The organism is Alcaligenes pakistanensis, from assembly GCF_014652815.1.
GTDB classification, from domain to species: domain Bacteria; phylum Pseudomonadota; class Gammaproteobacteria; order Burkholderiales; family Burkholderiaceae_B; genus Alcaligenes; species Alcaligenes pakistanensis.
Map to the genome: position 1 here is coordinate 60,170 of NZ_BMZN01000005.1, position 56,820 is coordinate 116,989.

At 54.0% G+C, this 56,820-nt stretch carries 56 protein-coding genes and 1 pseudogene (1 of these 57 running past the window's edge); 39 read left to right on the forward strand and 18 right to left on the reverse strand.

The window, feature by feature from the left end; translation table 11 throughout:
- Positions 1–228 precede the first annotated feature (228 nt).
- From IE156_RS15690 to IE156_RS15710, 5 genes are all read left to right on the forward strand, one after another.
- On the forward strand, positions 229–582 hold the full coding sequence (locus IE156_RS15690) for a winged helix-turn-helix domain-containing protein (protein WP_189393592.1): 354 nt from the start codon (positions 229–231) through the stop codon (positions 580–582).
- 270 nt (positions 583–852) lie between these two features.
- Positions 853–1,641, forward strand: a complete 789-nt coding sequence (locus tag IE156_RS15695) for a PhzF family phenazine biosynthesis protein (protein ID WP_189393593.1) — start codon at positions 853–855, stop codon at positions 1,639–1,641.
- A 320-nt stretch (positions 1,642–1,961) separates the two neighbouring features.
- Positions 1,962–2,828, forward strand: coding sequence for a hypothetical protein (locus tag IE156_RS15700; protein WP_229841417.1), 867 nt, complete (start codon positions 1,962–1,964; stop codon positions 2,826–2,828).
- 280 nt (positions 2,829–3,108) lie between these two features.
- Positions 3,109–3,861: a DUF4880 domain-containing protein gene (locus tag IE156_RS15705; protein WP_189393595.1), complete on the forward strand. Its 753-nt coding sequence runs from the start codon at positions 3,109–3,111 to the stop codon at positions 3,859–3,861.
- 178 nt (positions 3,862–4,039) lie between these two features.
- Complete coding sequence (locus tag IE156_RS15710; protein ID WP_229841420.1) at positions 4,040–4,537, forward strand: hypothetical protein; 498 nt, start codon at positions 4,040–4,042, stop codon at positions 4,535–4,537.
- A gap of 70 nt (positions 4,538–4,607) precedes the next feature.
- Here IE156_RS15710 and IE156_RS15715 read toward each other — a convergent pair whose 3' ends face one another.
- The 4 genes from IE156_RS15715 to IE156_RS15730 all read right to left on the reverse strand — a co-directional run bounded on the left by IE156_RS15715 (position 4,608) and on the right by IE156_RS15730 (position 7,481).
- Positions 4,608–5,000, reverse strand: coding sequence for a DUF6180 family protein (locus tag IE156_RS15715; protein ID WP_189393596.1), 393 nt, complete (start codon positions 4,998–5,000; stop codon positions 4,608–4,610).
- Positions 5,001–5,117: 117 nt separating this feature from the next.
- Positions 5,118–5,381 carry a hypothetical protein gene (locus tag IE156_RS15720; RefSeq protein ID WP_229841421.1) on the reverse strand — a complete coding sequence of 88 codons (264 nt, stop codon included), beginning with the start codon at positions 5,379–5,381 and terminating at the stop codon, positions 5,118–5,120.
- Between the two features lie 109 nt (positions 5,382–5,490).
- Positions 5,491–6,864 (reverse strand): tRNA uridine-5-carboxymethylaminomethyl(34) synthesis GTPase MnmE, encoded by a 1,374-nt coding sequence (gene mnmE / locus IE156_RS15725; protein ID WP_189393597.1) that lies wholly within the window; start codon positions 6,862–6,864, stop codon positions 5,491–5,493.
- A 65-nt stretch (positions 6,865–6,929) separates the two neighbouring features.
- Positions 6,930–7,481, reverse strand: coding sequence for a helix-turn-helix domain-containing protein (locus IE156_RS15730; protein ID WP_189393598.1), 552 nt, complete (start codon positions 7,479–7,481; stop codon positions 6,930–6,932).
- Positions 7,482–7,641: 160 nt separating this feature from the next.
- Between IE156_RS15730 and argE the strand changes: the two genes are divergently transcribed.
- The 15 genes from argE (at position 7,642) to IE156_RS15805 (ending at position 22,270) form a co-directional block, all read left to right on the forward strand.
- Entirely contained in the window at positions 7,642–8,838 is a 1,197-nt protein-coding gene (argE, locus tag IE156_RS15735) for an acetylornithine deacetylase (RefSeq protein WP_189393599.1), read from the forward strand.
- 30 nt (positions 8,839–8,868) lie between these two features.
- Positions 8,869–9,843 (forward strand): threonine ammonia-lyase, encoded by a 975-nt coding sequence (locus IE156_RS15740; RefSeq protein WP_189393600.1) that lies wholly within the window; start codon positions 8,869–8,871, stop codon positions 9,841–9,843.
- Positions 9,844–9,845: 2 nt separating this feature from the next.
- Positions 9,846–10,850 (forward strand): ornithine cyclodeaminase family protein, encoded by a 1,005-nt coding sequence (locus IE156_RS15745; RefSeq protein ID WP_189393601.1) that lies wholly within the window; start codon positions 9,846–9,848, stop codon positions 10,848–10,850.
- Positions 10,851–10,880: 30 nt separating this feature from the next.
- Entirely contained in the window at positions 10,881–11,852 is a 972-nt protein-coding gene (locus tag IE156_RS15750) for a Bug family tripartite tricarboxylate transporter substrate binding protein (RefSeq protein ID WP_189393602.1), read from the forward strand.
- 476 nt (positions 11,853–12,328) lie between these two features.
- Complete coding sequence (locus tag IE156_RS15755; RefSeq protein WP_229841422.1) at positions 12,329–13,459, forward strand: ABC transporter substrate-binding protein; 1,131 nt, start codon at positions 12,329–12,331, stop codon at positions 13,457–13,459.
- A gap of 44 nt (positions 13,460–13,503) precedes the next feature.
- Positions 13,504–14,379: a branched-chain amino acid ABC transporter permease gene (locus IE156_RS15760; RefSeq protein WP_189393603.1), complete on the forward strand. Its 876-nt coding sequence runs from the start codon at positions 13,504–13,506 to the stop codon at positions 14,377–14,379.
- Positions 14,380–15,339 carry a branched-chain amino acid ABC transporter permease gene (locus IE156_RS15765; RefSeq protein ID WP_189393604.1) on the forward strand — a complete coding sequence of 320 codons (960 nt, stop codon included), beginning with the start codon at positions 14,380–14,382 and terminating at the stop codon, positions 15,337–15,339.
- Positions 15,332–16,090: an ABC transporter ATP-binding protein gene (locus tag IE156_RS15770; RefSeq protein ID WP_189393605.1), complete on the forward strand. Its 759-nt coding sequence runs from the start codon at positions 15,332–15,334 to the stop codon at positions 16,088–16,090. The genes IE156_RS15765 and IE156_RS15770 overlap by 8 nt, the downstream gene beginning before the upstream one ends.
- Positions 16,087–16,815, forward strand: a complete 729-nt coding sequence (locus IE156_RS15775; protein ID WP_189393606.1) for an ABC transporter ATP-binding protein — start codon at positions 16,087–16,089, stop codon at positions 16,813–16,815. The genes IE156_RS15770 and IE156_RS15775 overlap by 4 nt, the downstream gene beginning before the upstream one ends.
- Before the next feature lie 2 nt (positions 16,816–16,817).
- A complete protein-coding gene (locus IE156_RS15780; protein ID WP_189393607.1) occupies positions 16,818–17,651 on the forward strand; it encodes an alpha/beta fold hydrolase in 834 nt (277 codons plus the stop codon).
- Positions 17,652–17,670: 19 nt separating this feature from the next.
- Complete coding sequence (locus tag IE156_RS15785; protein ID WP_189393608.1) at positions 17,671–18,711, forward strand: 2,5-dihydroxypyridine 5,6-dioxygenase NicX family protein; 1,041 nt, start codon at positions 17,671–17,673, stop codon at positions 18,709–18,711.
- Entirely contained in the window at positions 18,708–19,325 is a 618-nt protein-coding gene (locus IE156_RS15790; protein ID WP_189393609.1) for an isochorismatase family protein, read from the forward strand. The genes IE156_RS15785 and IE156_RS15790 overlap by 4 nt, the downstream gene beginning before the upstream one ends.
- Positions 19,326–19,418: 93 nt before the next feature.
- A complete protein-coding gene (locus IE156_RS15795; protein ID WP_189393610.1) occupies positions 19,419–20,627 on the forward strand; it encodes an FAD-dependent monooxygenase in 1,209 nt (402 codons plus the stop codon).
- Positions 20,628–20,650: 23 nt separating this feature from the next.
- The gene (locus tag IE156_RS15800; protein WP_189393611.1) at positions 20,651–21,526 is read left to right on the forward strand and encodes an oxygenase MpaB family protein; all 876 of its coding nucleotides are present in this window, start codon (positions 20,651–20,653) and stop codon (positions 21,524–21,526) included.
- Between the two features lie 36 nt (positions 21,527–21,562).
- Complete coding sequence (locus IE156_RS15805) at positions 21,563–22,270, forward strand: TetR/AcrR family transcriptional regulator (protein ID WP_189393612.1); 708 nt, start codon at positions 21,563–21,565, stop codon at positions 22,268–22,270.
- Positions 22,271–22,411: 141 nt separating this feature from the next.
- On the opposite strand, the gene IE156_RS15810 is transcribed toward IE156_RS15805, so the two are convergent.
- Positions 22,412–22,963, reverse strand: a complete 552-nt coding sequence (locus IE156_RS15810) for a TetR/AcrR family transcriptional regulator (RefSeq protein ID WP_189393613.1) — start codon at positions 22,961–22,963, stop codon at positions 22,412–22,414.
- 112 nt (positions 22,964–23,075) lie between these two features.
- Here IE156_RS15810 and IE156_RS15815 point away from each other — a divergent pair, with 112 nt between their 5' ends.
- On the forward strand, positions 23,076–23,588 hold the full coding sequence (locus IE156_RS15815) for an HPP family protein (RefSeq protein ID WP_189393614.1): 513 nt from the start codon (positions 23,076–23,078) through the stop codon (positions 23,586–23,588).
- A gap of 117 nt (positions 23,589–23,705) precedes the next feature.
- Here the strand turns inward: IE156_RS15815 and IE156_RS15820 are convergent, their stop codons facing one another.
- The 9 genes from IE156_RS15820 to rpmH form a co-directional block, all read right to left on the reverse strand.
- Positions 23,706–24,095 carry a VOC family protein gene (locus IE156_RS15820; protein WP_189393615.1) on the reverse strand — a complete coding sequence of 130 codons (390 nt, stop codon included), beginning with the start codon at positions 24,093–24,095 and terminating at the stop codon, positions 23,706–23,708.
- 104 nt (positions 24,096–24,199) lie between these two features.
- Positions 24,200–25,642 (reverse strand): catalase, encoded by a 1,443-nt coding sequence (locus tag IE156_RS15825; RefSeq protein ID WP_189393616.1) that lies wholly within the window; start codon positions 25,640–25,642, stop codon positions 24,200–24,202.
- 310 nt (positions 25,643–25,952) lie between these two features.
- Positions 25,953–26,834: an SMP-30/gluconolactonase/LRE family protein gene (locus IE156_RS15830; protein WP_189393617.1), complete on the reverse strand. Its 882-nt coding sequence runs from the start codon at positions 26,832–26,834 to the stop codon at positions 25,953–25,955.
- Positions 26,824–27,708, reverse strand: coding sequence for an SDR family NAD(P)-dependent oxidoreductase (locus tag IE156_RS15835; RefSeq protein WP_189393618.1), 885 nt, complete (start codon positions 27,706–27,708; stop codon positions 26,824–26,826). The genes IE156_RS15830 and IE156_RS15835 overlap by 11 nt, the downstream gene beginning before the upstream one ends.
- An 84-nt stretch (positions 27,709–27,792) precedes the next feature.
- Positions 27,793–28,716, reverse strand: a complete 924-nt coding sequence (locus tag IE156_RS15840; protein WP_189393619.1) for a LysR family transcriptional regulator — start codon at positions 28,714–28,716, stop codon at positions 27,793–27,795.
- Positions 28,717–28,844: 128 nt separating this feature from the next.
- Positions 28,845–30,509 (reverse strand): membrane protein insertase YidC, encoded by a 1,665-nt coding sequence (yidC, locus tag IE156_RS15845; protein ID WP_189393620.1) that lies wholly within the window; start codon positions 30,507–30,509, stop codon positions 28,845–28,847.
- A 107-nt stretch (positions 30,510–30,616) separates the two neighbouring features.
- Positions 30,617–30,859 carry a membrane protein insertion efficiency factor YidD gene (gene yidD, locus IE156_RS15850; protein ID WP_035269485.1) on the reverse strand — a complete coding sequence of 81 codons (243 nt, stop codon included), beginning with the start codon at positions 30,857–30,859 and terminating at the stop codon, positions 30,617–30,619.
- A complete protein-coding gene (locus IE156_RS15855) occupies positions 30,856–31,221 on the reverse strand; it encodes a ribonuclease P protein component (protein WP_373296547.1) in 366 nt (121 codons plus the stop codon). Before IE156_RS15855 ends, yidD begins: the two co-directional genes overlap by 4 nt.
- Before the next feature lie 65 nt (positions 31,222–31,286).
- Entirely contained in the window at positions 31,287–31,421 is a 135-nt protein-coding gene (gene rpmH / locus IE156_RS15860; protein ID WP_003800771.1) for a 50S ribosomal protein L34, read from the reverse strand.
- Positions 31,422–31,645: 224 nt separating this feature from the next.
- Between rpmH and dnaA the strand changes: the two genes are divergently transcribed.
- The 13 genes and pseudogenes from dnaA (at position 31,646) to IE156_RS15920 (ending at position 48,175) form a co-directional block, all read left to right on the forward strand.
- Positions 31,646–33,043 carry a chromosomal replication initiator protein DnaA gene (gene dnaA / locus IE156_RS15865; RefSeq protein WP_189393621.1) on the forward strand — a complete coding sequence of 466 codons (1,398 nt, stop codon included), beginning with the start codon at positions 31,646–31,648 and terminating at the stop codon, positions 33,041–33,043.
- Between the two features lie 2 nt (positions 33,044–33,045).
- Positions 33,046–34,155: a DNA polymerase III subunit beta gene (gene dnaN / locus IE156_RS15870; protein ID WP_189393622.1), complete on the forward strand. Its 1,110-nt coding sequence runs from the start codon at positions 33,046–33,048 to the stop codon at positions 34,153–34,155.
- 76 nt (positions 34,156–34,231) lie between these two features.
- On the forward strand, positions 34,232–36,688 hold the full coding sequence (gyrB, locus tag IE156_RS15875; RefSeq protein ID WP_189393623.1) for a DNA topoisomerase (ATP-hydrolyzing) subunit B: 2,457 nt from the start codon (positions 34,232–34,234) through the stop codon (positions 36,686–36,688).
- Positions 36,689–36,907: 219 nt separating this feature from the next.
- Positions 36,908–37,987 carry an ABC-three component system protein gene (locus IE156_RS15880; RefSeq protein ID WP_189393624.1) on the forward strand — a complete coding sequence of 360 codons (1,080 nt, stop codon included), beginning with the start codon at positions 36,908–36,910 and terminating at the stop codon, positions 37,985–37,987.
- Positions 37,984–38,460 (forward strand): ABC-three component system middle component 2, encoded by a 477-nt coding sequence (locus IE156_RS15885; RefSeq protein ID WP_189393878.1) that lies wholly within the window; start codon positions 37,984–37,986, stop codon positions 38,458–38,460. Before IE156_RS15880 ends, IE156_RS15885 begins: the two co-directional genes overlap by 4 nt.
- 4 nt (positions 38,461–38,464) lie before the next feature.
- Positions 38,465–40,306, forward strand: a complete 1,842-nt coding sequence (locus tag IE156_RS15890) for a coiled-coil domain-containing protein (RefSeq protein WP_189393625.1) — start codon at positions 38,465–38,467, stop codon at positions 40,304–40,306.
- A 592-nt stretch (positions 40,307–40,898) separates the two neighbouring features.
- The gene (locus IE156_RS15895; protein ID WP_189393626.1) at positions 40,899–41,747 is read left to right on the forward strand and encodes a hypothetical protein; all 849 of its coding nucleotides are present in this window, start codon (positions 40,899–40,901) and stop codon (positions 41,745–41,747) included.
- Entirely contained in the window at positions 41,732–43,762 is a 2,031-nt protein-coding gene (locus IE156_RS15900) for a TnsB C-terminal domain-containing protein (protein WP_189393627.1), read from the forward strand. Before IE156_RS15895 ends, IE156_RS15900 begins: the two co-directional genes overlap by 16 nt.
- On the forward strand, positions 43,759–44,766 hold the full coding sequence (locus IE156_RS15905) for a TniB family NTP-binding protein (protein WP_189393628.1): 1,008 nt from the start codon (positions 43,759–43,761) through the stop codon (positions 44,764–44,766). Before IE156_RS15900 ends, IE156_RS15905 begins: the two co-directional genes overlap by 4 nt.
- Positions 44,766–45,119 (forward strand): annotated as a pseudogene (locus IE156_RS18615) (TniQ family protein); the annotation flags it as partial. The gene IE156_RS15905 and the pseudogene IE156_RS18615, both read left to right, overlap by 1 nt.
- 90 nt (positions 45,120–45,209) lie before the next feature.
- Positions 45,210–46,628: a hypothetical protein gene (locus IE156_RS15910; RefSeq protein WP_229841423.1), complete on the forward strand. Its 1,419-nt coding sequence runs from the start codon at positions 45,210–45,212 to the stop codon at positions 46,626–46,628.
- A 46-nt stretch (positions 46,629–46,674) separates the two neighbouring features.
- A complete protein-coding gene (locus IE156_RS15915) occupies positions 46,675–46,932 on the forward strand; it encodes an AbrB/MazE/SpoVT family DNA-binding domain-containing protein (RefSeq protein WP_189393630.1) in 258 nt (85 codons plus the stop codon).
- 499 nt (positions 46,933–47,431) lie between these two features.
- A complete protein-coding gene (locus IE156_RS15920) occupies positions 47,432–48,175 on the forward strand; it encodes an SDR family NAD(P)-dependent oxidoreductase (protein WP_189393631.1) in 744 nt (247 codons plus the stop codon).
- On the opposite strand, the gene IE156_RS15925 is transcribed toward IE156_RS15920, so the two are convergent.
- A complete protein-coding gene (locus IE156_RS15925; RefSeq protein ID WP_189393632.1) occupies positions 48,168–48,635 on the reverse strand; it encodes a GNAT family N-acetyltransferase in 468 nt (155 codons plus the stop codon). The genes IE156_RS15920 and IE156_RS15925 overlap by 8 nt on opposite strands.
- A 470-nt stretch (positions 48,636–49,105) precedes the next feature.
- Between IE156_RS15925 and IE156_RS15930 the strand changes: the two genes are divergently transcribed.
- From IE156_RS15930 to IE156_RS15945, 4 genes are read left to right on the forward strand one after another with little or no spacing between them, the layout of a single operon-like run.
- Positions 49,106–49,588 (forward strand): TRAP transporter small permease, encoded by a 483-nt coding sequence (locus tag IE156_RS15930; RefSeq protein ID WP_189393633.1) that lies wholly within the window; start codon positions 49,106–49,108, stop codon positions 49,586–49,588.
- On the forward strand, positions 49,588–50,877 hold the full coding sequence (locus tag IE156_RS15935; protein ID WP_189393634.1) for a TRAP transporter large permease: 1,290 nt from the start codon (positions 49,588–49,590) through the stop codon (positions 50,875–50,877). Before IE156_RS15930 ends, IE156_RS15935 begins: the two co-directional genes overlap by 1 nt.
- Positions 50,878–50,917: 40 nt before the next feature.
- Positions 50,918–51,952 (forward strand): TRAP transporter substrate-binding protein, encoded by a 1,035-nt coding sequence (locus IE156_RS15940; protein WP_189393635.1) that lies wholly within the window; start codon positions 50,918–50,920, stop codon positions 51,950–51,952.
- Positions 51,953–51,959: 7 nt separating this feature from the next.
- Positions 51,960–52,790 carry an alpha/beta hydrolase gene (locus IE156_RS15945; protein ID WP_189393636.1) on the forward strand — a complete coding sequence of 277 codons (831 nt, stop codon included), beginning with the start codon at positions 51,960–51,962 and terminating at the stop codon, positions 52,788–52,790.
- A 246-nt stretch (positions 52,791–53,036) separates the two neighbouring features.
- Here IE156_RS15945 and IE156_RS15950 read toward each other — a convergent pair whose 3' ends face one another.
- Entirely contained in the window at positions 53,037–54,005 is a 969-nt protein-coding gene (locus tag IE156_RS15950; protein WP_189393637.1) for a Bug family tripartite tricarboxylate transporter substrate binding protein, read from the reverse strand.
- A gap of 42 nt (positions 54,006–54,047) precedes the next feature.
- The gene (locus IE156_RS15955) at positions 54,048–55,634 is read right to left on the reverse strand and encodes an AMP-binding protein (protein WP_189393638.1); all 1,587 of its coding nucleotides are present in this window, start codon (positions 55,632–55,634) and stop codon (positions 54,048–54,050) included.
- A gap of 175 nt (positions 55,635–55,809) precedes the next feature.
- On the opposite strand from IE156_RS15955, the gene IE156_RS15960 reads away from it, so the two are divergent.
- The gene (locus IE156_RS15960) at positions 55,810–56,463 is read left to right on the forward strand and encodes a helix-turn-helix transcriptional regulator (RefSeq protein ID WP_189393639.1); all 654 of its coding nucleotides are present in this window, start codon (positions 55,810–55,812) and stop codon (positions 56,461–56,463) included.
- 335 nt (positions 56,464–56,798) lie between these two features.
- Here the strand turns inward: IE156_RS15960 and IE156_RS15965 are convergent, their stop codons facing one another.
- Positions 56,799–56,820, reverse strand: the final stretch of a protein-coding gene (locus tag IE156_RS15965) for a porin (RefSeq protein WP_189393640.1). The gene runs 1,163 nt beyond the window's last position; the window shows 22 of its 1,185 coding nt (coding positions 1,164–1,185); its start codon lies off the right edge, out of view; it ends in the stop codon at positions 56,799–56,801.

Here is a 56,820-nt window from a genome sequence, read left to right on the forward strand (position 1 = left end):
TCCAAGAAATTCGCCCGACTCAAGACCCTTTCCGACTAGGAATGAAGACTGTGTCTTAAGCGTTTAATTTTATGTGCATGATAAGCACAAAAACTCATTCCAATCACTCGGGCCATAAAGCAGTGTTGTTTTTTGCTTTGCCTGAACGGAATAAAAACAATAATAACCAGAACTTATTTCTAGAAAAGACGCTGTTGTAGCGGCTCTTAAAGGAATAAAGATTTTGTTATGAAAACTGCCACCAGACCTGCTGATATTTATATGCGTTTTTTGCAGCTCGCCGATACGCTGCATACCCTGCCTTGCTTGCCGTGCCTGGACCCTCTTGAAGAGCGTATCTTGGTGTTGGTGGCCAAGGCGTCTAAAGACTGTTTGCGTTTGTCGGTACGCGATGTCATGGCCGTAGAACGGCTAGGATCGCCCGCGACCATTCACACCCGGCTTAAATCTATGCGCGAAAAGGGCTGGATTGTCTTGAGCGACACAGAAGACACCCGTCGCAAACAGGTTGATCTCAGTCAGGCCGCCCTGCTGCATTTTGATCGTCTTTCGGCCTGTCTTTTAGAAGCGGCTAATGTGTGATTGCCCTCAGGGCCGAGGGTGCATGGTGAGCATTTTCTGAGCCGTAAAAAATAAGCCTCGTCTTTCGGATTAATAAGCTGAGCATGCTTAGGCCAGCTGCTGGATCAGAAAAAGCGATAAGCCAAAACATGGCCAGCGTCGGGCGCTTAAAAAAGAGTGAGAGGATCGAGGGCATTAAAAGAGTGCCTAAATTACAGCGGTTTATCTGCCTTCAATGAGTCTATTTTTCTATACTGAGGACTCATGTTCAATCCCTTGCCTGGAGGCAGAATGCGATTACCTATTTATCAGGTTGATGCCTTTACCGATACCTTGTTTGCAGGTAATCCTGCCGCTGTGGTGTTGCTGTCCGTGTTTCCTGACGATGCCCTGCTGCAGTCCATTGCACAGGAAAACAATCTGGCTGAAACGGCTTTCCTGGTCCCTCACGGCGAGGATTTTCGCCTGCGCTGGTTTACGCCCACAGTAGAAGTGCCCTTGTGCGGTCATGCGACTTTAGCCAGTGCGGCAGTGGTGCTTCAGCATCTACGTCCGCAGGACAGCCAGGTTGTGTTTCATACCTTAAGTGGCGCCTTGACGGTGCGACGTGATGGGCTGGGCTATGTGATGGATTTCCCTGCTCGTCCTGTCACGCGTGTGGAGGATAGCCCACTGCTGGAACAAGCCTTGGGAAGCAAGATTACGCAATTGTGGCGTAATGATTTCACCCATTTGGTTGTTTTCGAGTCCGAAGAACAGGTGCGTCAGCTACAGGTTGATTTCGCCGCTATGCTGGCCAGTGGTTGCGACGGGTGTATTGTTACCGCGCGGGGTACGGGACAATTTGATATCGTCAGCCGTTTTTTTGCGCCCGGACACGGTATTGAAGAAGATCCGGTGACGGGTTCGGCCCACTGTGCTTTGCTGCCTTACTGGGCACCTATTCTGGGCAAGAATCATTTGTTGGCCTATCAGGCTTCCGCCCGTGGTGGTGTGCTTGATTGCACCTTAAGTGGCGAGCGAGTCTTCTTGAAAGGCCAGGCCGTCATGTATTTGGAAGGCCATATCACGGTAGCCTAAGAGCACTGGGTATGTTGTGGGCAGGTGTAGCTAGTTGCTGCGCCTGTCTGGTCTCTGGACATTCCTTTGCCGTCCCTTTGTAACAGTGTTTCAATCAACAAGATGAGCCCTGTTTTCTTCCGGCTTTTTTGTCGTGACTTTTAAATGATTTTCAGGCTCTTATGATCCCTGTCGCCCCGTTTTCTTTGATTTTCTTATTGCTTATTACGCTGGGGCCGCTTGCGCTGATTATCTTGCTGGTCTGGGTGGTTTTGCTTTTTGTACAGCCTCGACGCCGTACAAACTTTAAGAAAAATCCTTGGCCGCGAATACTGTGTTTAGTGCCTTTGCTGCTTTTGGCGGTTTACTACAGCATTTTTCAATGGGACGCCTATCAGTACGGCAAAAGCCGGCAGGAAGAACTAGCTAGTCGTCAGCATATTTTAAAAGAGCCAGGCCGTTTTGCCGGAGTCGAAATGCCGGTGGGTACCGAATTGGAATTGAAAGTTTGGGGTGATCCGGATAGCGTATCTTGGGCCCGTTTTCCGCAGGCTGTAATGGTGGGCGATGCCCCCGTGATGTCCTTCCAGCGCCCTCGCCCGGATCTGGCTGATTCCAATTGGCAGCTACAGCTGGCCGCGGATACAGAATTAGAAGGTTGGCAATGTGATGGCCGTCAAACACTTGAAATGCAACAGGATTTCTCGGTAGAGAGTGGTTTTACGTTTGTTAGCTGCTTTTTGGCCAAGGGCAATCAAATTTCTGCCTGGAGTCCGTATGCAGCAGCTTCCAATAGGAGTGCAGCCAAGGATTTTGTGCTGGATTTGCCTGCTGGTACCTTGATTCAAGCTCGGCCTGAGGGCACGCTCTATACCAATGGAGAGCGTGATCAGGATCGCTGGATAGTTCGTATAGAAGCCGATGGTTTGCAGGTTCGTGCCTGGGGCTTACCGTTGGAGCGTGCTTATTTCTCAGTCGATAAAAATAAAGAACTGCTTTATTTGTCGAGGGCCCAGTTAGCCCAGGAAATCCAATTAGGTGGTTTCAACTATTTGGTAGGGACAGAACTGTCCACACCCAATTATCGTCTTTTCCCGCAGTGGCCTTTGTTATTGAGAATGCAATTACCGGCGGGCGAGAATCAGGATCAAGTGACAGCACGCTTCCATGATCTGCTAAACGGTCAGGTTTTGGACGCTTTTCACTAGTTAACGGCCTGCTCCTGGCTTTTTTTACCTGTAATCTGCAATTTTTTTGTGGTGAGTGTAATTAAATAAGGCGAATTTGTTTTGATTGGCTCAATTTGAGTTAATGTAAGCATTTGAAGCGATTGTATAAAATAAAAACGCATCGTTTTCAAAAGCAGACAGCTAGAGAGTGCTTGCTACTGATTTTGTTTTCTAAGGTTTTGGCATCGGGCGGAAGGGGCTCTCCGTCGTACTGAAACCGTCCTATTGCTGGCTTAACTGAACAAGGTTAGATGCCGCTATGACTACCTATCAAGGGGAGCTGCCGGAACATACGCAGGCTCATGCGCAGGCCGCATATTGGTTTACTCGCTTGAACTCCGGCGAGGCCACGGCCGCCGAATTGCGGGAGTTCGAGGATTGGCGTCGTGACAATCCTGAGAATGAACGTTCATATCGATACATTTGTTATTTTTGTGACGCTAGCCTGGATGCTCCCGAGCATGAAATACGCCGTTTATTGGCCGACTCGGATGAAAAAACCGTTTTACTGAAGCCTTATCACCGTGGCTTGCTGGCTGGTTTGCTGGTACTTGCTCTTGGTCTTACTGTATTTTTCTCTTGGCCTGAACGGGTACTGCGACAAGATCACCTGGTCTCTGGCACACAGATGCTGGAGCAACGCTTCCCGGATGGCTCTGTACTGCAGTTAAGCCCTGACTCGGAAATTGACGTGCGTGAATACGATGACAGATTGAATGTGCAGTTGTTACGTGGCCAGGTGTTGTTGCTCTTGTCTGACCCAACCCAGAAGAACGTAACGGTTTTCACCAGCTTTGCTCAGGCACGCAGTAATAAAGGGCAGTTCACCGCTTTTCTGGACAGCAACCAAATGAAGTTTGTCGTGGATACCGGCTCCGTTGAAGTATCCAGCGGTACTTGGTGGCGCAGGCAGACTCGAGTATTGATCCCAGGTCAGCATATTGATGTGGATCGATGGTCTGGAATGAAACGGGTCCAACCCGCCCCCGTTTCTCCTAATGAGGCCGACTGACAGTCGGCCTCTTACATTTTGGGCGCTTAGAACGTCCAGTTCAGGAACAATCTACCGTTTATCTCGGCGTGGCTATCGCCTAGTAAACGAAATCCCATTCTTATTAATTCAAGGTGGTAAAGACCTGCCTGGTTTCAGCCGTAACCACGGTGGGATGACTTGTTCAAGAGGGAAAATTATGACCATAGAGATCAATGGGCAGGGTTTAGTTCATAGTCAAAACTTGCCCATAGCCGAGCCTTTACACGCTGCCATCACTCCCCCTGTGTTGCCTGAGCAGGAAGCGGGGGGCAACATAGACTCATCAGGGCGCATCAAGGTGAGCTTGTCGGCTCTAGGAAAAGAGTTGTCATTGACTAGTCAGCAGGCTAGTAAAAATGAGCGTGATAAGGACATTGATGACAGCTCCTTGCCTGATGGCATTAAAGACATACTTAAGCGCATCCGCGACCTGAAAGAGCAGATTCAGCAGAAATTGATGGAGCTGCAGCGAGTACAGGCCAGTGATAAGGGCAGTGAAGCCGAAAAAGCGCAGGAACTGGAGCGTGTTCAAAGCGAGCTGACCAGCCTGAACGGCGCCCTGTCCAGCGCGTATGCCATGCTGAACAAGATCATGGACGACATCGAACTGGATGGTGATGCCCGTATGGATGTCGCGAATTTGTTGATGAAGTAAAAGCTGTTCGGCTGGTTTGGTGTGTTGGGGCGCAGAGGGTTTATTCCGGCGTTATACGCCTGGTTAAGCCTTAGGGCTGAGTAGTCACCGTTAAGGCCTGGGTAATCTTGTGGTTGAGCTGGTGGAGCGACATCAGATCCGCGCTGACTTGTGCTTTGCTGAGGATGATGTAGGCCGTCGAGGGGTTCAGGCCAATGCAATACACCACCAGCGAGCCGCCCCCAAGGGGTGCTGCGCCCATATATACCGCTAATTGATTGTTGCTGGCGTCAGTCTCATTACGTTGCTGATACCCCTCCCCGGCGGCCGTTTGCTTGACCGTATCCAGGCACTGGGACACGTTTAAACGGGAGATGGAACGCTGCTCGGCTTCCAACTCAATCGGCCCTAGATCCTGGGCCTTTACTGCCCAGGCCGGGTGGATCAAGCTGGCCATCAAAACCCACTTGCTTAGTGTGCGCATGACGCCCTCCCGCAGGAGACGATGGAAAGCTCAGCATAGTCCTGATCCCGGAAGCCGGGCTTTGATAGGACTTAATTCAGGGCTAAGTTTCGGGTTTTTACTGAGGTGGGGGCGATGTCACTGGCAGCAGTCATCTGATTGAATAATTTTTGAACCTGATTGCTTTGAGCTCGGAAGCTTTCCAGTTTGCTTAAGCAATTTCTTTTCTTCGGTTTTAACGCGGCGCTCCAGCTTTTGGATATCTTCCTCAGCGGGAAGTTGTTCGGGCTGGATACCGCGTTGACCGACCATATCGCGTACGCTGCGGTTATTCTGCTCGTGTTCGCGGGGGATTGGGGTTTCGGCATGCAATTGCTCCTGCATGACGTTGTGGTTGGTCATTTCGGTAGCAAGATTCTATAGCCCGATCAATAACGATTTTGACGTTCTCTCAGCGAACGTATCCCAAGGCCAAGCGGCAAGGCGCTGAGGGGCGCCTCGGTGTTCTGTATCACTTCCCAATACAAAAACTGGAAAAGATCTCTCCCAGCAAATCATCGCTGCTGAATTCGCCGGTAATCGAGCATAAATCCAGATGAGCCAGGCGTAGCTCTTCTGCAAACAGATCCAGCACCTGATCGCTGTGTGTGGCGTGCTCTGCGGCCATACCCAGGTGATACTCCGCCCTTTCCAAAGCCCGCAGATGACGTTCTCGCGCCAGCCAGGGGGATTCACTGCCGGGGTTCCAGCCCGCGATATCCAGCAAAGTACGGCGCAGCGTATCCAGCCCTATGTCTTTACGAGCAGAAATGGGTAGTACGGTTGCCCCACTTTCCTGTGCGGGCAACGCAGCCTGTTGCTCAGGTGCTAGCAAGTCTATCTTGTTATAGACACGTAGAACGGGCACATGTGATGGCAGGCGGCTGGTAATGGCGCTGTCCAACTCGTCTTGCGGGTTGCGGGCATCCAGCAGGTGCACGATCACGTTGGCTTTGGCAATTTCGTCCCAGGTGCGGGCGATGCCAATACGCTCGACTGTGTCTTCTGTGTCTCGCAAACCCGCTGTGTCCACGATATGTAGCGGGATGCCGTCGATATGGATCAGTTGCATGACGCGGTCGCGGGTGGTGCCTGCGATGTCAGTCACGATAGCTACGTCTTCACCGGCCAACGCGTTGAGTAGGCTGGATTTGCCCACGTTGGGTTGGCCTGCCAGGACGACGTGCAGGCCTTCGCGCAAGATTGCCCCTTGGCGCGAGTGTTGCAGGATTCGTTCCAACTCGTCCTGTATGCCTTGCAGCGTCGCCGCAGCTTGGTATTTTTCCAGGAAGTCGATTTCTTCTTCGGGAAAGTCCAGAGTGGCTTCTACCAGCATGCGCAGGTGGATGATGCGGTCGGCCAAGGCGTTGACGTTGTTGGAGAACACACCGGACAGGGAGGCGACGGCGCTGCGGGCGGCGGCCTCCGATGAGGCGTCGATCAGGTCAGCCACGGCTTCGGCCTGAGCCAAGTCCAGTCTGTCGTTCAGAAAGGCACGCTGGGTGAATTCACCCGGTTCGGCCAGGCGCAGGCCCAGGTCTTTACCGGCTTCCAGACAACGGTCTAGCAAGCGTCGCAGAACGGCCGGACCGCCGTGGCCTTGTAGCTCCAGCACGTCTTCGCCGGTATAGGAATGTGGGCCTTTGAAGAATAAAGCGATGCCCTCGTCAATAGCCTCGCCGTGTTTATCTTTAAAGGGCAGAAAGTGGGCGTGGCGCGCTTGCAGCGTGCGGCCAAACAGGATTTGGATCAGTGTGGCAAGCTCCGTGCCGGACACACGGATGACACCAATGCCACCCCGGCCGGGGGCGGTGGCAATTGCCACGATAGGGGAAGAATTGGACATGGGCAGATCAATCAAAAAGGCGAAACAGAACCGTATTGTAATGGAGCCAACGGGCTGGTTTGGGCCTAGTGATTGTTCACGCAAACCACCAGAATCTCGACACTTTCTCCGTGCTCGCACAGGTACAGGTGGCCCAGATTGCTTTTGAAGTAGATGCTGTCGCGCGCTTGCAGGACATGGCGACGGCCGTCCTGGAACTGCATGGTCAGCTGACCTTCGATCACAAAAATAAACTCTTCGCCTTCATGCTGGCTGAAGTCTGTGGCGTCACGGGGTTCGCCCGACAGGACGCGGCCGTGCATGGGCGTCATTTTTTTGTTGATCCATTCCGAGGCCAGCATGCCGTATTCGTAGCGATGTGCATGGTACGTCACGGTGCGCGAAGCCCGGCCAACCAGAATATCCATGCCGGACTCGTTCTGATCACGGGGAGCCTTGAACAGATCAGATAAATCCATCTTCAGGGCACGGCTGACGGCCAGGAATTTCTCGTAGCTCAGGCCAATCAGGCCGCGTTCGGCCTTGGACAGGGTGGACAAAGATACATTGGATAAGCGTGCCAACATCAACAAGGTTAAGCCCTGTCGTTTGCGTTCATCACGTATGCGCGCCCCCATAGCTGTTTTGCTAATTAAGTTGGGGGCGGTGTTGGCTAAGTCTTTTGTCATAACCTAAAGAAGTAAGAAACCGTTTTCTTATAAATATTATTAATTTTCTTATAAGAAAATTCCGTCCTATTGTATAGAACTACACGCTTTACGCTGGGAGAAAGAAGGCATGACTGCGTTGTTTGATCCTACTGCTTATCCCTCTACCTCGGTGGAATGGATACAAAAACTGATTGCTTATGATACGACAAGCCGGGAATCTAACCTGGAACTGATTCACGATGTGCAGGCTTATTTGCAGCTGCAAGGACTGGAAACCGTGCTGACACATGACGCCAGTGGTCGCAAGGCCAATCTGTTTGCCACCATCCCGGCAGCCGATGGCACGCGCACTGGCGGAATTGTCCTGTCCGGGCATACGGATGTGGTCCCGGTGGACGGTCAGAACTGGAGCAGCGACCCTTTCAAGGCGGAGATCCGCGACGATCGCCTGTATGGACGTGGCACTTGCGACATGAAAGGTTTTGTCGGTGTGACGCTGCAACTGGTTCCCGAGATGTTGGCCACTAAGCTGGCTAAACCTATCCATTTGGCCTATTCCTACGACGAAGAAGTGGGTTGCGTGGGGGCACCGGTGATGATTGATGATCTGGTGCGCCGGGGCATTGATCCTGAAGGTTGTGTGGTGGGCGAGCCCACCAGCATGCGCACCATCGTGGCGCACAAGGGCATCAATGCCTACCGCTGTCGGGTACATGGCCATGCGGCACATTCGTCGCTGACGCCCAAGGGTGTAAATGCCATTGAGCATGCGGCGCGCATCATCACGGCGATTCGTGATCTGGCCGACGATTACAAGAGCATGGGGCCGTATGACCATGATTTTGATGTGCCCTTCACAACGTTGCAGACCAGCATGATTCGCGGCGGTATCGCCTTGAACACGGTGCCTGATCTGTGCGAGTTCGAGTTTGAATATCGCAATCTGCCTGGCGTAGACCCGGAACCCATCTTGCAGGAAATCCGCGAGTTCATCGACCTGAAGATCCTGCCTGCCATGCGTCGCGAGCACCCCGATGCTTTGGTGGAATTGGAGAAACTGGCCAGCGCCCCCGGCCTGAACCCTGAAGAGCAAGCGGCGATTACCAAGCTGGTGCGTGAACTGACGCGTGATGACACCGTGCGCAAAGTGGCTTATGGCACGGAGGCAGGTCTGTTCCAGCAAGCGGGGATTCCTTCCATTATTTGTGGCCCTGGCAATATCGAACAGGCCCATCGCCCTGATGAGTATGTGGAGCTAGCCCAGCTTGATCAGTGCGAGCAGTTCTTGCGCGCCCTGATCCGTAGCCAGGCTCTGGCCTCTTAAAAATAGATAAACAGGTTTCAACGCGAACCCATGACAACAGAAAAAGTTACCCAGGAAAATGTGGTGCAGGCGCATGAGCGTCTGCGTCCCTATGTGCGCCAGACGCCGGTGTTCGACTACCAAACCCGGCGTCTGGATAGCGCGGTCAATTTCAAGTTTGAGCATCTGCAAGCCTCGGGCACCTTCAAGGCACGCGGTGCGTTCAATAACTTGTTGAGCTTGTCCGAAGAGGCTCGCCAACAAGGGGTGACCTGCGTATCAGCAGGCAACCACGCCGTAGCAGTGGCTTATGCCGCCCATCAAATGGGTGTGAAGGCCAAGACTGTCATGATCAAGACGGCCAGCCCGGCGCGAGTGGCTTTGTGCCGCGAGTACGGGGCCGAGATTGTCTTTGCGGACAACGGTGAGCAGGCCTTTGAACTGGTACGCCAGATCGAAAAGGACGAACAGAAGAGCTTTATCCACCCGTTCAGCACCTATCCGACGGTGCTGGGAACGGCCACCTTGGGTTACGAGTGGCTGCAGCAAGCGGGCAAGCTGGATGCTGTGCTGATACCGATTGGTGGTGGTGGTTTGGCCGCCGGTGTGTCGGCGGCGGTCAAGCTGTGGCAACCCGATTGCGTGGTCTATGGCATTGAGCCGGTAGGTGCCAATGTGATGGCCCTGAGCCGCCAGGCGGGCGAGCCACAAAAGATCGGTGCCATGCAGTCTATTGCAGACAGCTTGATGGCTCCGCATACCGACGAATTTAGCTTCCGCGTGTGTCAGGACAATATTGACACGCTGGTTACCGTTAACGACGACCAGATCCGCGCGGGTATGCATTTCCTGTTTAACGAATTCAAGATGGCAACCGAGCCGGCCTGCGCGGTAGCAACTGCAGCCTTGATGTTCCCCTTGCGCAAGCATCTGGCCGGGCAGCGTGTGGGCGTGCTGTTTTGTGGCTCCAACACGGATACCGAGACCTTTACCCAGCACATCACGACGCCCTTGGCGCAAGGTTAATTATGCAGCCAACGGTATATGTAGCCAAAGCCCAGGAAGTCTATGAAGGGTTGGATCTAGGGGCGGCGATTGATCTGATGCGCAAAGGCTTCATCGCCTTGCAGCAAGGTCGTATTGATCAGCCTTTGCGCACGATTGTGCGCAGCAGCTTGTCCAGTGGGTTTTTGGGCATGATGCCCGCCTGCATCGACATGCCCGAGATTTATCCCGAACCTTTGTACGGCGCCAAGATGGGCACGCTGTTTCCAGACAATGTGCGTTTGGGTAAAGATCCTCATCAGGGTTGTGTGCTCTTAATGAGCGGCTTAACGGGCGAGACCCGCGCTATTTTGGACGCCAGCAGTGTTACCGCCTTGCGTACAGCAGCCGTTAGTGGTTTGGCCACCGATATGCTGGCGCGGGCCGATGCCAGCGTGCTGACTTTGTTTGGCGGTGGGCACCAGGCCCTGTGGCAATTGCGAGCGGTGGCACAGGTGCGTCGCTTGAGCAAAGTCTTTGTGATCACGCGCTCTGCCCAGTCGGCCCAGCACTTTATTGAAGAAGCCCAGGCGTATCTGGATTGCCCCTTGGTAGCGGGTGTATCGGCCCAGGAAGCAGTTTCACAGTCGGATCTTGTACTGACGGCAACCAGCTCGGCCACCCCTGTGTTGCAGCGGGAATGGTTGCGTCCTGGCACGCACATTACTGCCATGGGCTCTAGCACGCCGGCCAGCAGTGAACTGGACGGCCCCACCATGACGGCAGGCCGTTTGTTTGTGGACAGAGCCCAATCAACACGAAATGAGTCGGGTGAGTTTTTGAATGCCTGCAAGCAAGGTTACCTGTCCGCGGATACCGAGCTGAATGAGCTGGGGGCCGTTTTGGAGGGGCAAGCAGCTGGTCGTGTAAATGATGAAGAAATCACCATTTTTAAATCCCTGGGACTGGCATTCGAGGATGTACTGACGGCGGCAGCCTTGTTAAGCCGCCAAGCCATGCAAGGGAATGGACGAGTAGTAGAACTTTAATAGCGTCATCAAGAGGCAGGGAGAGGAGCAATGAAAAAGAAATGGGCGCAGGCTTTGCTGGGAACGGCATTGGCCTTGGCAACAGGTTTGTCGGTGGCCAGTAAATTGCCAGATACCGTACGTCTGGTGGTGGGGTATCCAGCGGGTGGCACTGCCGATGCGGTGGCGCGAGTCTATGCCGAGCAACTGCGTGAAAAGCTGGGTGTGAATGTGGTGGTGGATAACCGGGCGGGTGCGGGCGGGCAGGTGGCTGCACAAGGTTTTTTGCGCTCGCCTACGGATGGGTCTGTGCTGCTGGTGGCCAACAACCATATGATGACCACGCTGCCTTTAACGGTGAAAACCGTTACGTATGACCCTATGAAGGATTTTGCACCGGTCGCGGTTATTGCCAAATTCGAGCATATCTTTGTGGTGGGTAAAACCACGCCTGCCAATACCTTGCAGGAGTATGTGGAGCTGGTGCGCAAAGAGCCGGAGAAATACGGCCACTATGGCATCCCCGCCCCCGGTAGCGCGCCGCAGTTCATGGGCTACAGCATTGCCAAGAAGAACGATGTTCAGATGTCGCCCGTGCCCTACAAAGGCGGTGCGCCTTTAATCAACGATCTGCTGGGTGACCACATCCCTGCTGGTGTGGATGCTGTGGGCATGATTACCGAACACGTAGCGGCGGGATCGGTGCGGGTTTTGGGCATTACCGGAGCAGAACGTCTGCCTATCCTCAAGGATGTGCCGACCTTTGTGGAAATGGGCTATGGCGATCTGAAAGCCTCGGGCTGGATGGGGATTTTTGCGCCGCTGGGCATGGAACCAGAAATGGTGAAGCAGTTCCAGGACGCTTTTAACGAAGTGGCCAAGCTGCCCAAGATTGAAAGCGCCATCACGCCCATTGGCTTCCGACCAGAATCGGGTGACGCACAGGAGCTGTCTCGTATCGTTCAGGACGATCTGGATACCTGGGGTCCGATTATCAAGGAATCGGGGTATTTGCAGCAGTAAGGCTTAAGGTGTCTGTGCGGGTCTGATTCCAAATCAGGCCCGCTGCTTGTAGCAATTTTAATAATAGAACAAGCGATCTAAGGGGCTGGCGGCGTGCATCGCTAAGGTCTGACGATTCGGCAGGATAGCATCGTAAAAAAGAGGCTTCGCACGCCGGACAGAAAGGCGGTGATCGATCGCGTGGCTCATTAAATGCTGGTCGTTTTACCCGTATTCAAGTTGATAAAGCGGCCTTGAGTGCTGGGAAAAAACAGCTTGAAAACTCTCCCTGCTTGGGGCGGATGTGTGGGGAGTATCCGACAAACGCAATTCCCAGATCCCAAAATTATTCTAATAACTAGCTGATATTTAATGGAAAAATATTGGTTTAAGTTTATAGGGAATTCCCTATGTTTTATTTATTGGCTAGCCAGTTAATATATTTCAAACTCGAATTAACGAAGCAGGTAGTCAGAAAACCACGCAAGGAGAGACAGGTGCGCAAGACGATATTGACGATGGGGTTGCTCGTAACGCTGGGGGCTGTGGGGGCCGTACAAGCACAGACCATCAAAATTGGTGTGATTCAGCCTTTAACCGGTTCGGTGGCATACAACGGTGAGGCAGATGTGAATGGTTCCAAGCTGGCCGTCAAGGAGCGGAACGCTCGTGGCGGAGTGTTGGGGCAGCAGGTTGAACTGGCTATTGAGGATGGGGAATGCCAGCCCTCCAAGACAGTGAACGCCGCTGAAAAGTTAATCCAGAAAGACAAGGTCCCGATTATTTCAGGCGCCTTTTGTAGCTCAGCCACGATTGCAGCCATGAGCGTAGCGCAAAAATACAAAGTGCCTTTGCTATCGGGTGTGTCTTCCAAGAGCGATTTGACCGATCGTGGCAATGAATGGTTTTTCCGGACTGCGGAAACAGACGGTCTGTTGGCGCACGCTTTCGCCACCATCCTGGTCGAGCAGCTCAAACTGAAAAAAATTGCCTACATCGCGGTCAACGATGATTGGGGCCGCGGGGGGATGGAGGAGTTCTCCAGCCAGATCGAGGCACTGGGCGGTGAAACCGTACAGAAGCTCTACTTCGACCACGGCACAACTGACTTCTACACCTTGTTGACGCGTGTAAGAGCCGCTAAACCGGACGGTGTTTTTGTGGCTGCTGAAACTCAGGACGGCTCGATTCTTGTCAAACAGATGAAAGAAGTGGGCCTGGAAAGTTTGATCTTTGGCGTGGGTAGCTGGGCAACGGCGGATTTCGTGAATTTGGCTGGCTCTGCATCGGAAGGTATTCATGCAGCGGTTCCCTATGCTCATACTTTGCAGCGCCCTGAGAATCTGCAATTTGTGCAGTCCTATCAGAAAGAGTACGGCGAGCTGCCCGGCAAGTATTCGGTTGCGGGCTACAACGCACTAAACATCATCATGGACGCTATTGAGCGTGCTGGGGCAGCCGACCCGGACAAGATCCGACTGGCATTGCCAGCGACAGACTACAACGGTCCCAATGGCAACTTCAAATTCAACGAAAAACGGCAGGCCTATGGTTTTGATGCTGTGTTGGTACAGCTAAAGAACGGGCAACCGGACATTGTTGCCCAGGCAACGGTAACAGCAGACTAAGACGGCCATGAGCTGCGAGTTTTATCGTTTTATGAGGGGGCATTGTGTTTGATTTATTGCTGCAGTTCATTGCCAATGGACTGGTTAATGGGACGTTCTACGCGCTGTCGGCGCTGGGTCTCACCTTGATTTTTGGTCTGATGCGCTTGGTGAACTTTGCACATGGCGAGTTCTACATGATTGGGGGGCTGCTGGGTTGGTTAGTGACCCAGCAACTAGGACTGAATTTCTTTGTAGGCCTGGCGCTGGTCGTGGTGATCGTCGCTTTGTTTGGCTGGTTGCTGGATCGCTTCTTGATTGCGCGTATCAGGGACAAAGGCCCAGAGCCGGGCATTTTGCTGACTATTGGTTTGTCAATTTTCCTGACGAATACGGCCTTGATGATAGTCGGTACGGCACCGCTCAAAGTGATTGCGCCGGTACCCAATACACCCATGTTTATTGGGCCTATTTTCATCACCGAGGTGCGGCTCTTTGCGATTGGGATGTCCATTGCGGCGATCGTGGGGGCGCGTTTGCTGATACAGAAAACTCGCTTGGGTAAAGCCATGCGAGCGACGTTTCAGGATTCGACGGCCGCTAGCCTGGTAGGTATCAATACCGCCACTATTTACGCATCGACCTTCGCCTTGGGTGTGGTGTTGGCGGCAACGTCGGGCATGTTGCTCAGTTCCATTTACGTGGCGCAAGCCTCTATTGGGGGCTTGATCAGTCTGAAGGCTTTTGTTGTCGTCATTTTGGGGGGAATGGGTAATTTCGGCGGGGCCATTCTGGGCGGCTTGATCCTGGGAGTAGCAGAGGCTCTGTGGGGCGGGTATGTGCAAACGGGCACCGCAGACATGGTGGGTTTTGCCTTGGTCATTTTGATTCTGTTTTTCCGCCCCTATGGCTTGTTTTCGGTTCGAGCGGAGCGCGCATAAATGAAAATAGAACGTCACTTTATGGTGGGCTTTCTGGTCTTGTCGGCCTTGCTCGTTTGTTTTGTGCAGAACGATTATCTGCTGCATATCCTGGTGCTGGTGCTGATGTACAGCGTGTTGGCCAGTAGCCTGAATTTAATTATTGGATATGTGGGCGAGTTCCCGCTGGGGCACGTGGCATTTTTTGGTCTGGGCGCCTACTCCGTAGCCATTTTGAGTTCGCCTGCGGTGGGCTGGCCGGTCACGATAACGATTGTGGCGGCGGCCTTGATTGCTGCAGCGGCTGGTTATGTGATTGGTCGCGTCACCTTGCGGCTTAATGGGCCTTTCTTTGTGATTGTGACACTGGCGTTTGCCGAGGTCTTGCGCTTATTGGCCAATAACTGGGTGGACTTGACCAATGGCCCGATGGGCATCTCGGGTGTGGCTCATCCCGCGCTGCTGGATATGTCGCCTTGGTTAGCTGGCAAGCGTGGTTTTGTGGTGATGGGGATTGTGCTGGCGGCCATCACTTTCTACATCTGCTATCGCTTGGTCCATTCCAGTGCAGGCCGTGCTGCGGTCACGATGCGTGAAAACAATTATGTGGCCCAGTCGGTAGGTATTGATCCATTCCGCTATTCGCAATTTGTCTTTGTGGTGGCGGCTTTTCTGGCTGGGATTGCCGGTGCGTATTACGCCAGCTATATCAGTTTTGTTGGTCCCGAAGTGTTTGGCTTTCCATTCACAGCGACCATGATCATCATTGTTTTGCTGGGCGGTAAAGGCACTTTGCTGGGGCCTATTGCCGGAGCCATTGTGGTGGCCTTGCTGGAGGAATACCTGCGTGAGTTCAAGGAGCTGCGCCTGTCCCTCTTTGGGCTGATCGTCATGGCTTCGGTGCTTTTCGCCCCCGACGGAATCATGGGCTTTGTGCAGCAGCGTTTTCATCATCTGTTTGGGAGGACGCGTCATGCTTGAAGTGTGCGGTCTTAGCAAATCTTTTGGCGGTATTCATGCGGTTCAGGACATTGATTTTACCGTCCCCTCTGGGCAAATCGTCAGTTTGATCGGGCCCAATGGAGCAGGCAAAACCACCTGCTTTAACCTCATTACCGGTTTTTATCAGCCCACTCGTGGGCGGGTGCTGTGGGATGGGCAAGAGGTCACGGCCAGCAAGCCTTATCGCATGGCGCAGCACGGGGTGATACGCACATTTCAAAAGACTAATGTGCTGCGGTCCCTGAGCGCTTTCGACAATCTGGTACATGCCCATTATCTGCGTGATCGTGCGCCACTCTGGCGTACGTTCTGGCCTAGTAAAGAGCAGGCGCAGGTGCAGCAGGAAATCAGTGATTCGGCCAGCCGCATCCTTGGGCAGATCGGGCTGTCCAAGCGTGCCGATATCTTGGCGGGTTCATTGTCTTGCGGTGAACTGCGTCTGCTGGAGGTGGGTGTCGCATTAAGCGCCAAGCCCAGGCTATTGATGCTCGATGAGCCGGCGGCCGGCTTGAACACCCACGAGGCAGAAGGCTTGGCCGATTTGCTCAGGCAGCTGCCTGGGCAGTGGGTTGAATCCATTTTGCTGGTAGAGCACAACATGGGCTTGATTATGCGTGTGTCTGACCAGATCGTCGTCATGAACTTTGGCAAAAAACTGGCGACAGGCACACCCGCGCAGATTCAGGCCAATGAGCAAGTGTTGGAAGCTTATATGGGGAAAGCGGCATGAGTACACAGGAAATTCCACCGCTCTTGGCCTTGCATGAGGTAGTGGCGGGCTATGGCAATTTGACCGCTTTGCATGGCGTCAGCTTGCACGTGCAACCCGGTGAAGTCGTGGCGATTTTGGGTGCCAATGGTGCAGGCAAATCCACTACGCTCAGGGCGATCTCTGGCTTGATCCGCCCTACTGCTGGACAGATCACCTGGAAAGGACAAGTGATCAGTGGCCGTAGCCCTGAACACATCTTGAAGCTGGGGCTGGCGCATTGTCCTGAAGAGCGGCATGTATGGCCCGAGATGACCGTTGAAGACAACTTGGATCTGGGTGCTTACCTGATCAAATCCAAGTCCGAGGTAGAGCGGCGTAAAGGCATTGCCTTTCATCGCTTCCCTCGTTTGAAAGAGCGATACCGCCAGCTGGCGGGTACGCTTAGCGGTGGTGAGCAGCAGATGCTGGCTATCGCCCGGGCCCTGATGTCAGAACCGGAGCTGCTGATTCTGGATGAGCCCTCTTTAGGCTTAAGTCCCAAGATGGCCTTGGAGGTCTTTCAGGTTGTGCGCGATATCAGCGAGCACGGAGTGTCTATTCTGGTTGTGGAGCAAAACGTGCATAACGCCCTTAATGTGGCCAGTCGTGCCTATGTGCTGGAGACAGGGCGCGTCATTGCCGAGAAAGACAGTGCCAGCATGCTCAAAGACCCTGAGCTCTTAAGCGCTTATCTGGGGGGCTGATTATGGTTACGAGCAATACGGCCAGCCCTCCATCCAGATTTAGCTATGGCGGGCATATCAATGCCAATGGGATACGCCAGCATTACTTGCGTTATGCCGGTCCGGGGCCTGCTTTGGTATTGGTGCCAGGAATCACCAGCCCTGCCCCCACTTGGGGATTTGTGGCCGAGCGCCTGGCGCAACATTTTGATGTCTATGTACTGGATGTCCGTGGCCGTGGGCTTTCGCAGTCGGGAGCAGACCTGGATTACGGCGTGAATGCGTGCGCTGATGATTTGGTCGAGTTTGTCCGCGCACTTGCACTTGAGTCTCCCATTTATATGGGGCATTCCATGGGGGCGCGCATTCTGATGCGTGCTGTTACCCGAGGTTTGAGCAAAGCTGCGGCCATGGTGTTGGTAGACCCGCCAGTGTCCGGGCCGGATCGGCGGCCCTACCCATCAAAAATCGCCTGGTATACCGAGTCCATTGCACAGGCGCAAAAGGGTATGAGTGCTGAGCAGATGCGCCTGTTTTGTCCGACTTGGAATCCTGAGCAACTTCAACTGCGTGCTCAGTGGCTGCATACCTGCGATATCCGCGCAGTGACGGATAGCTATGAATGGTTCCATACCGATGATGCCTTTCCTGACTTCAGTCAGCTCGAGAGCTGGCAGGTGGCCCTGATGGTGGCTGGCAAAGGTGATGTCATTCGCAACGAGGACATCCAGGAGGCCCAGTCACTGAAGCCGGACTTGCAGATTTTGCGGGTACCCGGTGCCGGACACATGATTCCCTGGGATGACGAGGAAGATTTTTATCGTGTGTTAGGCACCTTCCTTAGCGTTACCTTTTAATGAGAAACAGGAGAGGAAGATGGCTGTAGCTGATCATCAAATGGTTCAGGCCTGGAATGAGGTGCTGACCCTTTCTGGATTGAAGGCGGGGCAGATGGTCACCATTCTGACGAGCCTGAATACGCATCCCCAAACCTTGGCTACGGCCAAGCTGGCTGTGGCGGCGTTGGGCGCGACCCAGATGCAGGTGGATTTGCTGCCGGTGAATGCCGAAAAGGCCTTAAGTCGTGATCTTTTGGCGTATCTGGGCACGACTCCGCTGACGGATAACCCCGCAGCGATTGCCGCCCTCAAAGCCAGTGACTTGGTGCTGGATTTGATGACTTTGCTGTTCTCGCCTGAACAGCATGAAATTCTTAAATCCGGCACCAAAATTCTATTGGCTGCCGAACCCCCTGAGGTGCTGGTGCGTATGGTCCCGTCCTTGCAGGATAAGGAGCGTGTTGAGCGTTCGGCGCAGGTGCTGCAGGGCGCTCGTGAAATGCGAGCTACATCCAAGGCAGGAACCGATCTGGTGATGCCTTTGGGTGAGTACCCGGTGATGAAGGAATATGGCTTTGTGGATGAGCCTGGGCGTTGGGATCACTGGCCCAGCGGCTTTATCCTGACCTGGCCAAACGAGAGGCAGGCACATGGGCGCATCGTGATTGATCGGGGTGACATTTTATTGCCCATGAAGTCCTATGCGGCCGATCCCATCACCATGACGGTTGAGAACGGCGTTGTAACCTCGATTGAGGGCGGTCTGGATGCCGAGCTGCTGCGCGAGTACATGGCCTCGTTCAACGACCCTGAGGCTTACGCCATGTCCCACATAGGCTGGGGTTTGCAGCCCCGTGCTCACTGGTCAACGCTTGGCCTTTACGACAAAGAGCAAACCTTGGGTATGGATGCTCGTGCCTATGCAGGCAATTTCTTGTTCTCTTTTGGCCCCAATAATGAAGTGGGGGGCGACCGCACAACGGCTTGCCACATTGATATTCCGCTGCGTGCCTGCACCGTGACCGTAGATGGCCGCGAGACGGTGCGGGAGGGCAAAGTCGTGGAGGAATTGGCATGAGCAGCCCGAGCGTTTACGAGCGGCAAGGGTTTGGACAAGGGCTTGAGCTTGAAGGAAAAGTGGGACTGTTAATTGTGGATTTCGTGAACGGTTTTGCAGATCCCCAGGCATTTGGTGGTGGAAATATTCTGGAAGCCATTGAGCAAACACGTACGGTTTTGGCGGATGCACGGGCACAGAACTGGCCTGTGGCGCACAGCCGCATCGTCTTTGCCGATGACAGTGCTGATCGCAATGTATTCGGTCTTAAAGTCCCCGGTTTGGTGCAGCTTCAAGAGGGTAATCCAGCCAGTGCCATCGTCGATGCCTTGAAGCCTGCACCTGGTGAGTTGCTGGTGCGTAAAACGGTTCCGTCGGCTTTCTTTGGTACTGCTTTGGCTGCCTGGTTGGCGGAGCGGGCGGTGCAGACGCTGCTGATTGCTGGTGCCACCACAAGTGGGTGTGTGCGTGCATCAGTCGTTGATGCCATGTCTTGTGGCCTGCGCCCTTTTGTATTGGCAGATTGCGTTGGTGATAGAGCCAAGGAGCCTCACGACGCAAGCTTGTTTGATATTCAACAGAAGTACGGCGAGGTTCGTCCGTATGCAGACTTGCGTCCCTTGCTGTTGATGTAGATCTATCTATTTTTTAAGTTATTTATTATTTATTTGTTTAATTAATTTGAGGGATTTGGGCTGATTGAGATCTGAATCCTGGGGATGTACAGCATGAAAAAAACGTTGAAAGTCGGTGTGATAGGCGGTGGTATTGGTGGCGTAACTTTGGCAGCTGCTCTGGAACAGCGCGGAATAGAAGTGCATTTATTCGAACGTGCGGCGGCCTTCGGAGAGGTGGGTGCTGGCATTCAAATGACGCCGAACGCCGTTAAAGTGCTCAAGGCTTTGGGGGCCCACGATGCCTTGGCCAAGGTAGGTTTTTTGCCCGAGGCCTTGGTAGGACGGGATTGGTCCACCGCAGAGGAAAGCTTCCGTATCCCTTTAAAGAGTGATTGCCCGCAACTGTATGGTGCTGAGTTCTTTCATGTGCATCGCGCTGACCTGCATCATTTGCTGACTGAACTGCTAAATACAACAAAGGTAACGTTCAATGCGCAGTGCACGGGAGTTACCCAGCAAGAAGGAAAAGCTGTTGCGCATTTTGCTGACGGGTCTTGTTTTGAAGCGGATTTGATTGTGGGAGCCGACGGCGTGCGCTCGGAGATACGCCGCTCTATTTTTGGTGAAGAGGAACCAAAATTTACCGGCAATATGTGCTATCGGGCAGTGGTGCCTTTTGATGAAATGCCCGATTTTGTGGCGCCCGAATCTTCTTTCTGGTTGGGCCCCAAAAGTCATGTCGTGACCTACTACGTGAACGGGGGTAAAGCCGTCAATATTGTGGCGGTCAACGAAACTGCCAGTTGGGTCGAGGAGTCCTGGAACGCCCGCAGTACTCAGCAGGAGATGTTGGAGGACTTTAAGGATTGGCACCCCAATATCGTCAAGCTGTTTGAGCGTGTGACGGATGTGTATCGCTGGGGCTTGTTTGATCGTGACCCCATGACTAAATGGTCGGCAGGCCGTGTGACCTTGCTGGGTGATGCGGCGCATCCTATGTTGCCCTTCCTGTCCCAAGGTGCAGCCATGGCCATTGAAGATGCCTATGTCTTGGCAGTTGCCTTGGCGGCTTTGCCCGAAGATTTGAGCACGGCCTTGTCGCTTTACGAAGCGGAACGTCTGCCACGTACCAGCCGGGTGCAGCTTGAAGCGCGTGAACGAGGCCGCACCTATCACCTGTCCGATAGCGAAGCCAAGGCCAAGCGTGATGCGGAATACCGCGAGCAGCAGAAGAAGAATCCGCATGCGGGCGGCATTAAGACAGATTGGGTTTATTCATATAATGCTACTGATTTTCAGCCTAAAGCATTACAGGTTTAACGGTTGGGGCCGGGGGAAGCGTCTTGCTGTCGATTCGTCAGTATGTTGAGAACCAGATTCACATCATTACCGGTCTGCAAGGCAGTCCGGTGGACTTCACTGTGCCACCGGGCGACCCTGGTTTGTTCGGCCCACAATCTGCTGTGTGGGAAGTTCACGCCGACTTTACCTCTATGATGCTGGGGGGGATTGCTGCATTGAGTTTGCAGATGCTGGACCCGCGTGTATTGGCTGGGGTCTGGGATCACTCCAGCTTCCGGCAGGATATGCAGGGACGGCTAAGTCGAACCGCGCAGTTCATCTCAGCAGTCAGTTATGCAGGTACTGAGCAGGCAGAGCAGTGTATTGCTCTGGTGCGGCGGGTCCATGAGCACGTGCATGGAGTTTTGCCCGACGGCACACCTTACGATGCCAATGATCCAGAACTGCTGCGTTGGGTGCACCACACGCAGGCGTATTGTTTTTTAGAGTCCCATTTGCGCTGGCGGAATGCCAAGCTGGCTCCTGAACAGCAGGATCGGTATGTGGCGCAGTATTCGAAGGTTGCAGTCATGCTGGGTGCGGATGGCTTGGTGATGGATGCACCCGCCTTGAGAGCATTATTTGCTCAACCAGCAGCAGAGTTACGGGTTGATGCGCGCACTCAGGAAGTGGCTACAATTTTAATGTCATCGCATACCTTGTTTAAGGGTGCCAAGGCTTGGGTTGCCAGGGTGTTCCTGTTAGCGGCGCTGGATATGCTGCCGCAATGGGCTCAAACCTGTTTTGAGCATCGCCCCAGCGCTGCATCCATGTGGTGGCGTCGCAGGGTAGTTAACAGCGCTGCTTTCGTCTTGCGTTGGGCCACACGTAATGGTTCTGTGCATCGGGCACGGCGTCGCGTAGCAAATCTGGCTTAGCTTGTAGATAAGAATGAATCAAATTTTGAGGCAAATATGGGCCGTGTAACTTTGTCGTCGGATAGCTCCTGGGTCAAGCGAGATAAGCCCGGACGCCCGGAAGGGGTGGGTGACAACACGTCAGAACGGATTCTGGACGCTGCCGAGGAGGAGTTTTCCGAAACTGGCTACGCTGGAACGACATTGCGGGTGATCGCTCAGAAAGCAGCCGTCACCCAAGCTTTGATTAATTACTACTTTGGCTCCAAGTACGGCCTGTTTGAAGCGGTGTTTATTCGCCGGGGTAAAACGATTTCTGATGAGCGTCTGCGGCGTTTGAATGCGCTTAGAGACAAGGATGACAAAATCTTGGTTGATGATGTCGTGCGGGCCTTTTTAGCCCCTACGATTGCGTTGCGGGAAACACCAGGAGGTCGGCGGTTTTTGCGGCTTCAAGCCCGTTTGCATACGGAGCCGGCCGAGATCTCTTATAAGCTGCGTAATGAGGCCTACGATGGCTCCACGCGTGCGTATGTGCACATCCTGGAAGAAATATTGCCCGAGTTGCAAGCCAAAGATGTGTATTGGCGAGTGGTCTTGATGATCGGGGCGTATATGTATGCTTTTTCAGATACACACCGGCTGGAAGAACTGGCCCCGGGTATCTGTGATCCCAACAATACCGACGAGATTCTTGAGCAGATCATTGCTTTTGTCTCGGCCGGTTTGTTGGCTGCGCCTGTTGTCTTGTCTGGCAAGACTTGATTGAAGCAGCCTTACTTTCTCGGTGTGTGGATACACAGGAGGGTTGTCGAGTATCCTGCTCTGAAATGACTCTTGCCCTGTTCTGCGATTAGGGCCGACGCCAGCCATTTTTGCTGGCGTTTTTGTTGCTGGGGGCTTTGCTCAGGGCGTCAGCAAAGGCTGCAAAGCCTGGTAAATGTCTTGAGTCAGATCCTTGCCGGGGAACATATTGGCGTGGACGATCAGACCTTCCAGGCAGATGAAAACTAGCAAAGCTTGTTGATGAGCCTTGTCGCCGAAGGGCTCCTGCAAAATCGCTTCGACTAAAGCCAAGATAGCCAGCTTGTGTTCTTGCGCAATCGCGCAAGGCTGCGGGTTTACAGCCCCGAATTCCTCCGATGCTTTGATGAACATGCAGCCATGAAAATCCGGCGACTGGAACCAGTTTTGATGCCACTCGAACAGCGCCTGAATCTTGCGCTGATAGCTGGCATGTGGCTCCAGATACTCAAGCAGATCTTCCATGAAATTGCGATGTCGCAAGTTCAGGGTTTCATTGATCAGGCCATCTTTGGTGCCGAACTGCTTATACACCGTCATGCGGGCGACATCGGACTCGGAGATGATGCGTTCAATCCCGACATTGCCGTAGCCATACTGGCTGAAAAGGCGCAAAGCTGTTTCCAAAATCGTATCGCGCTTGGTGTTTTTCATCGTCTTTGACTCAATAGTTTGACCCTGGAACGTTTGACAGCGTCAGCATGAGTGATTATTGTACACGTCAGTAGATAGACCGATCGGTCTACTTTTGTTTTGGAGCATCAGGATGCGCTTTCTTTTTTCTCGAATTCAAGGGGGCGGTGTATTGCCGCCACGGCCGCACAGCAAGCAGGTTCTGCTCAGCTTTCTGGGGGGAACCATAGGCATTATGGTGATCGCCTATTTGACGCAGCAGTTTGGTTTGCCCTTGATGATGGCGCCCTTCGGAGCGACGTGTGCCCTGCTGTTCGCCGCACCTGACTCGCCCTTGGCGCAGCCACGCAGTGTAATTGGCGGTCATTTCATTGCCAGCCTGGTGGGGGTGGTGATTGCGAAATATGTAGGCGCAGGACCCTTGGAAATGGGGCTGGCGGTGGGCCTAGCCATCGCCTTGATGCACATCAGTCGTACCTTGCATGCGCCTGCCGGAGCGGATCCTTTGGTGATCTTGTTGGCAGGCGAGGCCTCCTGGTCTTACTTGTTTGTGCCCGCTTTGCTGGGCTCTATCGTGCTGGTGGTGATTGCTTTAGTGATCAATAACTTGGGCCATCAGAAAGCCTGGCCCAAGTACTGGTATTAAGTGGCTTGTCTCGTGAAGGTCACGACGGGTGTTTAGGTTGATAGCGTGTTCACACGAACCGGCGGCCTATCTGATGTCTGCGATACAGCTAGGCATTCGCTGTCAATCCTGTCGATCTTATTTAACCGGCGTACACAACTCCACCACAATGCGTTCAGGCGTCTGCACATAAGACACAACCTGTCCCCAAGGCTTGTCTTGAGGCGGGGCCAGTTCGGTGCCCCCTTCCGCAAGCGCTTTGGCGTGGGCGGCGGGGACGTCGTCGCAGACCAGGGCAATCTCGATACCCAGGGGGACGTCCGAAGAATGGGGCGACAAATGGCCTTTGGGGTAATTCATGTAGGCCAGCATTTCGGCTGCAAAGGCCAAGGTGGTTTGGCCAGTTTCCAGTTCGCCATACAGCCCGGTTTCATGCAGCATTTTGGTGGATAACCCAAAAGCGCGGTTGAAGTAGTCCAGTGCCTGGCTGACATCGGGAACGTAGATGATCGTGTAGCCAAATTTCATAGTAGGGCTCGGTAGGAGAACGCAGGGCCAGTGCAAAAAAAATCGGCTCCCCGATTGTAGAGGGGGAGCCGATTCTGTGATGGCTTAAACAGCCCGGTCAGGGTTTAAAGCTGACCGCGTTTTGTCAGTTCCGCTTTCACACCGGCACCGTAAGCAGGGTCGGCTTTCGTGAAGTGGCCCAATTGACGTTCGATGGTTTCCTTGGGAACACCGGCCATGGCGTCGGCAATATTGCTGAACAGACGCTGTTTTTCCTCGTCGTTGAACAGGCGGAACAGATTGCCGGGTTGCGAGTAGTAATCGTCGTCCACGCGGTGATCCCAGTGATCCGCAGGCTGGCCATCCAGCGCCAGAGGCGGTTCGCTGCGGGGAGCCTGTTGCCATTCGCCCTGGCTATTGGGTTCGTAGTTCAGCGTGCCGCCGTTATTGTCGCCAGTACGCATGGCGCCATCGCGGTGGTAGCTGTGGAACGGGCAACGAGGCGCGTTTACGGGCAACAGACCGTGGTTCACGCCCAGGCGGTAGCGCTGTGTGTCGCCGTAGGAAAAGATACGGCCTTGCAGCATGCGGTCGGGCGAGTGACCAATACCGGGCACCAGGTTGGCAGGCGTGAAAGCCGCTTGTTCCACTTGTGCGAAGTAGTTGGTGGGGTTTTCGTTCAATTCCAGTGTGCCCACATCGATCAGTGGGAAGTCGCCATGCGGCCAAACCTTGGTCACATCAAAGGGATTGATGTGGTAGGTGCGCGCCTGCTCTTCGGTCATGATTTGGATACGCAGCGCCCAGCGCGGGAAGTTGCCCTTTTCGATGTTCTCGTACAGATCACGCTGCGAGCTTTCGCGGTCCTGGCCGACGACAGCGGCAGCTTCAGCATTGGTGTAGTTGGCAATGCCTTGCTGGGATTTGAAGTGGAACTTCACCCAGTGGCGCTGGCCCTTGTCGTTGATCAGGCTATAGGTGTGCGAGCCGAAACCATGTTGCTGACGCAGGTTACAGGGCAAGCCACGGTCACTCATCAAGATGGTGACCTGGTGCAGAGACTCAGGCGACAGGGACCAGAAATCCCAGGCGGCGCTCATGTTGCGCAGGTGGCTGCGTGGGTCGCGTTTCTGTGTGTGGATGAAGTCGGGGAACTTCAGTGGATCCCGTATAAAGAAGACAGGAGTGTTATTGCCCACGAGGTCCCAGTTTCCGTCTTCTGTATAGAATTTGAGGGCAAATCCTCGAACGTCGCGCTCTGCATCGGCGGCTCCTAATTCACCTGCTACGGTGGAAAAACGTAAGAAAACGGGAGTGCTGCTGCCAGGTTTGAAAACCTTGGCCATGCTGTACTGGCTGATGTCGTGCGTTACGGTAAAGGTGCCGAAAGCGCCCGAGCCCTTGGCATGCACCACGCGTTCAGGGATGCGTTCGCGGTCAAAGTGAGCCAGCTTCTCCAGTAACCAAAAATCCTGCATCAGGACGGGACCGCGAGGTCCGGCTGTCATGGAGTTCTGATTCTCCTCAACAGGGCGGCCGGCGGCGGTCGTCAGGGTTTTGTTGTTCATTGTGTATCTCCGTGGAAGCTGACCCAGCTCAGGGCAGCGGGTCGTTTTAAGAAGTTGAGATCAGTCTACTTGCCTTGGTCGAAATAGTTAAATCAAATGATTTTAGTGAAGACATAGCTTTTTGCTATGAATCGGATTTTATCCCGATCATAGCGGTAACCAGCAACGCTGCGGATGAAATTTTTGTGGATGGCACTTAGAAAAATCAAGAAATACCTTAAGTCTTGGTCGGTAGTGATGGTGGGGCAGAGCTAGGCGGGTGGTCGATCTGTGTCAGAGTGTGGTGCACGACTTTGGCCTGAGGCGCAGCTTATTGTTTAAATAAGTGGCGTGCCACGCCACTGACTTCAGGGTGAAGGGCGTATATATTGCCGGCCTGTGGGTATTGCTCCAACTCCGCGGGTGTCATGGCAAGGCGCGCCGTGGTGATGAACAAAGTGTTCAGGTCAGGCCCACCAAAGCAACAACTGGTGGGACGTGGCACCGGCATGGCGACGCGATCAATCAAATGCCCCTTGCTGTCATAGTGCAGAAGGCACGCGCCATTGAACTGGCAAACCCACAAGCCTCCTGCCTGATCCAGTGCGATGCCATCGGGACGGCCTAGTTCCACCGGAGTCCGTGCAAACAGGGTTACTGTCCTTAGCTCGTCGCTCTCTAAGGAGTAGTCAGCTTTAAAGATGGCGCAGGCGACCGAATCTACAAAAAACAACGTGCTGCCATCAGCTGACCAAGCCAAGCCATTGGGCAAGGCTATGCCTGTGTGAATCAGTTGGGCTTGGAGCGCGCTGTCATAGCGATAAAGCGCACCTGTTTTGCCGCTTCGTGTCTCATCCATCAGGCCGGTGACAAATCGCCCTTGCGGATCGCAGGCCCCATCATTGAAACGATAGCTTGCCGTCTCGTGCACAGCGGCACTCTGTCTGGAGATCGTGCCGGTTCTGGTATCCAGCATGCAGACACGGGTGTTCTCTGTAAAGACCAGATTACCGTGATCGCTTAGTGCCAGCGCGCCGATTCGGGCCGTGGATTGGTAGACAGTGCTGAGACTTGCCTGTGGTGTCAGGGCTTTGATTTGCCCTTGGGTGATATCCACGAAGTACAAAAGACCGGTGCTTGTATCCCAGACTGGGCTTTCTCCTAGCTCGGCCTGGGCCGGGGCAATCTGGCGCAAACCGTAGTCATGAGGCATCGCCGAACTCCCGGATGCTTGGCCAGTGGTGGGCTACGTCTTCTACGCTGGCACATTCGATGCGGGCCAGATTCGTTGGGTAAACGACGCCTGGGTTTTCCTTAAAACGGGTAGCGGTGAACTGGCCGTTGCTGGCGCGCAGAATGATGCCGCTGTCTTGGCATAGGAGGCTGGCTAGATACAGCACGCCCGGTGCGACCCATTCAGGCTTGAGGTTTTCTGGTGCTTCTGTGATCCCCCACATGCGCGTCTTGGCCACCGGCGAGATCGCATTGACCAGGATGCCATGTGCTTTACCTTCCATACTCAGGGCATTCATGATGCCTAGCTGAGCCATTTTGCCCGCGGCATATGCCACCAGACCGGGCTGAGCATATTGCTCATACATGGCTCTATCGGAGGTATTCAGGACGATGCGTGGGGAGGACGATTGTTTCAGATGCGCCCAGGCGTGCTTGCTTAGCCAGACAGGTGCATGCACGTTGATACCCAGGGAGCGCTCCAAAAAGTCATTTTCCTGCTCCTCGATGGACTGGTAGCCCACCCAGCCTGCGTTGTGAATCAGTATGTCCAGCGCACCAAAGTGGGAGACTGCCAGTTCAATCAGTTCCTTGCAGCCGGCTTCTTGATCCAGGCGACCGCTATGGGTGATCAGCTGTCCCTTATTGGCTTGCAGGTTTTGGGCCGCTTGGGCAATCAGGTGTTGGTTCTCCCCTGCGCCGCTGCGGTCCGTACCCAGGTCGCTGGAGACTACGTATGCTCCCCTACCCAGCAGTGCCTGAACGTAGGCTAATCCCAGCCCTTGGGCGGCCCCGGTGACAATGGCAACCTTGCCCTTAAATAGCTCTGTGTTAGTGGCTTGTCCTTGCTTCATGGTGAGTTTCCTTGAGTCTGGTTATCACGATGATGAAGCGTTCAGATCTATCCGTAAAATATATTATTTGTTAGCGAATAATATCTAAATAGTCTCAATTGAGGTTTCCAGTGGCATAGCCTGGCGCACCTCCTCGATCAGCCTGTCCCGGATGGCACAAGAGCGATGTTCGTTCCAGGCCATCAGTAATTCCACCGAGCGCAGGGAGTCGGGAGCATCAACCACAATGGGCCGGAAAACCACGTCATCCCGCTTGTCTTGGGCCAGCGAGGCAGGCAGCAGAGCAAGCCCGAAGTTGCTGGCCACTAATGCCACCAGAGTCTGAAGTTGCCGTGCCTGTTGAGTAATGTGCGGAACGAAACCTGCCGCTTCGCAAAGCTGGATTAACTGATCATGAAAGCCTTGGCCCAAGTGTCGGGGCGAAGCGACGAAGGCTTCATCCCGCAGCGCAGCCAGTGGAACGGTTTGCAGATTTGCCAGATGATGCGCGGCTGGCAAAGCCAGCAAGACAGGTTCACGTAGGATGGAGACAAACCGCAGGCCCGGAGCAGTTCGACCCGGTGGCCGCATAAAGCCCAGATCGGCGCGGCCCTCTTCCAGGGCTTGGATCTGCTCCTGTGTGGTGGCCTCTTGCATGGTGAAGGACACGGCGGGGGACGCAGAGCGAAAGCGTCGCAGGGCATGCAGCAAGGTGCGATAGGGGGCGATGTTGATGAAGGTCAGGGTGAGATTGCCCTCGATGCCTTGGGCGACACGCCGCGACTGTTCGATGCCGGCCTCAAGCTGCTGCACTATCTGTTTGGCTGAATCCAGGAAACTAGCCCCGGCGGGCGTCAGTGCAACGTTGCGGTTATTGCGCTCGAAGAGCGTCGCGCCGATCTCCTGCTCCAGCCGACGAATGGCCTGGCTCAGTGGTGGCTGGGCCATGTGCAGACGCTGCGCAGCACGGTTAAAGTGCAGCTCTTCGGCCACGGCAATGAATTGATAAAGCAGGCGAGTTTCGACCATGAGAGGACGTGATTAGGGTTATCGATTTTTGATACTAACAAACGATGGATTAGGGAGCGTTGCCATCAGTCCAGCATAAAAAAAACCCGCCAAATTACTTGGGCGGGTTTTTTGGTCTCAGTGCGAGATTAGCTATTAGCTGCCTTCGCGCTTTTCTTTTCGATCTGCACCATGATGTAGCGCTGCTGGGCGATGGACAGGATGTTGTTCACGCACCAGTACAGAACCAGGCCGGCGGGGAAGAAGAACATCATGCCACCAAAGACCAGAGGCATCAGCATCATGACCTTGGCTTGCATAGGATCAGGCGGAGTTGGGTTCAGCTTGATCTGCAGGAACATGGTACCCATCATGATGGCGGGCAGAATCATCCATGGGTCGCGTACGGCCAAGTCGTGAATCCACAGGATCCAAGGAGCACCGCGCATCTCGACGCTGCCCAGCAGCACCCAGTACAGCGCGATAAACACAGGGATCTGAACCAGCATAGGCAAACAGCCGCCCAGCGGGTTGATTTTCTCGCTGCGGTACATCTCCATCATGGCGGCGTTCAGCTTGGCTTTGTCGTCACCGAACTTTTCGCGCAGTGCTTGCATACGAGGTGCAAACTGCTTCATTTTGGCCATGGAGCGGTAGCTGGCAGCCGACAGCGGGAAGAACACCAGCTTGATCAGCACGGTCAGGGCCACAATGGACCAACCCCAGTTACCCAGCAAGGAATGCAGCCAGGTCAGCAGCTTGAACAGCGGCTTGGAGATGATGGTCAGCCAGCCGTAGTCAACGACCAGATCCAGGCCCGTTGCCAGTTGCGACATCGCTTTTTGATCCTGGGGACCAACCCACAGGGCAGCGTCCACTGCCTTGCTTTGACCTGCAGCAATCGTGCCTACGCTCTCCAGCGTGCGGGCGGCGTACAGATTGTTGCCCAACTTCAGGACTTCATTGCTGCGCTGCACGTTCTGGGCAGGAACCCAAGCTGTTGCGAAGTAGTGCTGAACCATGCCGATCCAGCCGTTATCCACATTGTGGGCGTAGGTGGCCTTGTTCTTGTCGATATCCGAGAAGGTGATCTTCTGGAACTTGTCGCCACTGGAATAGATCACAGGACCGGTAAAGGTGCTGTACAGACGCGAGGAGTCAGCCGGGTTGTTGCCATCACGGGTCAGTTGCAGATACAGGCGCGGATCAATGGTCTCGCCGGTATTGTTCTGGATGTCGTGACGAACGTGGATGTCGTAGCGGCCCTTGTGCAGTGTGTAGGTCTTGGTGACTTTAACGTCGTCCGAAGTCGCCTCAAACACCACATCCAGCGTATCGCCCGTCATGTCGCGCTGGCTCGAAACCAGGGTGAACGGGGTCAGGTGGTTAGGCAGGTTCTGGCCGGCAGCGCCCACAATACCGGACTGAGCCAGGTAGGTAGAGGCAGGCGAGTTATCCAGCAACACCATGGGTTGCTCTGGGTTTTCGGGCGAACCGTACTTCAGCAACTCGGACTTGATCAGCTGGGCACCTTCTGTGCTGAAGCTGAGCTTGTAGACGTCGGTGGTGATGTCGATGGTCTGGGCCGAGGCGGACACCGCGCTGTTGCTGGTCGGCAAGGCAGCAGACGTAGTCGGCTCTTGCGCAGCGGGGACTCCCCCATTGGTGGCCGGTTCGGAGGCTGCCTGCGTTTCTGTAGCAACGGGAGTGGAAGCGAACAGCGATGGCTTGCCGTTATATTCCTGCCAGTTGTTCCACAGCAGCAGCAGTGCAAAGGAGAAGATCATCCATAGGATGGTGCGTCGGATATCCATAGCGCCTGTATCACATTTATAAAGCTGAGCAAAAGCTTAGCAGTTTAACGTAGCTGGTCAGCAAACAGGGGGTTGCCTTAAAAAACAAGGCGCAGACCAGGACGGTTTTAGAAAGTGTTGCGGTCTTCGGGCGTGCGAGCGGGCACAGGATCATGCCCCCCCTTGCACCAGGGATTGCAGCGGCAGATGCGTACACCACCCAGCCATAGGCCTTTGAGCGGGCCATGTATGTCGATGGCCTGCAAAGCATAGTTGGAACAGCTGGGGGTAAAGCGGCAGTTTCTACCGATCCAGGGACTCAGAAAAAACTGGTAAAAGCGGATCGGTGCCGAAGCCAGTTTGCGCATCATGGCCGTACCTTGGAAAACAAGGTGTCGGCCTCGGCGCGAACCAGTTGCTTTAGGGCGGTCAGCGACACCAGAGGTACTTTGCTATGCAGCCTAAAGACATAGGCAGCATTGGGCAAGCCTTCGCGTTTGTGGCGGAAGGTTTCGCGCAAAATACGTTTGATGGTGTTGCGGGTGACGGCGCGGTTGGCAAAGCGCTTGGGGACGATCAGTCCCAAACGAGCGCCTTCGGTCTGGTGTGGGTCCTCGCCTCGGGAGCGAGTGACCACGAACAAAGCCCCGCGACCTACACGCTGTCCTTTTAATGACTGCGCGTATTCGGTGGGGCTATGTAAGCGAGCCGTAGCTGGAAAGGAGGCACGCATGATGCGTAACGTGGGAGTCGGGCTTTAGAATATCCATTACCCTAGGCCACGCATCCCGACATGGCTTATACAGCCAGACGTTTACGACCTTTGGCGCGACGTGCGTTCAAAACAGCGCGGCCGCCGCGAGTTTTCATGCGAACGCGAAAACCGTGGGTGCGCTTGCGACGTGTAACGGAGGGTTGGTAGGTGCGTTTCATGGTGTATCCAAAAAAATGAGCCGCCAGAAATCGCAGAAAAGCTCCACCCCGGCAGCGCAAACGCTTGGGATCTGGCAACAGAAAATCGTGTTAAGCCCATCATTTCAGCAAATTCTTTCTGTTGTGTCAATTATTTAGCCCGATATTACGCAACTATATTTGTTAGCCTGTGGATAACTTGGCACAGCTCAGGGTAGAATCGAGGTTTACAGAAGTGATGACCGATGAATGAATTCTGGCAGTCCTGCGTTCAGAAATTGGAGCAGGAGCTTCCCCCCCAACAAATAAGTGCGTGGATACGTCCACTGGTTCCCCTGGACTTCGACAGCGAAGCCGGGGTGTTGCGCGTTTCTGCTCCTAATCGTTTCAAGCTGGATTGGGTCCGCAAGAATTTCGCCACTCGCATAGAGGAACTAGCTTCGGATTTCTACGAATGTCCCGTCACCGTTCAGTTTGAGCTGCCTTCAGCCAGTGCGGCACCGCGTCGTGCCCTGGCCGATCGTGCGGCCCCTGTCTCTGCAGGCAGCCCCGGCAGTGATAGCTTGGCTCCGCTTGCGTCCAACCCGGCAACAGCAGCCGTGGTGGATGCGGTGCCGGATCGCTCGCGCTTGAATGCCGAACTGACTTTCGATAATTTCGTAACGGGTAAGGCCAACCAGCTGGCACGCGCAGCGGCCTTGCAAGTGGCTGAAAATCCCGGTGTCTCTTATAACCCACTCTTCCTGTATGGCGGCGTGGGTTTGGGCAAGACCCACCTGATTCACGCGATTGGCAATGCGCTGGTCGCCAATGGTAATGGTGTGCGGGTTCGTTATGTCCATGCCGACCAATACGTGTCGGATGTGGTCAAGGCTTACCAGCGCAAAGCGTTTGACGAGTTCAAGCGCTACTACCATTCGCTGGACTTGTTGCTGATTGACGATATTCAGTTTTTCGCTGGCAAGAACCGCACGCAGGAAGAGTTTTTCTACGCCTTTGAAGCGATGGTGGCCCAGCGCAAGCAGATCATCATTACCTCGGATACGTATCCCAAAGAACTGGCCAATATTGATAGCCGGCTGATCTCGCGCTTTGACTCCGGCCTGACTGTGGCGATTGAACCGCCCGAACTGGAAATGCGCGTGGCGATTTTGCTGCGTAAAGCCCAGGCTGAAGGCATTGCCATGCCTGAGGAAGTGGCCTTCTTTATTGCCAAGCATCTGCGCAGCAACGTGCGCGAGTTGGAAGGGGCCTTGCGCAAGGTCTCGGCCTACGCCCGTTTTCATGGCCGCGATGTTTTGACGGTGGAAGTGTGCAAGGATGCACTGAAGGATTTGCTGTCGGTCTCCAATGGGCAGATCACAGTGGAAAATATTCAGAAAACCGTGGCTGATTTTTATAAAATCAAAGTCGCGGATATGTATTCCAAGCGCCGCCCCGCCAATATCGCCATGCCGCGTCAGGTTGCCATGTACCTGGCCAAGGAACTGACCCAAAAGAGTTTGCCGGAAATTGGCGATCTTTTCGGTGGTAGGGACCACACTACGGTGCTGCACGCGGTGCGCAAAATCTCGGATGCACGCACCAAGCAAGCCGAACTGAATCACGCATTACACGTACTGGAACAAACTCTCAAAGGATGACCATGCAACTCGTTCAAGCGACCCGCGACGCATTGCTAAAGCCCTTATCCACAGTTGTTGGCATTGTGGAGCGCCGCCATACTTTGCCGATTCTGGCCAACATCCTGCTGCGTAAAAACGGCTCTGATGTCTCTTTCCTGGCCACTGACCTGGAAGTGCAGATCACCACCAACGCCGATTTTGGCGTCAGTGACGATAATGCGGCTACGACTGTTGCGGCGCGCAAGCTGCTCGACATTCTGAAAGCTCTGCCTGATTTTGGCGATGTGCGCCTGGGCCTGGACAGCGGCAAGCTGACCATCCAGTCTGGCAAGAGTCGTTTTCAGCTGCAGACTTTGGAAGCCGCTGACTTTCCAGTGCTGAGTATGCCCGAGCAGTGGGACGTGTCTTTGAGCCTGCCCCAGCGCACGCTCAAGCACCTGTTCAATACCGTGCACTTTGCCATGGCCCAGCAAGACATCCGCTACTACCTGAACGGTATGTTGCTGGTGTTTGAGCCCGGCCTGGTACGTACGGTTACCACCGATGGCCACCGCCTGGCGCATAATGCCACCGCGATTGACGGGGTGCAGGAACGTCACGACATCATCGTGCCGCGCAAGACTGTGCTGGAAATGCAGCGTCTGCTAGGCGATACCGATGAACTGGTCAACATTGATGTGTCCAGTCGTCAGATTCGTTTCCGCTTTGGCGATGTGGAGCTGGTCTCCAAGTTGGTGGAAGGCAAGTTCCCGGACTTTGCCCGCGTGATCCCTTCCAACTACACCCGCCACTTCGATGTCAGCCGTGAAGTGCTGCAGGGCAGCTTGCAACGTGCTGCTATTTTGACCACCGACAAACTGCGTGGCGTGCGACTGCAACTGTCGCAGAACCAGCTGAAGATTTCTGCTTCCAACGCTGAACAGGAAGAAGCAGTCGAAGAGCTGGATATTGATTATGAACACGAAAGTCTGGACGTTGGCTTTAACGTCAGCTACTTGCTTGATGTGTTGGCCAGCATCAAGGACGAAACTGTCCGCTGGTCTGTGCAGCCCGATGCCAACGCTTCTGTGTTGATGACGCTGCCTGAGCAAGAAGAGTTCAAGTACGTGGTCATGCCGATGCGCATCTAATGCGGCATGTTCGACAGGTATGGCCCGCCGGGCCATACCCGCTTGAAGCAGACAGGCTATTACAAGGTTTTATGCTATGACCGATCAAACCACGACCACCCAGTCAGCCGATTACGGCGCTGATTCCATCAAAATGCTTAAAGGCCTGGAGGCCGTGCGCAAGCGTCCAGGCATGTACATCGGAGACACTTCCGATGGCACCGGCTTGCACCACATGGTTTTCGAGGTGGTGGATAACGCGATTGATGAGGCGCTGGCCGGTCATTGCGACGATATCGTCGTCACCATCCACTCCGACAACAGTATCTCGGTGTGCGATAACGGCCGCGGTATCCCAACCGATATCCACAAAGATGACGAGCATCAGCGCAGTGCTGCTGAAATCGTTATGACCGAACTGCACGCCGGCGGTAAGTTCGACCAGAACTCCTACAAGGTGTCTGGTGGCTTGCACGGTGTGGGTGTGTCTTGCGTGAACGCCCTGTCCGAATGGTTGTTGCTGACCATCTGGCGCAACGGTAACCAGCACGAGGTTGAGTTCCGCCGTGGTGAGCGCACTGCGCCCCTGGCGGTAACGGGCCCGGCTGGTGAGCGTACGGGTACTTGCGTGCGCTATCTGGCGGACGTGGAAATCTTCAGCAATATCGAATATCACCACGAGATTTTGGCCAAGCGACTGCGTGAGCTGTCCTTCCTGAATAATGGTGTGAAGATCCGCCTGGTTGACGAGATCCTGGGCAAAGAAGAAGACTTTGCCTTTCTGGGTGGAGTCAAAGGCTTTGTGGAATTCATCAACCGCAACAAGACCCCGCTGCACCCCAACGTGTTTAGCGTGGCCACGGAGTCCAATGCGGGCGGCACGGCCATGGTTAATGTTGAAGTGGCCATGCAGTGGAACGACAGCTACGCCGAAACCGTGCTGTGCTTTACCAACAATATTCCGCAGCGCGACGGTGGCTCCCACCTGACCGGTCTGCGTGCGGCCATGACCCGTGTGCTGAATAAGTACATCGCCGATAACGAACTGGCCAAAAAAGCCAAGGTCGATACCTCGGGCGACGACATGCGCGAAGGTCTGGTTTGTGTTCTGTCGGTCAAAGTGCCTGAACCTAAGTTCAGCAGTCAGACCAAAGACAAGCTGGTTTCCAGCGAAGTGCGTCCTGCCGTTGAAGAAGCAGTGGGTCGCACCCTGGAAACCTGGTTGCTGGAGAACCCCAACGACGCCAAGGCCTTGTGCGGCAAGATCGTAGAAGCCGCCCGTGCTCGTGAAGCGGCCCGTAAAGCCCGCGAAATGACGCGCCGCAAGAGCATTCTGGAAGGTGCAGGTCTGCCCGGCAAACTGGCCGACTGCCAGGAAAAAGACCCCGCATTGTGTGAACTGTACATTGTGGAGGGTGACTCCGCCGGCGGCTCGGCCAAGCAAGGCCGAGACCGTAAATTCCAGGCCATCCTGCCTCTGCGCGGCAAGGTACTGAACGTTGAAAAAGCCCGCTTCGATCGTCTGATTTCCAGCGAACAGATCACCACCCTGATCACCGCATTGGGTACCAGCATTGGCCCGGACTTTGATATCGACAAGCTGCGTTACCACCGCATTATCATCATGACTGACGCGGACGTGGACGGTGCTCACATTCGTACCCTGCTGCTGACCTTGCTGTACCGTCAGATGCCAGCCTTGATCGAACGTGGTTACGTCTACATTGCTCAACCGCCCCTGTACAAGGTTAAGGTTGGTCGCGAAGAAATGTATCTGCGAGACGATGCCGAGGAAGCGGAGTTCATGCTCAAGCTGGCATTACGTGATGCGGTGCTGACTCCTAAAGAAGGTGCCGACCCGATCATTGGTGAAGCCCTGTCCGACTACGCCCACCGCTACGTGAAAGCCAAGGGCGTGATGGAACGCCTGTCGCGCCACATGGACGGCGATGCTCTGTCGGCCTTGGCCGAAGGCGTGAAGCTGAATCTGGAGACTCAGGAAGCGGCCGAGAAAAGCGCGCAGGATCTGCAAGAAGTCCTGTTTAATGAAGTCACGCCTAATGTCGTCAAGACATTTGCCGCCTACGACGAGGCTAGTGAGTCCTGGCGCGTGATAGTGCAGCGACTGCATCATGGCAATATTCGCGTGACCGTCTTTGATCGCAACTTCATGCGTGGTGGCGATCACCAGACACTGGCTCGCGCCGGTGAGATCTTCGCCGGTCTGATTGGTGATGGCGCAATGGTTGCCCGAGGTGAAGGCGAGAAGCGTCGTGAAACCCAGGTGGATGATTTCCGTGACGTCATGCAATGGTTGTTGACCGAAGCCGAACGCGGCCTGAGCAAGCAGCGCTACAAGGGTCTGGGTGAGATGAACCCAAGCCAGCTGTGGGAAACCACCATGGACCCCACCGTGCGTCGCCTGTTGCGTGTTCAGATTGCTGATGCCATCGACGCGGATCAGATCTTCACTACCTTGATGGGCGACCACGTCGAACCCCGTCGTGCCTTTATCGAATCCCACGCCTTGCAGGCAGGGAATCTGGATATTTGATGAGTGTTGGTTTTGAGAATAGTTGGCCAAAAGTCGTGAGATAAGTTGGCCAGTGTTCTGGAAGTAAAAAAGCGGTCTACTTTTTAGTGGCCGCTTTTTTTGAGAGTTGTATTTTATTTGCGAGAAATTTTGATTTTGCAAATGGTGGTTGGTCGTTGCAGGGGGCAATAGCAGTTACGAGAGCCCGAAAATAGCAAAAATAATATTGCAGGGGGAGTCATGTCAACAAAGCAAAAGACAGGTCGTACGCGGCCAAGCAATCGACTTGTTGCTAAGGGTGGTGTTATCGAGCCATCATCGCAGGTGCTTCTCTTCAATCCTGACCAGTGGGAAGAGTTCATTTTGGCCGCTACTCGACAACGTACCTTGTCGAACGGAGCTCAGTATGCTTTTGTGAAGCGCCTTGGTGGTGCCGGTGATGGTGGTCGAGATGTTGAGGCGCGTTTTGTTTCGGACCTCAAGCGAGATGAGTGGGACCTTTATCAAGCAAAACACTACAAGAGTGGCTTGACGAAAAGTGACGCATACCCTGAGATGGCTAAGTTCTTTAAACAGTTGGCGCTGAAAACATATCCTCGCCCCAAGACCTACTATATATGCTGTCCTAGAGCCATCGGTAATGAACTTCACAATGCAATGTCCGCTGGTGCTGAGCCTTTTAAGGCTGCGTTTGTTACTGCTTGGCAGAACGAAACTCATGGAATGACAGGACGAGCTGCGGAGCTCACGCCGGAGGTCATGGCTGCTATCAATGATTTCGATTTTGGAAGATTTGTTGAGTGCCAAGTCAATGAACTCCTAACGTGGCACAAGCGCGACCAGGCTGCTCACAACGAGCTTTTTGGTATTGTCGCTGAGCGTAAAGATGATGACGAGGTCCCAGCTACGCCTGCCTCACATGAGGGTACCTATATCGAAGAGCTCATGAAGGTTTATACCGAGCATCAGCAGTCCCCAGTAACATTGAGTGATATGGATACTGGTGATTACGCAGAGCATTTTATGGCGCAGCGCCAAGTATTTTATTGTGCTGAAGGCCTTCAGCGATTTAGTCGAGACATTTATCCGGATGAGCCTGAATTCGAAAAACTGCTCAAAATGGTGCACGATGGAATACGTCCAACGGTTGCTCAACTGAAGCTCAAGTCGGGCATGGATAGACTTGATGCTGCCGTGGATAAGGCATCCTCTTTACAAGTTCACGAGAGTCGCCTATCGCCTCAACTACGCGGTGGTGACCTTCCTGGAACCTGCCACCATCTTGTAAACAATGGCAAGCTCACATGGGTCAAAAAATGAAGAAGAAATTTAGGGACATCGAAACTTTCAACTCGCCATTTGAGCTTGGCGTTCGGATGGTCTATCTGCTCAACTCATTTCAGCCGATGGGTGCAGACCTTCAGAAGCTAGTGCTACTTGACTATGCCATTGTTTACTCTGATGACCTCGGCGGGCCGGTTAGTCTGCATACGCCTGTTCCCTACCGAGGTGGCGAGTACTTGAGTCGTCGTGACATTATTGCGCAGGGCTTATATCTCATGAGTACTCGTGGCTTGGTAGATGCTGAGATGGACGAGACAGGCATTACTTATTTCGCTGGTGATGCCGCTAGGGCGATGGTTGGTGCACTTACATCACCCTACTTACGTGAGCTGGAAATGCGTTGCGAATGGGCGGCGACTAAATTCGCAAAACTCGATTCGCTGCAGATGACGGAGATGTTCGCACAACAAGGCCATCTCTGGGGTGCTGAGTTTGAGGGGATGGTGTGAGGCAATGGCAATAACACTGCAAAAACTTTCTGTAAAAGGACCTGCTGTTGTTCCGGCAGAGGTATCGTTTAATCCTGTTCGAACGCTTATTCTAGGACCTAGCGACACAGGCAAGTCGCACATATATGACTGTCTCTGGTTCTTGCTAGGAGGTACCACTGCACTTGAGCAGTTTCCTGAGTCGAGTGGGTATGATTCGCTCGAGCTACTATTCACCGATGGCGAGCAAGAGTATATGGTTCGCAAGGGAATGGCTGGTGGCATCGGTAAAGTTTTCGTCCGTATATATGAGTGCGGGGATAGCGAAGATAAGACGAGTTCTTGGGAGCCAGTTGAGCAAGATTTGGGCCAGCTTTTGGTCAAGCTGTCTGGGGCTGCGGGGAAATTGATTCTTCATAACCGTAGCAAGAAGGGGCCAGTTACGGGGGATGACCTGCGACACTGGACGTTGCTGTCCCAAACTAGCATGATTGCTAAAGAGCTTGCTAGTGGACCAAAACGAGACTCTCCAAAGCGTCTTGCATCCTTTTCGCTTTTTTTGTCCGGTCTTGATGACTCCGCTATTGAGACCTACCTGAGCCCTTCAGAGAAGGACAATATTGAGGGCCAGCTCAAAACAGCACAGGAAAGTTTGGAGCGTACAGCCGCAGGTATACCTGTCGAAGCTGACCGTATCGCAACTGCTGAGGCGCTTGGTCGAGTCGATGACGGCTTAGATAGACTTTCTACTCAACATGAGGCACGGTCCTCGGTGTTACGGGAGCTCCGACAGCGGATTTCAGTCGAGGGAAACCTGCTCAGTGAAGCGTCGACTCGCTTGGCCAGTGCTACCTCCATAAAAGAACGCTTCTTATTATTGGAGCAGAAATACTCTAGTGACATAGAGCGTTTGGGCGCAACCGCCGAAGGTATCGCATTTTTCGAAATACTGTCGGAGATACCTTGCCCGCTTTGCGATACGCCGGTCAAACAGCATATTAATCCTGCTGATTTGGGCTCTAATGCGCCCAAGAAGTACCGCGCAGCCATCGCTGCCGAAGTCGACAAGATTCGTACGCTGCGTGCAGGATTACAGTGCTCTGTTCTGTATGAGACGGAGCGTATAGAGAGTGCGGCAGCAGACGTTCAGAGACTTTCCAAGTCTTTGGAGAGTCTCGAACGAGAGGAAGCCGCAGTTCTTGTCACCGCAGGGGGTGAGTTCAATGTCGACCCACGTCAACTAGCGGAGCAGCATACATACCTGTCGTCGCTTCTGGGAGCTTTCGACGAAGTCGAGCGTTTGAATCAGGAAATTAAGCGGCTAACGGAAGCTAAGAAGCAGAAGAGAACGCCCCTGAAGCGAAACATAGGCTCGAATGGCGATGAGGTCGGAAAGTATGCTCACAAGATTCTCGACGCGTGGGGCTTTACTTCGATTCAATCCGTTCATGTTGATGCGGAGTCTGGTGACTTGATGCTCGATGGTCGCCGCCGAATTAGTTACGGTGCAGGCAAGCGAGGTATCTTCAGGTCTGCTTTCTCCATTGCTTTGATGAAGCATGCGCTTGAGAACGGATTTCCTCATTTGGGAACCGTTGTTCTTGATTCGCCGCTGAAAGCCTATGCCCAGAAGGTGTCGGACGATACTGACCGCGATATTCCTCTGGCAACCGTGAACGAGTGCTTTTACTCTTGGCTTTCAAAATGGTCAGGCCCTGGGCAAATAATAGTACTCGAAAACGAGCAAGCCTCTCCAGAGGTTATTGAGATTCTCAAAGCTACCATATTCACGGATGACTACTCAGTGGGTCGGCAAGGGTTTTATCCGCCAAGACCTGGTATTGGACATGCGCCTAAACATGGTTAAGAAAAGTGAGCGACAGAGCATCTAAGGATGGTTTTGGCTTCGATGACGTTGTACCGTCTTTGGTTTTAGATGTAGTGAAGACGTTACATGTTTAGCTCAGAAGATACAGACTAAGAGGCCGCTCTTGCCTATTTCGTAATTGTTGGATAACTTAAACATTAAGTAGTTTAAGCAGGTAATTGATTTTACTGACTATTTTCACAGTATTTTCCCGCCGTTCTGGGAGGTTGCCCTATTTATGAGAGGGTACTGAACAGGACGGGAGGGACAAAATGCTGTCGAAACACGTCGTTGAGGTAGTCAATTCAGAGGCTTGCGCTATGTCGCAGGTCTTGACGCTTGCACAGTGCTGTGAATATTCTCAGTGCTCCGTGTTGTCTACTCCCCTGCCCCGTCTATGTTTATCTGAGCTGACTCAGATAACGCTCCTAAATCCACAATTTCAAAAATCCACCGTCAAAAAAGCGACCTTTTTCACTATACGTGCCTCGAGTAATATTTTTATCGAGGTTAGTGTGTCGTATTCGTGTGGGAAATCACCCGTCGTAGGGAATAAGTCAGAGCACCGTGCAAATGCCATGGGAGGTACCCCATGGTGAATAAACTACATATCGACCCGTTGGGCGCTACGCGTCAGCTGGGTAAACGCGGTGCATTGAAGCAAGCTACCTTTCTCCAGCTTAAGAAGAATCCAGAGCTGTTATCTGTAGAGAGTTCCTTTGAGGTTCTGCTGGCTAAGCTGGCAGACCTGTCTAATGCCGTCACACAGATTGATTACCAGCCGTTCACGGTAGATGTCGTGAACGAGCGGATGCTGCTCAATCACGCCCAGCTGCAAACTCACCGCCAGAAACTCAAAGAGTCAGGGATGGAGGGTGTGTTCTATACGCCGGATTTGCGCTTTCGGTGGCGAACGCCGAAGGGCAATGTTGATGAGGTGATAGAAGCCAAAGATGTGAACTGGGTGCCGTCGTTGGGGGATGAGTACACCGAGAAGCTGCTGCACACGCGTGCGCTCCTGGCGCAACGCGGGATTCAGTTTGGCTTATATGCGGCAGGCGTTACAGAGCTGTATCTGTGGGCTCTGGTGTCGAACGTGAACAAGCTTCATGCACTGATGCTGCGTCGTAAAGATGCGATGAACACCCTAAGCCCTGACTACCTTCAGTATCTCGAGCACCGGGATGCGTTGTTGGCGTGTGTGAAAGCAGAGCCTGCAATCAGTCTTGCACAGCTGGCCAAGCGGTTTGAAATGACGCTTTGGGCGACTTGGCATTTGTTGATTGATGAGCTGGTGAGTGTTGACTTGTGGTGTGCTCCGTTGGGGCCTCAAACTACGGTGGTGGATGCGGGGAATGCACCAGAGGAGCCAGCGCTATTTAGGCGCTCCATGCTTGCCATGAGAAACACCTCTTGGGAGGTGTTATGCAAGGACAACTGACTGAGCTAAAAGAGGGACAAGTGTTTGTACGGGGCGACGAGCGTTTTTTTGTTGTTGCTATTAACCGTGCTTTGAACCAAGTCCAATTGCAAAATGCCCACTCTGAACAGCGTGAGTTTGTGGACTTATCGCAGTTATACACAGCCGTTGCAGAGGGGCGATTGACCTACTTGCAGAGCAATACGGGCCAGAGCGCAGATGCGCCGATTGTGGCCCTGAGCGATGCGAGTTTGTCCGAGCTATCTAAAGCAGAGTTTACGTTTCGATTGCGTGCGGTGAAAGAGATTGAGCGCTTGCTTGAGCAGGGGCATTCCGCTTGTCAGGTATATGAGATGTGCAGTCAGTTGGTACCTGAGCCCTCTTCTGTACCTGTGCGCTGCGTGAGTGCGCGAACGGTTAGACGCTGGTATGCCGTATACCGACGTCGGGGGCAACAAGCCTTACTTCCGGGCCACAGCCGTAAGGGCCGTACGAAGTCAGTCTTGACCCTTACTCAAGAGGAGTTGATACGCAAAGTCGTTTACGACAACAGTGAGAAGCCCTACCTGAGTATTAAGGATTTATGCATTAAAACCAACCAGCGCTTATCGGTACAGGAGGCCGTTGACTGCCCAGCCAAGCCGATTTCTTACGCTCGGGTGCGAGACGTTGTCGTTCGACTGCCCTGGACTGTACGTCATGCGCATAAGTTCAATCCCAAACTACGCCGTGCGATTACCAGCTTTGGTGTGGAGAGCTACAAAGTGCAGTGGCCCTTTGAGCGTGTGGAGATGGATTACTGCAAGCTGCCTATTGTTGCCCTGTTTGGTCAAGGTGGTAAGCCGGTTGAAGTATGGGCTGCAGTAGCGATTGATGTGGCCACCGGCCACCTTTTGGCAGCTGAAGTATTCATGCGCCCGCCTAACGGTACAGATGCGTTGCAAACCTTCCAGCGGGCATGCTTTGGGTTGGATGAGGCTGAGTTTGAACGCCTAGGCATTAAGAATCGTTTGCAGGTGACAGGCGCTATCAGTGAGGTGGTTGTCGATAACGGTTCGGAGTTTCGTAACAGCGCGTTCACACAACTGACAAACCTGGGGACAAAAGTGACATTCGCCCCCGCGTATTCACCCTACCGAAAGCCCTTCGTGGAGCGTGGGATTGGAGCTCTGAAGTCTTTCGTTAGTAGCTTGCCTGGCTCTACCTTGAACTTAGCAGACCGCAGTGCAGCGGACTTGGAGGAAGGAGCACGTCAGGCATGCATTACCGTCGATACATTACGCGACTATATCAATGGTTTTATTTTTGATGATTACGCCCTGAGAACAATAGGACGCCATGCGCTTACGACGTGCTTGCTCGGTGAGACGACGGGTTTCACCCCTACCGCGCGGATGACGGCGACGCTAGCAAGTTTCACCCCTGCCCCGCCCCCATCAAATGAAGCGTTTCGCTTGGCGCGTATGGTGCGCCATGAGCGAACACTACAGAAATCAGGCATTGAGTATGAAACGCTGCCTTACTCAAGTCCAGAGCTTCATGCGCTCTACAACGAGATTGGTATCAGTACGCGCTCTCGGCTCGTGCCCGATAAGCTGGAGATTTTTGTCGACCCGCTGGATGTACGAACGATTCATGTTGTGCATCCCGTATCGAAACAGCGCTTACAGGCACATTTGAAATACAACTTGCCGTATGCCATGACACTGGAGCATTTTAAGGATGTTCGTGATTTTGCACGCACCAAATTCAAGTCTGAGACCTCAGAGGCTATCACGCAGGCTTTCCGTATTCGCGTGATGGGTGCGGCTGAAGAGCTGGAGCGGACAGTCAAAGTCTCGCGTGCCGATAAAAAGGCGAGGCGCTCTCAGGCGACATTTCTCGGAACAGCCCAATCAGCGCTTGAGCAGCCGGCGCTTAGACAGCATCGGTTCGAGTCGACAGCGTCGCAAGAGGTGTTGCCTCAGCCTCCAGAAATGGCTCTGGAACTGGCCGACATTACGCCTGTGAGTCGCCACAGGAGGCCTGGTAAATGAGCGCAGCAAACAAGCAGCTACGGGTGAGCGCTTTGCGAGCCTGTGTGCAGGAAGATTTTTATCACGACAGCTATGAGCGGTTTTATACGACGTTAAAGGCGCTGGTCGTTAGTAAGCTTCATGCGGATGCAGGGATGCGTGAGGTCATCATGTTTCTGGGGCCTGCACGTATTGGGAAGACGCGTATTTTGGAGGCGCTGGACTTGGGGTTTGGTCAGACACGTCATACCGGTGCGGGACGCAGTAAAGACTTGGTGTATGTCAGGGTGCCAGAAGGTGGCACGGCAGGTTCAATCTTAAGCGCCATATTGCGTGCTATGGGTGAGCCCTATCAGACAGCGATAAAGCTGAATGAAATGCGAAACCGCGTGCGGCAGCGATTCTTGAGTACAGGCCTCAGAGTGGCGATATTCGATGAGACTCAGCACATGGTCGAGGAAGGCAGAAAAACGGCTGTGCGTGCCGCATCCGACTTCATCAAGGGGCTGATAGAAGAAAACCCACAGGTGACGTTCATCTTTTCCGGAATTCCTTTGACTGCTCGGCTGCGTGAGGAGAATCCGCAGCTTCGTGGACGATGCGATAAGCCCATATATTTCCTGCCTTATGGCTGGCACAGTGCGCCGGAGCGTGAGTGTTTTGCAGCCGGTGTATTAGCGGTTTATCAAACAGTGTGCAGTGTCATGGATGGTGAGTCTGTGGATGCTATGCGGTTTATTAAGGCTTGTTATTTGCTGGGTGGCGGATGCTTTGGCTTTGTGATTAATTTTGTACGCAGCCTTGCGAATGCGTTAGAGCAGGATGCTCAAGCTTCGCATCTACAACCGCATCATCTCGCCCTCGCGTTTGAGAAAAACTCTCGTGATACCGAGTACAGCCTGAACCCTTTTGAGTCGGCTGATGAAATTTCCGATGAGATGCTTCTGCAGGCTTGGAAGCTTGTGATGGTGGAGCACGGGTTGCAACGCTTTATCCCCATCGGGGCATTGGTGGGGGCGGCATAATGCAGACGGTTTTTAACGTACTACCCATCCAGACGGATGAGTCGCTAGCCTGCTATTTATTACGCGTTGCGACGTCAGAGTCTGTGCCGGGGATACGCGGTTTAGTCGGACACCTCGACTGTGGGGTGAGTAATGCGGCATTGAATCGGAGTATTGAGCGCTTAGCCGATTTTACGAGGCAACCAGTGGCCGCCTTGCAGGCGGCGCAGGTGTGTCTACATCCGACGCAACGTACGCTACGCGAGAAGTTTGCACGCATGAGCCGTCATGCTTATTGCCCGCACTGTGTTAGCGAGTATGGATATTTTCGTAGCGCATGGCGTCATGGTTTAGTGACGGCCTGTACAAGTCACCGATGCCAGCTTGTGGATACCTGTTCTGCGTGCAGTAAACCGGTTGAGCTGTCACGAGCAAACCTACTGTTCTGTGACTGTGGACAAGAGTTGGCGGCTACACAGGCGCCCCCTGCTGAGTCGGCAGCTCTTTGGGTTGCAGCAGCGATTGGGGGCGAGGTCTCCCAAGAGCAAGACTGGCCAGACTTTGGAAATACGACTACTGAGCAGTGGCGAACCTTTGATGAACTGATTTTCTTGTTTGGCAGCTATAACCAATCTGGTTCGGCAGAGATTACACAGCCTAGAAGAACTGCAAAGTTTAGTTCGGTATCTGAGGCCAGAGACTTTCTAAAAACGGCGTGCGCGAGCTTTGTGAGCTTTCCGCAGGGGTTCGAGAGTGAGGTGAAACACCGCTTGGAGCATGGCGATAAGCGTAAAGCAGGATTGGCCAATCGCCTGGGGGCTTGGTTTCGAGCGTTTCGCAGCCTAACCGAAGGAGCCTACCCTGAGCTTCGTGCTGCCTTTGCGCGTAGTGTGGCGTCAAACTTTGATGGGCATGACTCAAAGAATGCCTGGATATACGAACTGGCACCGGCGCGCTATCTCAGCCTGACAGATGCTGCGTCAAAGCTTGGTGTGAAAACGTCGAGACTGCGCGTGATGCTGATGCACATGCCTAGTGCAGCGCCGGTTAAGGAAAACTCGTTCAACACGGTGACTCAAGAGCAGTGTGATGAGCTCAAACAGTATGTGGATTCAGCGCTTAACTTTTCGCAGGTCATCGACATCACCGGGCTGACAGAGTCCGTGCTCCGGCAATTAATACGTGTTGGACTACTGCCCAAGCGTGAGCGCCAGGCTTGGGATTTAAGTCTCTATAAGCCATTTGACCGAGCAGATGTTCAGGCTATGCAGTGTGCGTTATTTGGCTACATCGAAGCGGATGACAGGACTGATTTACAAACCGTCAGTATCAATGATTTGAACAAGCGTATGGCTACGAATAAAGCCGTATTGGATGAGGTGTTCGAGCAGCTTGCACAAGGCTCTTTAAAGGCGGTGAATGCCAACATACCTACGAAGCTGGGTGATTTGCAGTTTGACCGCGAGCAAGTGAGGCTTATCGTGGGTAATTCGCATGATGTAGCCATGCTAACGGCAGAGCAATTGTCGCGTATGACAGGCTGGAAATCAGAGAGTATTCGCCACTGGGTAAAGAGTGGTTTATTGGTCGGTGAAGAGGGACAACTGCGCGGGCGCCCCGTGTATTGGGTGTCAATGCGAGCGGTGCATCAGTTCATGCGTGACTACAAGGTGGTCAGTGAGTTGGCTGGTCACCTTGGGACAAGTCCAAAAGCGGTGAGCGAGCGCTTGAAAGCACTAGGAGTACCCATTCTTGGGACGATGCAGGTGGCACCGGGAGTGATGCGAGGAGGGCTGGTTGCGGTGAAGGATATTTTGTTCAGTGGGTTAAGCCCTAAGCAGGCACAACTGTTTGATTTGCCATCTAAGCCTACGCGCTCATGATGGTTTAAATAGTGTTTTTTGTTCTGTCCGAACCTCAGGAGGTTTTATGCAAGTAACTCTACAACGTCGCGGTGACGAATGGTTTGTGGTCGTACCCGATGAGTTCGTCAAACAGCAGCAACTGAAGAAAGGTGACCCTGTGCATCTGTTGGCACACAGCAAATCAGAAAGTACCGTAGGTCGTGACAGGCCAGCCCGTAGATACACCCTCAAAGAACTACTCGCTGAGATGCCGGATGAAGTACCTCGTGTTGAGGGCTGGGAGGAAATGCCTTCAGTAGGACGAGAGTTATCTCCGGACTAGGCTTTTGCGTAAACGCTGCTCTTGGCACATAAGGCCCTCGCTCTAGGCGAGGGCTTTTTTATGTCCCATGCTTTGTGGATGCCAGGTAAGGTGTCTTTGCACGAGCTCTGATAAAGGGGTGGCCAAGTTATCCATACATACTGTCCAACTATTTTGCACATATACCGGGTAAAATGGCTTATAAATCAAAGAGGCCCGTGGCCAACTTATCCGAATATCAACATGAGGTGTTGGTTCAAGAAATAGTGGGTTATTTGTTCTTCGATCGATTGACCCACTACGTCGGAAGTAAAAAAGCGGCCTACTTTTTAGTAGCCGCTTTTTTTTGTGTATTGGCTCTATAGTACGTAGTCTATTTGGCTTAGTACCTGCTGGAGCTCGACCATACCTTGCCAGTGGCGTGGACGGCTAAACCGCCCCCCATGTTGGTGGTGAACTCCTCTTCGCCTTAGCCTATGCTTTAGCTGTGTAGGCTGCAATTTTTGATCGTGATGCGTCCATGAACACTACCCGTCCTGTTGCTCTGGTCACCGGTTCTACTTCAGGTATCGGTGCCGCTATCGCCCGAAGGCTATCGAAGGATGGATTTGCAGTCATAGTTCATTCGCGTAGCTCCGCTGAGGCGGGACATACCTTGGCACAAGATCTACCCAATGCCACCTATGTGCAAGCCGATTTGGCTATTGAGGCGGACAGAGAGAGGCTTATTAGCGAAGCCATTGCTATCTGGGGTCGCCTGGATGTGTTGGTCAATAACGCTGGTATTAGTCGCGTCATTCCCCATGGGGACCTCTTGGCAGCAGCCCCCGATGTCTGGCAAGAGCTACATGAAGTTAACGTTGTTGCACCCTTCCGTTTGGTGGCTTATGCCGAATCTGCACTGCGTGACGCTGCTGCGCGGGGAAAGGCTGGCTGCGTTATCAATGTGAGTTCGCATGCTGGAGTTCGACCTAAGGGGGCTTCCATTCCTTACGCAGCGACCAAAGCCGCGTTAAATCATGTGACCCGCTTGTTGGCTTTATCCCTGGCTCCACATATTCGGGTGAATGCGGTGGCACCGGGTTTGGTCGATACGCCGATGACGGCGGACTGGGCTGGAGCGCAGCAGGTGTGGAAAGAGCAGTCGCCGATGCGTCGGGCGGCTAGCCCGGAAGATATTGCACAGGCCGTGGCCATGCTGGTCGCCTCAGACTACCTGACGGGAGAGATTCTGCTGTCTGATGGTGGCTTGAACCTTACTTAAGCTCCTTCCTCATCAAGGTCGTGCAGTGCTCAAAGCCCAGTTGCTCATACAACTTGATGGCGCCCGTATTGTTGCTTAGCGCCCCCAGCTCGATGTAATCCAGCCCTCGCACTTGGGCCCATTCCTGGGCTGCCTGCATGAGTTGCTTTCCTATCCCCATCCCCCGTGCAGACTCCGTCACGACAAGATCAATGACGTAAGCAAAGTCATGCGGCGCAATGCAGTTGTAGGTCGGGGTTTGCTGCTGCTGAACAATAATAAAACCCAGCACCCGGCTGTCCTGCTCAGCCACAAATAAAGACGCCTGATCCGATTCAATCATGGTTTTGATAAAGCTCTCGTCCTGGCGGGCTTGCAGATAATAGCCGGGCTGCAATGTGTGCATATGGGTGAACAGCTCGGCGTAGATATCTCCAATCGTGCCAATGTCAGCAAGTTCGGCGGGGCGTATTTGGGGCATGATCGGGCTCGTGGTCAGTGATAGGCAGAGGCTTTTGATGGTATGCCGAGCGGATGAAGGTGGCAAACCTTCTGGCTCTATTTGCCCCTCAGGCGTTAGGGGGCATCGGGGAGAGGCTGTCAGTTCGTCTTCATAGCTGGTGTGCCTCCTTCTCTTGCGCACCCATACTCTCTAAAAATCTCGCCTGTACATTTCTTTCGATTTTTGTAAAGTATTTGTGCACGTAGTTTACGACGCCCCTCATCCTGATATTTTCCCGTTTACCGACCTGAGAGATGCCGTTAAGCCCTTGTGGTTTATGGTTTTAAATTGATGATTAGTGGAAAACCCCAAGCTAAATTTTTTCAAAAAACTAGAGGTTTAAAGTAATATCACTCTGTTTTTGGGCAAATTTTGTGTACATTTAATGCACGAAATTTACACGAGGCACTGAAATTTACATGCAATGCCTATAAGAGGGGAGGAGATTGATGCAGACCCGTTTCTTGCGTCATGTATGCAGTTTTATGTTCGGGGTGTCCGCGCTGGCCATCCTGGCATTAATGATGGTGGCCTTTGCCGACGTCATGATGCGCAGTTTTGTACGGCCTTTGTCCGGGGCCTTTGAGTTGACGGAGGTGCTGGTGGGGGTGATGGTCTTTGCCGCCCTGCCCTTTGTCACTTTGAGTGGCAAGCACGTCAAAGTGTCTTTGTTGCGTTCCTTGGTGGGGAGCAGCACGCTGGTGCAGGGTTTGCTGCGCTGGTGCAGCCGTCTGGCAACGGGTGTGTTGATGGCCTTTCTGGCTTACCACTTGTGGGCCTTGGGCGTGCAATTTGCACAGACTAATTCCCGTGCTGTTTTTGCGGACCTGCCATTGGCGCCTTTTGCTTACTTTGCAGCGGTGATGTGCGCACTATCCACGCTGGCCGCACTGTTCAGTGCCGACGGCGACGAGCTCGCTGAGGAAAAATAATGACTGTCGTTGTCACTGGCATGATCATTTTGATTGTGCTCATGGTCTTGGAAGTACCCATCGCGGTGGCGATGGCTTTGGTAGGTATCGGTGGTTTTGCGTATGTGGTCGATTGGGGCCCAGCGGCGTATATGGCTGCCGAAACCTCGTATCGCCTGGTTCATAACTACAACCTGTCCGTGATCCCGCTGTTCATCCTGATGGGCAATCTGGTGACGCGGGCAGATGTCTCTAAAGACCTGTTCGATCTGGCCTATCGCTTTGTAGGTCACCGCCGTGGCGGCCTGGCGATTGCGACGGTGCTGTCAGGCGGGATGTTCTCGGCTGTGTGTGGTTCCAGCTTTGCTACGACGGCCACTATGGCGCGGGTTGCGTACCCCTCCATGAAACGTTATGGCTACGCCGATTCTTTGGCGGGTGGTGCGATTGCCTCGGCAGGAACCTTGGGCGCCATGATTCCGCCTAGCGTGCCCTTGATTGTCTATGGTGTGCTGACCAGCAATGACATCGGCAAGCTGTTTATTGCTGCGGTACTGCCCGGCATTTTGGGCATGCTGCTATATATAGGCGCCGTTATGGTGGCGACTCGCATGACGCCCGGTCTGGCCGGTGCAGGCGAGCGCAGTTCCTGGATGGAACGACTCCGTGGTTTGAAGAGTGTCGGTTCGGTCTTGCTGCTGTTCCTGCTCGTGATCGGCGGGATTTATGGCAACTTGTTCACGCCTACAGAAGCGGCTGGTATCGGTGCCGTGGGTGCCCTGCTCATCATGATTTGGCGTCGCAAGTTCTCCTGGCAGAGCTTGATGGGTGCCTTGCGTGAAACCGCCATGACCAGTGCCGCCATCTTCGTAATTATGGTGGGCGCACAGATCTTCACCACCTTTGTGAACGTGGCTGGCTTTACCGCCATGTTGTCCGATGCTGTGCAGCAATGGGACTTGCCGGGTTGGGGGATTCTGTTGGGCATCGTGGTGCTGTATCTAGTTTTGGGCTGCATGCTGGAAGGCATGTCCATGCTCCTGCTGACGCTGCCTATTGTTTATCCACTGATTATCAACCTGGGCCTGGACCCGATCTGGTTCGGCATTCTGGTGGTGACACTGATCGAGGTGGGCCTGATTACACCGCCCTTGGGGATGAACGTGTTTGTGCTCAATTCGGTAGTCCCGTCCATGTCGCTCAGCACGATTTACCGAGGCGTTATCTATTTTGTATTCGCTGATCTGGTGCGCCTGGTGCTCTTGATTGGAATTCCTGGCATTGCTTTGTTTCTGCCCTCATTGATGTAAGCCATTTTTTATTGAATCTGATTTTCTTGAAGGAATAAGCATGATTAAGCAAGTTAGCAAATGGGTGGGGGTAGCTGCAGTTGCCCTGGCAGCCAGCACCAGCGTGCAGGCACAGAACATCACGCTGCGGTTTTCCAACTGGTTGCCCCCTACGCATCCCATGGTTACCGAGATGTTGAACCCCTGGGCGAAAGATGTGGAAAAGGCTACGGAAGGCCGGGTGAAAATTCAGGTATTGCCGCCTTTGGGTACACCCGCCTCACACTATGATTTGGTGCGTAATGGCGTAGCTGATATGACGATTGGCGTGCACTCCTACACTCCCGAGCGCTTCAAGTTGACGGAAATGGTGGAGCTGCCCATGACTGCCGAGAACGCACAGGTGAACTCCCTGGCTTACTGGCGCACCTACCAGAAGTACTTCATGGGCAAGAACGAACATGCAGGCACCAAGTTGCTTGGAGCTTGGGTTCCCGGTTCGTATCAGTTGTGGACGGCCGCCAAGGTAGACAGTCTGGACAAGCTGGATGGCACCAAGATTCGTATCCCCGGAGTGCTGGTAGAACGTATTGCCAAGCTGCTCGGGCTGGTGTCGATTTCTTCCACGCTGACCGAAGCTTATGACCAGATATCGCGCGGCATCATTGACGGTATGTTCCAGAACTACACCACGGTGATTGACTTCAATCTGTCCCGTTTCATGCCGAACTTGTTCCTTTTACCCGGCGGCTTCTCGGCCTCCAGCCAGTTCTTGGTAGTGAACGAGCGTAGCTGGCAGCGTATCAGCGAGGCCGACCGCGCCACAATTGATGCCTTGTCGGGTGAAGCCCTGGTCAAGCGTTTCTCCGGTATCTGGCAAAAGAACAATATGGCCGCTTTTGATCGTTTGAGTTCTGAAGGTATCAAGGTGCACCGCATTGAAGGAGAGCAACTGGAAGCCATGAAGACCAAGCTGGCGGTGATTGAACAGCAGTGGTTGAGTGAAGCCAAGGGCGTCGATGCCCAGGAAGCGCTGAATTTTTACCGTGCAGAGCTGGATCGCGTGGCAGCCGAGCTGGGTGTTCCCAAGGACTAAACCGGCCATGACACAGCATCTGGAAAGTGAATACAACGCCAGTTGGCACGTGCCCGATCACAAGGAGATTGTTGCCTCGTGGTCGGGGTTGGCCGAGCAGTTCCGAGCCAGTTCGCGCCATGAGGCCAACCAGCCCTACGGCCCGAAGGCACGCAATGTCATGGACATTCACTTTCCGGCTGTAGAGCAAGCTGATGCGGCGGTGCTGATGTTCATTCATGGTGGCTACTGGCAGTCCATGGATCAGCGTCGTTTCAGCCATTTGGCACAAGGCAGCGTGGACAACGGCTTGATTACTGTCTTGCCAACCTACACCTTGTGTCCTGAAGGGAGTGTGGCGCAAATCATTGAAGAATTGCGTCTGGCTTGCGCCATTATCTGGCGTCGTTTCCAGCGTCCGATCGTAGTAGCAGGACATTCAGCCGGGGGGCATCTGGCAGCGTGTCTGCTGGCAACGGATTGGCCCGCTTATGCCCCTGATCTGCCCTACGATATGTTGTGTGCAGGCTTGGGCTTGTCGGGACTCTACGATCTGGAACCGCTGACGCATATCGGTATCAATGATGCCTTGCAGCTCAATGTTGAAACGGCTCAGGCATCCAGTCCCTTGTTTTGGACTGTGCCTGCTGCAGGTCAGCCTTTCGAGGCCTGGGTGGGCGGGGATGAAACTTCGGAGTTTCATCGGCAAAGTCAGGAGCTGGCCCAGTCTTGGTCCAGCCAGGGCGTGGACGCGGTGTATCGTGCCTTGCCGGGGACGAACCACTACAACGTGATAGCACCCTTGGCGGATAAAGAATCTGTCCTGTCAGAGCGCCTGTTGGCTCTGGCGACGAACTAAGTTATCTCTGTCTTTCTGTAGACGCCACTTTTACCGGGCCTTTGGGCCGGTAAAAGTGTTGATAAGCCCCCTGTTTTTGAGCAGAGGGGTTTATTTTTTGCCCATTAAGCTCACACAGTCGATGTAGCCATTAAGGCCATCATCGTTGCAGAGTCTTGATTTTCGTGGCGATCACGGCCTTAGCGAGGCCAGCCGCAGGGCAATGCCTCTGCCGCCACGCCGGTCGAAACTCCCCCTCTACTTGAATCATTCGAGCTGAATATTGCCATCTTGGGCTGCTTTGGCCCATTTGGCTGAATCAGCCTTGATCATGCGGGCGAGCTCTTCGGGAGAGGAGGGAGCTGCATCATGACCCAGTTGAGTCAAACGGTCCTGGACATCGGGCATGGCCAGAACACGTCCAATGCTTGCATTGAGTGTCTCGACCACGTTGCGCGGCGTACCGTGGGGGGCGTACATGGCGTACCACACGCTCATGCCAAGTTCGGGATGCCCTTGTTCGGCGACGGTGGGCACATCGGGCAGCTGCGTGCTGCGTTCCGGCGTCGTAATGGCCAGGGCTTTGACCTTCCCGTCGCGGATGAAGGCGAGTCCGGTAGCGATGTCCAGCATCATGAAGTCGACATGGCCGCTGGCCACCGCGCTCATGGCCTCGGGTGAGGATTTGTAAGGGACATAGGTGTAGGTGATACCGGTGAGTGATTTCATCTGCTCACCCAAGAGCTGGCCGTACAGCACGGCAGAGGCGTAATTCAATTGACCGGGATGGGCCTTGCTGTATTCAATCAGTTCCGTCAGGTTGTTGGCCGGTACTTTGGGATTGGCGACAAACAGTGCGGGTACGCGGGCCAGGAGCGATACAGGCTCGAAATCCTGTGCAGGGTCGAATGGCAATGAGCGATAGACCGCCGGCAAGATGGTCATGCTCATGTCAAGCGTCGAGAGCAGCGTGTAGCCGTTGGCTTGGGACTTGGCGACAGCGTTAGCGCCAATAATGGTGTTCCCGCCGGCCCGGTTCTCGATGACCAGCGGCTGCTTGAGGTCGTCAGCGAGCTTTTCAGTCACGATGCGCGTAATGATGTCAGTACCTCCGCCCGCGCCAAAGGGGACGATCACCCGTATGGGCTGACCGGGATAGGAGTTGTCGGCAGCGGTAGCGGCCAAGGGGGCTAAAGCGCTGGAAAGCAGGGTCAGAATAAGGGGCAGGGATCGCATGGGATTCTCCTTGAATGGGCCAGACACGAAAAAGGGATGGATTCAGTCATTGCGCCAGGTTGTGGCGGTCACTCCGCGCTCCCGCAGCTCGACTTTGCGGACCTTGCCGTTGGCGGTGCGCGGGAAGTCAGCAACGATGTCGATATAGCGAGGGACGGCGAAGTGGGGTAGGCGGGAGCGGCAAAACTCGACCAACTCGGCGGGGCCGACATGGAGTCCATCGCGCAGGCGGATGGCAGCCATCACATCGTCTTCGGCCAGTTCGGACGGTACTGGAAATACAGCGGCCTGCGCGATGGCCGGATGCTGCAGCAGCACCGCCTCGACTTCGTAGGATGAAATATTCTCGCCGCGTCGGCGAATGGCATCTTTGAGACGATCCAGAAAACGTATTGCGCCGTCGGATTCTGCGACTACCCGGTCGCCCGTGTGCCACCAGAGATTACGCCATGCGACCACGGTGGCTTCCGGCATGTTGTGATAGCCCAGGGCGAAGGTGTAAGGCTGGTCTGCCCGCAGCAATAGCTCTCCGGCGGTACCCGCCGGCAGGGGGGCATCGTCCTCATCCACGACGCAGGCGCTGAAGCCCGGACGCACCCAGCCCATGCGGCCATCGGGTTGGGCGGTCGCCGGCGTTGCGATGGCGAAATTGGTCTCGGTGGAGCCATAACCCTCGATCACTCGCACACCGGTGCGCGCTTCCAGCCGGCGGGCTGCGTCTGCTGGTGTACCCGGGCTCAATATCAATTGCACTCGGTGTTCGCGCTCGGCGGCCTGTTCGGGTTGGGCCAGCAGCATGGGTACCATTGCGCCCAGCAGGTAGGTGCGCGTAGCACCGCATTGCTCCATCATGGTCCAGAATCGCGACGCTGAGAAACGCGGGTAATACACCACATGCGCACCAGCCAGGCTGGCTTGGATGAAGGTGTGCAAGGCATTGACATGACAGAGCGGCAAGGTGGTGGCCAGTATGTCGTGGGAATGGATATCCAACGCATCCACGCTGTGAGCACCCCACCAAAACCATTGAGCTTGTGGACTTAACACGCCTTTGGATGGTCCGGTGGTACCCGAGGTGTACAGGATGGCGAACGGTGTTCCAGGGCCGTTTTCGGCGGGTTCGACAGGATCACCGAGATCCGGGCAATCCCGGCTGAAACCGGGAAGGTCCGGCAACGATGGGGGACCATCGTTCGCGTGCAGCCACCACACGGCTTGGACCTGGGTGCGTGTCCAATCGACAGTGAGCAATGAATCGGCCAGACCGGTGTCAGCCAGCAGCAAGTGCGCACCGCTGTTGTTCAGGAAGTATTGGACTTGCGGCGCTAGGGATGCCGTATTGATCGGCACGGCGATCGCCCCTAGCCAGGCGCATGCCAGTACGGTGTCGAGGATTTCCAGGCGATTGCGGCACAGCAGCGCCACCCGGTCTCCCTGGACGATGCCCTGTGCGGTCAGCGTTGCTGCTCGCCGGGCGACGTGGTAGACCATGTCGGCATGAGTCCAAGTGCGGCCATCTATGCTCAATAGTGGTCGCTGGCCGTAGCGGGACGCGCCATCCAGCAATATATTGGCGATGGTGCGTCGGGCAGGGGCAAAGCGGGCGGTCAGAATTTCGAGTGCAGACATAGTCGTTACGGGATCAGTAAAGAGGCCGGATCGTTTCAAGGCCTGATGGGATTCGGGTGTTAACGCATCGAGGGGCTGTGAAGGTTTTCCCTGATGAAGGAGAGCTTACAGACGGTTCTGCTGTGCTGGTATCATCCCGAAGGATGAGGGGCGTGGGGCTCCGTCAGGGATCAGCATGATGTTTTCTAGCAGCCAGATCAGGCAGCAGATATTCTCCGCCGTGCGGGCTGTCATACCCACTGGTCGACTCTGTCTGTACCGCACCGATGCCAATCTCGAGCCATGTGATTTCCGTTTTGATGATGGCGATACGCGATGGATACCGGTTTATCCGAGATTTGCGCATCTGGACCCTTTCCACCCGCGCCATTTCGGGCAGCATCGCAACAGCGTCTTCAGTAGCGCCCAGGGAGCCGGTACTACGGCGCAACGCGAAGCCTATCTGCGGGGGTTTCTTCAGCCCATGGGCATGTCGTTCAAGATGGAGGCTTTTCTGCGTGACCCTGAAGGTTGCATTGTTGGCGGAGTCCGCTTGTCGCGCCCGTCGGAAATGGGGGAGTTCCGGCTGGATGAGGTGGCGGTCCTAAGAGGACTACAGCCTTTGATTTCATCGGTATGGTGCTCTTCTATAGCCCGTCCCGAGCCCATGCTGCCTGATTTGACGCCACGCGAGTCCGAGGTTTTCCACCGGTTGCTCGTAGGGCAATCAAACAAGCAGATCGCCCTTGAGCTGAGCATGGCCTTGCCTACCGTGAAAACCCATGTAAAGAGTATTTTGTACAAGGCGGATAGACCTAACCGCGTGGCATTGATTGCGCGGTATCGCTGAGGTGTGATTCGTTCGACGGCTGAATGGCTTTGAACGGACGACAAAAAGCCCAAACCGAAGTTTGGGCTCAGAATGCAGACAAACTCTTCTGTAAAATGAACTGCACCCCAAAAGTCGGACTAGTGTCCGACTTTTGGGGTGCAGTTCAGAGGGGGGGCGCTTTTTACCTTGGGGCGGCCCGGCGGTAAAAAAACGCCCCTTACGACATGCGTAGAGGGGCGTATAAAAAGAGATAACGCGGAACAGAATCGCGCATCTACGGAAAAATACTGCAGCTAATCACGGACATCGTCCGTGATTCAAAAAACAGCCCTCCGACGAGGACCCCAGCACGTTTAGAACTTGTGGTTGAACGCG

Excerpts from the sequence above, each read along its gene's own strand:
- IE156_RS15690 (WP_189393592.1), top strand. The coding sequence starts at position 229 with ATGAAAACTGCCACCAGACCTGCTGATATTTATATGCGTTTTTTGCAG.
- IE156_RS15695 (WP_189393593.1), top strand. The coding sequence starts at position 853 with ATGCGATTACCTATTTATCAGGTTGATGCCTTTACCGATACCTTGTTT.
- IE156_RS15705 (WP_189393595.1), top strand. The coding sequence starts at position 3,109 with ATGACTACCTATCAAGGGGAGCTGCCGGAACATACGCAGGCTCATGCG.
- IE156_RS15710 (WP_229841420.1), top strand. The coding sequence starts at position 4,040 with ATGACCATAGAGATCAATGGGCAGGGTTTAGTTCATAGTCAAAACTTG.
- IE156_RS15715 (WP_189393596.1), bottom strand. The coding sequence starts at position 5,000 with ATGCGCACACTAAGCAAGTGGGTTTTGATGGCCAGCTTGATCCACCCG.
- IE156_RS15720 (WP_229841421.1), bottom strand. The coding sequence starts at position 5,381 with ATGACCAACCACAACGTCATGCAGGAGCAATTGCATGCCGAAACCCCA.
- mnmE (WP_189393597.1), bottom strand. The coding sequence starts at position 6,864 with ATGTCCAATTCTTCCCCTATCGTGGCAATTGCCACCGCCCCCGGCCGG.
- IE156_RS15730 (WP_189393598.1), bottom strand. The coding sequence starts at position 7,481 with ATGGGGGCGCGCATACGTGATGAACGCAAACGACAGGGCTTAACCTTG.
- argE (WP_189393599.1), top strand. The coding sequence starts at position 7,642 with ATGACTGCGTTGTTTGATCCTACTGCTTATCCCTCTACCTCGGTGGAA.
- IE156_RS15740 (WP_189393600.1), top strand. The coding sequence starts at position 8,869 with ATGACAACAGAAAAAGTTACCCAGGAAAATGTGGTGCAGGCGCATGAG.
- IE156_RS15745 (WP_189393601.1), top strand. The coding sequence starts at position 9,846 with ATGCAGCCAACGGTATATGTAGCCAAAGCCCAGGAAGTCTATGAAGGG.
- IE156_RS15750 (WP_189393602.1), top strand. The coding sequence starts at position 10,881 with ATGAAAAAGAAATGGGCGCAGGCTTTGCTGGGAACGGCATTGGCCTTG.
- IE156_RS15765 (WP_189393604.1), top strand. The coding sequence starts at position 14,380 with ATGAAAATAGAACGTCACTTTATGGTGGGCTTTCTGGTCTTGTCGGCC.
- IE156_RS15770 (WP_189393605.1), top strand. The coding sequence starts at position 15,332 with ATGCTTGAAGTGTGCGGTCTTAGCAAATCTTTTGGCGGTATTCATGCG.
- IE156_RS15775 (WP_189393606.1), top strand. The coding sequence starts at position 16,087 with ATGAGTACACAGGAAATTCCACCGCTCTTGGCCTTGCATGAGGTAGTG.
- IE156_RS15780 (WP_189393607.1), top strand. The coding sequence starts at position 16,818 with ATGGTTACGAGCAATACGGCCAGCCCTCCATCCAGATTTAGCTATGGC.
- IE156_RS15785 (WP_189393608.1), top strand. The coding sequence starts at position 17,671 with ATGGCTGTAGCTGATCATCAAATGGTTCAGGCCTGGAATGAGGTGCTG.
- IE156_RS15790 (WP_189393609.1), top strand. The coding sequence starts at position 18,708 with ATGAGCAGCCCGAGCGTTTACGAGCGGCAAGGGTTTGGACAAGGGCTT.
- IE156_RS15795 (WP_189393610.1), top strand. The coding sequence starts at position 19,419 with ATGAAAAAAACGTTGAAAGTCGGTGTGATAGGCGGTGGTATTGGTGGC.
- IE156_RS15805 (WP_189393612.1), top strand. The coding sequence starts at position 21,563 with ATGGGCCGTGTAACTTTGTCGTCGGATAGCTCCTGGGTCAAGCGAGAT.
- IE156_RS15810 (WP_189393613.1), bottom strand. The coding sequence starts at position 22,963 with ATGAAAAACACCAAGCGCGATACGATTTTGGAAACAGCTTTGCGCCTT.
- IE156_RS15815 (WP_189393614.1), top strand. The coding sequence starts at position 23,076 with ATGCGCTTTCTTTTTTCTCGAATTCAAGGGGGCGGTGTATTGCCGCCA.
- IE156_RS15820 (WP_189393615.1), bottom strand. The coding sequence starts at position 24,095 with ATGAAATTTGGCTACACGATCATCTACGTTCCCGATGTCAGCCAGGCA.
- IE156_RS15825 (WP_189393616.1), bottom strand. The coding sequence starts at position 25,642 with ATGAACAACAAAACCCTGACGACCGCCGCCGGCCGCCCTGTTGAGGAG.
- IE156_RS15830 (WP_189393617.1), bottom strand. The coding sequence starts at position 26,834 with ATGCCTCATGACTACGGTTTGCGCCAGATTGCCCCGGCCCAGGCCGAG.
- IE156_RS15835 (WP_189393618.1), bottom strand. The coding sequence starts at position 27,708 with ATGAAGCAAGGACAAGCCACTAACACAGAGCTATTTAAGGGCAAGGTT.
- IE156_RS15840 (WP_189393619.1), bottom strand. The coding sequence starts at position 28,716 with ATGGTCGAAACTCGCCTGCTTTATCAATTCATTGCCGTGGCCGAAGAG.
- yidC (WP_189393620.1), bottom strand. The coding sequence starts at position 30,509 with ATGGATATCCGACGCACCATCCTATGGATGATCTTCTCCTTTGCACTG.
- yidD (WP_035269485.1), bottom strand. The coding sequence starts at position 30,859 with ATGATGCGCAAACTGGCTTCGGCACCGATCCGCTTTTACCAGTTTTTT.
- IE156_RS15855 (WP_373296547.1), bottom strand. The coding sequence starts at position 31,221 with ATGCGTGCCTCCTTTCCAGCTACGGCTCGCTTACATAGCCCCACCGAA.
- rpmH (WP_003800771.1), bottom strand. The coding sequence starts at position 31,421 with ATGAAACGCACCTACCAACCCTCCGTTACACGTCGCAAGCGCACCCAC.
- dnaA (WP_189393621.1), top strand. The coding sequence starts at position 31,646 with ATGAATGAATTCTGGCAGTCCTGCGTTCAGAAATTGGAGCAGGAGCTT.
- dnaN (WP_189393622.1), top strand. The coding sequence starts at position 33,046 with ATGCAACTCGTTCAAGCGACCCGCGACGCATTGCTAAAGCCCTTATCC.
- gyrB (WP_189393623.1), top strand. The coding sequence starts at position 34,232 with ATGACCGATCAAACCACGACCACCCAGTCAGCCGATTACGGCGCTGAT.
- IE156_RS15880 (WP_189393624.1), top strand. The coding sequence starts at position 36,908 with ATGTCAACAAAGCAAAAGACAGGTCGTACGCGGCCAAGCAATCGACTT.
- IE156_RS15885 (WP_189393878.1), top strand. The coding sequence starts at position 37,984 with ATGAAGAAGAAATTTAGGGACATCGAAACTTTCAACTCGCCATTTGAG.
- IE156_RS15890 (WP_189393625.1), top strand. The coding sequence starts at position 38,465 with ATGGCAATAACACTGCAAAAACTTTCTGTAAAAGGACCTGCTGTTGTT.
- IE156_RS15895 (WP_189393626.1), top strand. The coding sequence starts at position 40,899 with ATGGTGAATAAACTACATATCGACCCGTTGGGCGCTACGCGTCAGCTG.
- IE156_RS15900 (WP_189393627.1), top strand. The coding sequence starts at position 41,732 with ATGCAAGGACAACTGACTGAGCTAAAAGAGGGACAAGTGTTTGTACGG.
- IE156_RS15905 (WP_189393628.1), top strand. The coding sequence starts at position 43,759 with ATGAGCGCAGCAAACAAGCAGCTACGGGTGAGCGCTTTGCGAGCCTGT.
- IE156_RS15915 (WP_189393630.1), top strand. The coding sequence starts at position 46,675 with ATGCAAGTAACTCTACAACGTCGCGGTGACGAATGGTTTGTGGTCGTA.
- IE156_RS15920 (WP_189393631.1), top strand. The coding sequence starts at position 47,432 with ATGAACACTACCCGTCCTGTTGCTCTGGTCACCGGTTCTACTTCAGGT.
- IE156_RS15925 (WP_189393632.1), bottom strand. The coding sequence starts at position 48,635 with ATGCCCCAAATACGCCCCGCCGAACTTGCTGACATTGGCACGATTGGA.
- IE156_RS15930 (WP_189393633.1), top strand. The coding sequence starts at position 49,106 with ATGCAGACCCGTTTCTTGCGTCATGTATGCAGTTTTATGTTCGGGGTG.
- IE156_RS15935 (WP_189393634.1), top strand. The coding sequence starts at position 49,588 with ATGACTGTCGTTGTCACTGGCATGATCATTTTGATTGTGCTCATGGTC.
- IE156_RS15940 (WP_189393635.1), top strand. The coding sequence starts at position 50,918 with ATGATTAAGCAAGTTAGCAAATGGGTGGGGGTAGCTGCAGTTGCCCTG.
- IE156_RS15945 (WP_189393636.1), top strand. The coding sequence starts at position 51,960 with ATGACACAGCATCTGGAAAGTGAATACAACGCCAGTTGGCACGTGCCC.
- IE156_RS15950 (WP_189393637.1), bottom strand. The coding sequence starts at position 54,005 with ATGCGATCCCTGCCCCTTATTCTGACCCTGCTTTCCAGCGCTTTAGCC.
- IE156_RS15955 (WP_189393638.1), bottom strand. The coding sequence starts at position 55,634 with ATGTCTGCACTCGAAATTCTGACCGCCCGCTTTGCCCCTGCCCGACGC.
- IE156_RS15960 (WP_189393639.1), top strand. The coding sequence starts at position 55,810 with ATGATGTTTTCTAGCAGCCAGATCAGGCAGCAGATATTCTCCGCCGTG.